At 72.8% G+C, this 57671-nt stretch carries 43 protein-coding genes and 1 riboswitch (1 of these 44 running past the window's edge); of the genes, 17 read left to right on the top strand and 26 right to left on the bottom strand.

Annotated elements, in window-relative coordinates; genetic code table 11:
* Window positions 1-1640, bottom strand: the 5' portion of a protein-coding gene (locus tag OG490_RS29405) for a VMAP-C domain-containing protein (RefSeq protein ID WP_330299283.1). The gene continues 532 nt to the left of window position 1, outside the view; 1640 of the gene's 2172 nt are visible here — the first part of the coding sequence; it begins with the start codon at window positions 1638-1640; its stop codon lies off the left edge, out of view.
* The gene (locus OG490_RS29400) at window positions 1637-2950 is read right to left on the bottom strand and encodes a hypothetical protein (protein ID WP_330299282.1); all 1314 of its coding nucleotides are present in this window, start codon (window positions 2948-2950) and stop codon (window positions 1637-1639) included. The genes OG490_RS29405 and OG490_RS29400 overlap by 4 nt, the downstream gene beginning before the upstream one ends.
* A 238-nt stretch (window positions 2951-3188) precedes the next feature.
* Here OG490_RS29400 and OG490_RS29395 point away from each other — a divergent pair, with 238 nt between their 5' ends.
* Window positions 3189-5525: an immune inhibitor A domain-containing protein gene (locus tag OG490_RS29395; RefSeq protein ID WP_330299281.1), complete on the top strand. Its 2337-nt coding sequence runs from the start codon at window positions 3189-3191 to the stop codon at window positions 5523-5525.
* Here OG490_RS29395 and tsaD read toward each other — a convergent pair.
* Window positions 5506-6597 carry a tRNA (adenosine(37)-N6)-threonylcarbamoyltransferase complex transferase subunit TsaD gene (gene tsaD / locus OG490_RS29390; RefSeq protein ID WP_330299280.1) on the bottom strand — a complete coding sequence of 364 codons (1092 nt, stop codon included), beginning with the start codon at window positions 6595-6597 and terminating at the stop codon, window positions 5506-5508. The genes OG490_RS29395 and tsaD overlap by 20 nt on opposite strands.
* Window positions 6598-6672: 75 nt before the next feature.
* Window positions 6673-7050: a VOC family protein gene (locus OG490_RS29385; protein ID WP_330299279.1), complete on the bottom strand. Its 378-nt coding sequence runs from the start codon at window positions 7048-7050 to the stop codon at window positions 6673-6675.
* 176 nt (window positions 7051-7226) lie between these two features.
* On the opposite strand from OG490_RS29385, the gene OG490_RS29380 reads away from it, so the two are divergent.
* Window positions 7227-8243 carry a trypsin-like serine peptidase gene (locus OG490_RS29380; protein WP_330299278.1) on the top strand — a complete coding sequence of 339 codons (1017 nt, stop codon included), beginning with the start codon at window positions 7227-7229 and terminating at the stop codon, window positions 8241-8243.
* A 36-nt stretch (window positions 8244-8279) separates the two neighbouring features.
* Here the strand turns inward: OG490_RS29380 and OG490_RS29375 are convergent, their stop codons facing one another.
* The 4 genes from OG490_RS29375 to OG490_RS29360 form a co-directional block, all read right to left on the bottom strand.
* Window positions 8280-9701, bottom strand: a complete 1422-nt coding sequence (locus tag OG490_RS29375; RefSeq protein ID WP_330299277.1) for an FAD-dependent oxidoreductase — start codon at window positions 9699-9701, stop codon at window positions 8280-8282.
* Between the two features lie 172 nt (window positions 9702-9873).
* Complete coding sequence (locus tag OG490_RS29370) at window positions 9874-11475, bottom strand: esterase/lipase family protein (protein ID WP_330299276.1); 1602 nt, start codon at window positions 11473-11475, stop codon at window positions 9874-9876.
* 68 nt (window positions 11476-11543) lie between these two features.
* On the bottom strand, window positions 11544-12500 hold the full coding sequence (locus tag OG490_RS29365) for an oxidoreductase (RefSeq protein WP_330299275.1): 957 nt from the start codon (window positions 12498-12500) through the stop codon (window positions 11544-11546).
* A gap of 33 nt (window positions 12501-12533) precedes the next feature.
* Window positions 12534-13592 (bottom strand): transcriptional regulator, encoded by a 1059-nt coding sequence (locus tag OG490_RS29360; RefSeq protein WP_330299274.1) that lies wholly within the window; start codon window positions 13590-13592, stop codon window positions 12534-12536.
* 107 nt (window positions 13593-13699) lie between these two features.
* Between OG490_RS29360 and OG490_RS29355 the strand changes: the two genes are divergently transcribed.
* From OG490_RS29355 to OG490_RS29340, 4 genes are read left to right on the top strand one after another with little or no spacing between them, the layout of a single operon-like run.
* The gene (locus OG490_RS29355; RefSeq protein ID WP_330299273.1) at window positions 13700-14905 is read left to right on the top strand and encodes an MFS transporter; all 1206 of its coding nucleotides are present in this window, start codon (window positions 13700-13702) and stop codon (window positions 14903-14905) included.
* Window positions 14902-16230: a precorrin-6y C5,15-methyltransferase (decarboxylating) subunit CbiE gene (gene cbiE, locus OG490_RS29350; protein ID WP_330299272.1), complete on the top strand. Its 1329-nt coding sequence runs from the start codon at window positions 14902-14904 to the stop codon at window positions 16228-16230. The genes OG490_RS29355 and cbiE overlap by 4 nt, the downstream gene beginning before the upstream one ends.
* Complete coding sequence (cobM, locus tag OG490_RS29345; protein ID WP_330299271.1) at window positions 16227-16976, top strand: precorrin-4 C(11)-methyltransferase; 750 nt, start codon at window positions 16227-16229, stop codon at window positions 16974-16976. The genes cbiE and cobM overlap by 4 nt, the downstream gene beginning before the upstream one ends.
* Window positions 16966-17781: a cobalt-precorrin-6A reductase gene (locus OG490_RS29340; protein ID WP_330299270.1), complete on the top strand. Its 816-nt coding sequence runs from the start codon at window positions 16966-16968 to the stop codon at window positions 17779-17781. Before cobM ends, OG490_RS29340 begins: the two co-directional genes overlap by 11 nt.
* 835 nt (window positions 17782-18616) lie before the next feature.
* Here OG490_RS29340 and OG490_RS29335 read toward each other — a convergent pair.
* From OG490_RS29335 to OG490_RS29325, 3 genes are read right to left on the bottom strand one after another with little or no spacing between them, the layout of a single operon-like run.
* On the bottom strand, window positions 18617-20119 hold the full coding sequence (locus OG490_RS29335; RefSeq protein WP_330299269.1) for a precorrin-2 C(20)-methyltransferase: 1503 nt from the start codon (window positions 20117-20119) through the stop codon (window positions 18617-18619).
* A complete protein-coding gene (locus OG490_RS29330; RefSeq protein WP_330299268.1) occupies window positions 20116-20763 on the bottom strand; it encodes a precorrin-8X methylmutase in 648 nt (215 codons plus the stop codon). Before OG490_RS29330 ends, OG490_RS29335 begins: the two co-directional genes overlap by 4 nt.
* Complete coding sequence (locus OG490_RS29325; protein WP_330299267.1) at window positions 20760-22004, bottom strand: cobalamin biosynthesis protein CobG; 1245 nt, start codon at window positions 22002-22004, stop codon at window positions 20760-20762. The genes OG490_RS29330 and OG490_RS29325 overlap by 4 nt, the downstream gene beginning before the upstream one ends.
* Window positions 22005-22275: 271 nt before the next feature.
* Window positions 22276-22376: riboswitch (cobalamin riboswitch) on the top strand.
* A 53-nt stretch (window positions 22377-22429) separates the two neighbouring features.
* Between OG490_RS29325 and cobN the strand changes: the two genes are divergently transcribed.
* Window positions 22430-26041, top strand: coding sequence for a cobaltochelatase subunit CobN (gene cobN, locus OG490_RS29320; RefSeq protein WP_330299266.1), 3612 nt, complete (start codon window positions 22430-22432; stop codon window positions 26039-26041).
* Between the two features lie 29 nt (window positions 26042-26070).
* Window positions 26071-26544, top strand: coding sequence for a hemerythrin domain-containing protein (locus OG490_RS29315; protein WP_330299265.1), 474 nt, complete (start codon window positions 26071-26073; stop codon window positions 26542-26544).
* 21 nt (window positions 26545-26565) lie between these two features.
* On the opposite strand, the gene OG490_RS29310 is transcribed toward OG490_RS29315, so the two are convergent.
* Window positions 26566-26787 (bottom strand): hypothetical protein, encoded by a 222-nt coding sequence (locus OG490_RS29310; RefSeq protein WP_330299264.1) that lies wholly within the window; start codon window positions 26785-26787, stop codon window positions 26566-26568.
* 253 nt (window positions 26788-27040) lie between these two features.
* Here OG490_RS29310 and aroD point away from each other — a divergent pair, with 253 nt between their 5' ends.
* Together aroD and OG490_RS29300 are read left to right on the top strand one after the other, a co-directional pair.
* Window positions 27041-27763, top strand: a complete 723-nt coding sequence (aroD, locus tag OG490_RS29305; RefSeq protein WP_330299263.1) for a type I 3-dehydroquinate dehydratase — start codon at window positions 27041-27043, stop codon at window positions 27761-27763.
* A 242-nt stretch (window positions 27764-28005) separates the two neighbouring features.
* Window positions 28006-30228, top strand: a complete 2223-nt coding sequence (locus tag OG490_RS29300) for a terpene synthase family protein (RefSeq protein ID WP_330299262.1) — start codon at window positions 28006-28008, stop codon at window positions 30226-30228.
* Window positions 30229-30274: 46 nt separating this feature from the next.
* Here the strand turns inward: OG490_RS29300 and OG490_RS29295 are convergent, their stop codons facing one another.
* The 7 genes from OG490_RS29295 to OG490_RS29265 all read right to left on the bottom strand — a co-directional run bounded on the left by OG490_RS29295 (window position 30275) and on the right by OG490_RS29265 (window position 39992).
* Window positions 30275-31519 carry a GNAT family N-acetyltransferase gene (locus tag OG490_RS29295; RefSeq protein WP_330299261.1) on the bottom strand — a complete coding sequence of 415 codons (1245 nt, stop codon included), beginning with the start codon at window positions 31517-31519 and terminating at the stop codon, window positions 30275-30277.
* Between the two features lie 59 nt (window positions 31520-31578).
* Window positions 31579-32838 (bottom strand): YncE family protein, encoded by a 1260-nt coding sequence (locus tag OG490_RS29290; RefSeq protein ID WP_330299260.1) that lies wholly within the window; start codon window positions 32836-32838, stop codon window positions 31579-31581.
* A gap of 159 nt (window positions 32839-32997) precedes the next feature.
* A complete protein-coding gene (locus tag OG490_RS29285; RefSeq protein ID WP_330299259.1) occupies window positions 32998-34164 on the bottom strand; it encodes an XdhC/CoxI family protein in 1167 nt (388 codons plus the stop codon).
* An 83-nt stretch (window positions 34165-34247) separates the two neighbouring features.
* Window positions 34248-35711, bottom strand: coding sequence for an NCS2 family permease (locus OG490_RS29280; protein ID WP_330299258.1), 1464 nt, complete (start codon window positions 35709-35711; stop codon window positions 34248-34250).
* A gap of 372 nt (window positions 35712-36083) precedes the next feature.
* Window positions 36084-38486 (bottom strand): xanthine dehydrogenase subunit D, encoded by a 2403-nt coding sequence (gene pucD, locus OG490_RS29275; RefSeq protein WP_330299257.1) that lies wholly within the window; start codon window positions 38484-38486, stop codon window positions 36084-36086.
* A gap of 1 nt (window position 38487) precedes the next feature.
* Window positions 38488-39093 carry a (2Fe-2S)-binding protein gene (locus OG490_RS29270; protein WP_330299256.1) on the bottom strand — a complete coding sequence of 202 codons (606 nt, stop codon included), beginning with the start codon at window positions 39091-39093 and terminating at the stop codon, window positions 38488-38490.
* Window positions 39094-39095: 2 nt separating this feature from the next.
* The gene (locus OG490_RS29265; protein WP_330299255.1) at window positions 39096-39992 is read right to left on the bottom strand and encodes an FAD binding domain-containing protein; all 897 of its coding nucleotides are present in this window, start codon (window positions 39990-39992) and stop codon (window positions 39096-39098) included.
* Window positions 39993-40249: 257 nt separating this feature from the next.
* On the opposite strand from OG490_RS29265, the gene OG490_RS29260 reads away from it, so the two are divergent.
* On the top strand, window positions 40250-41929 hold the full coding sequence (locus OG490_RS29260; RefSeq protein ID WP_330299254.1) for a PucR family transcriptional regulator: 1680 nt from the start codon (window positions 40250-40252) through the stop codon (window positions 41927-41929).
* A 166-nt stretch (window positions 41930-42095) separates the two neighbouring features.
* Entirely contained in the window at window positions 42096-42872 is a 777-nt protein-coding gene (locus tag OG490_RS29255) for a hypothetical protein (protein ID WP_330299253.1), read from the top strand.
* Between the two features lie 69 nt (window positions 42873-42941).
* Here the strand turns inward: OG490_RS29255 and OG490_RS29250 are convergent, their stop codons facing one another.
* Window positions 42942-43661: a GntR family transcriptional regulator gene (locus tag OG490_RS29250; RefSeq protein WP_443065988.1), complete on the bottom strand. Its 720-nt coding sequence runs from the start codon at window positions 43659-43661 to the stop codon at window positions 42942-42944.
* 70 nt (window positions 43662-43731) lie between these two features.
* Here OG490_RS29250 and OG490_RS29245 point away from each other — a divergent pair, with 70 nt between their 5' ends.
* Complete coding sequence (locus OG490_RS29245; RefSeq protein ID WP_330299251.1) at window positions 43732-44631, top strand: (2Fe-2S)-binding protein; 900 nt, start codon at window positions 43732-43734, stop codon at window positions 44629-44631.
* Here the strand turns inward: OG490_RS29245 and OG490_RS29240 are convergent, their stop codons facing one another.
* Window positions 44632-45000 (bottom strand): hypothetical protein, encoded by a 369-nt coding sequence (locus tag OG490_RS29240; RefSeq protein WP_330299250.1) that lies wholly within the window; start codon window positions 44998-45000, stop codon window positions 44632-44634.
* 221 nt (window positions 45001-45221) lie between these two features.
* Here OG490_RS29240 and OG490_RS29235 point away from each other — a divergent pair, with 221 nt between their 5' ends.
* A complete protein-coding gene (locus OG490_RS29235) occupies window positions 45222-46289 on the top strand; it encodes a DUF2637 domain-containing protein (RefSeq protein WP_330299249.1) in 1068 nt (355 codons plus the stop codon).
* A 68-nt stretch (window positions 46290-46357) separates the two neighbouring features.
* On the opposite strand, the gene OG490_RS29230 is transcribed toward OG490_RS29235, so the two are convergent.
* From OG490_RS29230 to OG490_RS29215, 4 genes are all read right to left on the bottom strand, one after another.
* Complete coding sequence (locus OG490_RS29230; protein ID WP_330299248.1) at window positions 46358-46759, bottom strand: ATP-binding protein; 402 nt, start codon at window positions 46757-46759, stop codon at window positions 46358-46360.
* 185 nt (window positions 46760-46944) lie between these two features.
* Window positions 46945-48687: a pyruvate dehydrogenase gene (locus OG490_RS29225; protein ID WP_330299247.1), complete on the bottom strand. Its 1743-nt coding sequence runs from the start codon at window positions 48685-48687 to the stop codon at window positions 46945-46947.
* A gap of 65 nt (window positions 48688-48752) precedes the next feature.
* The gene (locus tag OG490_RS29220) at window positions 48753-50318 is read right to left on the bottom strand and encodes a protein phosphatase 2C domain-containing protein (RefSeq protein WP_330299246.1); all 1566 of its coding nucleotides are present in this window, start codon (window positions 50316-50318) and stop codon (window positions 48753-48755) included.
* 106 nt (window positions 50319-50424) lie between these two features.
* Window positions 50425-54234, bottom strand: a complete 3810-nt coding sequence (locus OG490_RS29215) for a S8 family peptidase (protein WP_330299245.1) — start codon at window positions 54232-54234, stop codon at window positions 50425-50427.
* A 201-nt stretch (window positions 54235-54435) separates the two neighbouring features.
* On the opposite strand from OG490_RS29215, the gene OG490_RS29210 reads away from it, so the two are divergent.
* The 3 genes from OG490_RS29210 (at window position 54436) to OG490_RS29200 (ending at window position 56411) form a co-directional block, all read left to right on the top strand.
* On the top strand, window positions 54436-55413 hold the full coding sequence (locus tag OG490_RS29210) for a helix-turn-helix domain-containing protein (RefSeq protein WP_330301118.1): 978 nt from the start codon (window positions 54436-54438) through the stop codon (window positions 55411-55413).
* A 24-nt stretch (window positions 55414-55437) separates the two neighbouring features.
* Window positions 55438-55920, top strand: coding sequence for a DUF456 domain-containing protein (locus OG490_RS29205; RefSeq protein ID WP_330299244.1), 483 nt, complete (start codon window positions 55438-55440; stop codon window positions 55918-55920).
* Between the two features lie 113 nt (window positions 55921-56033).
* Complete coding sequence (locus tag OG490_RS29200) at window positions 56034-56411, top strand: PPOX class F420-dependent oxidoreductase (protein ID WP_330299243.1); 378 nt, start codon at window positions 56034-56036, stop codon at window positions 56409-56411.
* A 107-nt stretch (window positions 56412-56518) separates the two neighbouring features.
* On the opposite strand, the gene rsgA is transcribed toward OG490_RS29200, so the two are convergent.
* Complete coding sequence (rsgA, locus tag OG490_RS29195) at window positions 56519-57625, bottom strand: ribosome small subunit-dependent GTPase A (RefSeq protein ID WP_330299242.1); 1107 nt, start codon at window positions 57623-57625, stop codon at window positions 56519-56521.
* Window positions 57626-57671: the final 46 nt, after the last annotated feature.

Here is a 57671-nt window from a genome sequence, read left to right as displayed (position 1 = left end):
GTCCGCCACTCCCTGCCGGTGTCCTCGCGCTCCTGCGGGCAGCGCACCACCACTTGGTAGACGAGCCCGAGGGCCCGGGTCCGCCCGCCGGGGCCGCGCGGGACCGGCCACTGGTCGAAGTCCAGGTCCAGCAGCTCGTACGGGACGTGGAACTCGATCCGCTCCACCGCGTCGGAGGCCGGCCCGCCCTCGGCGCCTCCGAGCAACACCCGGCCCACGCCGCCCAGTTGGCGTACGAGTTCGTCCCGTACGACATCCAGCCGGACCGGTTCGCCCTCCGACTCCCAGATGTGCTCGGCCGTATCGCGCCGCAGCCACATCCGGGCCAGGAATCCGTCCTCGCCGCCCGGCGGCGATTCCAGCCGTACGTGCAGGGCCGTTCGGCGCGGGGACGGGGGCGGGGGCCGCAGCGCGGGCAGGGCGAGGCGTTCGCGGGTGCCCTGGACCCAGTCGCGCAGCCGGGCCGCCCACCGTTCGTCGCCCGCGGCTCCCACGCCTTGCGCACCGCCTGAGGCGGCCCGTTCGCCGAGGAACCGTACGAAGGGCACCACGAGCGGCATCCCGCCCGGCCCGCCGTGGCGTTCGTCGAGGTCCAGGGCCACCTCCAGCAGGCTGTCGCCCGGCAGGCCGCCGTGGACCGGGGGTGCGCAGCCGGTGGCCCGGAACGCCCACAGGTAGGCCTCGTAGGAGCATCGCGGCAGGTCGCGGCCCTCGAAGAGTTCGCCGAGCCCGTCCCAGGCCGTCTGGTCCAGGCGGGCCGCGCGGGGCGGCGGCGCCACCCCGGGCAGGTCCGCGTCGAGGAAGGAGCAGGCGTCCCAGTCCCGGTCCACGACGAACTGCGGGAGCTGCCAGCCCTCGCCGCGCTCCCGCCGTTCGCGGAAGGTGTGGTGGATGGAGCGGGCCGTGTCGGCGAGTTCGGTGACGCCGTCGCGGACGGTGCGTTCGCCGAGCTCCGCGATGAGGGCCTCGGTGAAGAGGCCCGCGCCGCGTTCGGCGTCGTTCTGCGCGGCCTCGCCCTCGCGGGAGGCGTAGAGGCGGAACTGCCGGCGTCCGGGGACGGTGGCGCCGCCGCCGTAGTCGTTGGAGCCGAAGTTCCACCGGGTGTCGCGGGGCGCGTCGACCCGGCAGGCGTCGACCAGGGCCGCCTGGAGCGGGAACCGGCGGTGTTTGACGAGGTCGGTGCGCCACCAGCGCAGCGCGGAGTCGAGGTTGAGGTGGCGGATCTGGCCGGGGCTGGCGTCGGAGCAGGGCAGCATGAGTTCACCGCCGCGCGGCTCGATGTAGCCGTGCCCCGCCCAGAAGATCCAGAGCAGATCACCGTCACAGGCGGGCAGTTCGTCGAGGAGCACCGCCTTCACGTTCTCCTCGGTGGCCGGCCGGTGGGTGGCGCGCAGGGCCTCCAGCCCCGGGGAGGCCGACCAGTCGAGGGTGTCGGGGTCGTCGAGCGGGGACAGCAACAGCTTGACGTGGCCCGGCGGCACCTCCCCCGGCCCGGTCAGCCAGCGGGCGAACCGCAGGGCGTCGCGGGCCGGGCCGCGCAGGTTCCAGCGGTGGCTCACGGCATAGCTCTCGACCCCGGCGACGAGCGCGAAGGTGCGCCGTGGGCCGAGGGCGGGAGGCAGGAAGCCGGCGGGAATCACCCGATCTCCGCTTCGGCCACCGCCTGTTCGATGCGCGCGTAGAGCGAATCCTGTTTCCAGTAGGCGCTGTGGCAGGCGGGGAAGGGCTGGCGGCTGCCGATCTCGTGGTCGCTGACGCGCGGGTCGCCGGGGAAGACGGGCTCGGCGAGGTACGAGAGCACGTCCTGGCGGTCGTAGACGTTGAGCCAGCGCGGGAAGGCGTACGGGAGCTTCGTGCCCGGTGCGATCCCGGTCAGCGCGCCGAGTTCGTAGAGGAACGGTGCCTGCGAGCCGACGGTGACGAGCAGCGCGGCCCCCGGGACGGGTTCGCCGCGGGCGGCGGCGAGCGCGAGGAGGTCCACGAGGGCGATCCCGCCGAGGCTGTGGCCGATGAGCACGGTCGGGCCGGGCTCGGCGGTGATCCGCGCGAGCAGGAACGCGCGCAGGTCCGCGCCCCGGGCCTGGTAGCGGAGGATGTCGCCGAGGGCGGGGGTGGCGCCGACGGTGAGGGAGCCGCGCCAGGCATTGAGCAGGGGCTGGGTGCTCACGCGCATCGCGAGCCGCCCCAGCACCGCGGCGGCCCGGGCTCCGGGGACCCGGGTGTCGCCGCCGAGCCGGGTGGTGAGCAGCTCGACCAGGCGGTCGCGTTCGGCCCCGGTGCAGTCGGCCTCGGCTCCGGCGGATGCGAGCGCGGCGGCGGTCACCGCGCGGGCCAGGGCGGTGGCCAGCTCGCCGGCCTGGGGCTGCTCGGTGGCGCGGGCTCCGGCGCGGGCGGCCTCGGCCGAGCCCGCGACGGCCTCCAGCGCGGCGGGGAACCCGGCGGCGAGCCCGGTGCCGAGCAGCAGCGCGGCCTGCTCACCGCCGCCGGGCACCGCGGGCGCTCCGGGTGCTCCGGCACCCTCCGCCCCCTCCGCCCCATCGGCCAGGTCGGCCAGGTCGGCCAGGTCGGCCAGCAGCTCCAGCACCCGGACCCCGGCGGACCGGACGCCGGGCATGGCGAAGCCGTCGTCCCCGTACCCGTCCTCGCCCCCGGCGGCGGCGGTGTCCCAGCCCGCTTCGGCCAGCACCCGCAGCTCGCACAGCGGGTCGGCGATCAGCAGCCCCCACTCGGCGGTCCCGTCGTCCCCTTCCCCGGGGGCCCCGCCGGAGAGGCGCAGCCCGGGTACGGAGCGGCCGTGGGCGCTGAGGGTGGCGCCGAAGCGTTCCCCCCAGAAGCAGGAGTCGACGGCCGCGTCGGGAAACCGTTCGGTCAGCCGGTCCCGGACCAGCGCGAAGAGCGTGTCGTGCCGCTCGCGCCGCACCCCCGTGCCGTGCACAAACAGAAATCGCATCGCGGCTCCGCCCCCCTCGCACCGTCGTCCCCCGCCCGGCACCATAGCGCCGCGCGGCGAACGGGGCCTTCGGAACGGCGAGTTCGGACCGTGCGCACCCGGGAACGGGGCCGGCCGGAAGCGGTGCCATGCGGCCGGAAGCGGGCCCTGTTCGGCGCGTACCCACACCTATCAATCACCTGTCACATGTGAAATATTACTCGCGCTTCGATCCGAACCCCCGGAAAGGTCCGTCACGTTGCGCAGACTCGCTGCGGTGGGAGCGGCGATATCCCTCGCCCTCCTCGCCGCCACCGCCACCACCCCCGCGCTCGCCGCCACCGCACCCCCGCCCCCTCCCCCCGCCGGGCAGCAACAGAGCGGGCAGCAGGAGGCTCCCGCCCCGCCGCCCGCACCCCTGGAGGTCCAGCGCCAGGCCCTGCGCCGCCAAGCCCTCGAAGACGTCGCTTCGGGGCGGCCCGACGGCCTTCGGGCCGAGGCCGACGGGACGCTGCCGCGCCAGGCCAAGATCGGGAAGCGGTACGTCGAACTGGCCCAGGAGCGCAAGGACAAGGTCTTCGTGATCCTCGCCGAATTCGGCGACCAGGTGGACAACACCACCGAGTTCGAGGGCAAGCCGCGCTTCGGCGGCACCCCCGGCCCGCTGCACAACACCATCGGCAAGCCGGCCAAGGACGACAACCACACCTTGTGGCGCAAGGACTTCGACCAGGCCTCCTACCAGAAGCAGTTCTTCTCCGCCGACCCGCAGTCGGCCTCCCTGCGCGCCTACTACAACCTCCAGTCCTCCGGTCGCTACGACATGGACGGCACGGTGAGCGCCTGGGTCAAGCTTCCCTGGAACGAAGCCCGTTACGGCACCGACCACTGCTCCGAGCCGGGCCAGTGCCAGACCAACTGGGACATGATCCGGGATGCCACGGCCGCCTGGTACGACTCCGAGCGCGCGCAGGGCCGTACGCCCGAGCAGATCAGGGCGGAGCTCGCCGAGTACGACGTCTGGGACCGCTACGACGCCGACCACGACGGCAACTTCGACGAGCCGGACGGCTATCTCGACCACCTCGTCGTGGTCCACGCGGGCAAGGACCAGACCTGGGGCGGCGGCGCCCAGGGCAAGGACGCCGTATGGGCGCACCGCTGGTTCGCGTACTGGAACCAGGCCGGCAGCACGGGCCCCGCGGGCAACAAGGCGGGCGGCACGCCGATCGGCGACACCGGCATCTGGGCCGGCGACTACCTGACGGGCGGCGAGAACAGCGGCGCGGGCCTGTTCTCGCACGAGTTCGGGCACGATCTGGGACTGCCCGACCTGTACAGCTCGGACGGGGACAACGGCGTCAACTTCTGGTCGCTGATGTCCTCGGCCTCCTATCTCGGCAAGGGCCCCAACACCACCGGCCAGTTCCCCGGCGACCTCGACCCGTGGAGCAAGCTGCAGCTGGGCTGGCTCCAGTACACGGAGGCCGACGCGGGCCGCACCACGCGGGCCACTCTCGGGGTGTCGGGCTACAACACCGAGGATCCGCAAGCCCTGTTGGTGCACCTGCCGCCTTCGGTGACCACGACCGAGCTGAGCGATCCGTACGAGGGCGCCAGCCAGTGGTGGAGCGGCACGGGCGACTTCATGGACAACACCCTGAGCCGCACCGTCGACCTCACGACGGCTCCGGCGGACGGGGCCCGGCTCGACGCCCGGGTGTGGTACGACATCGAGCAGGACTTCGACTTCCTGACGGTGGAGGCCTCCTCGGACGGCGGCGTCACCTGGAGCGCCCTGCCGGGCACCGTGGACGGCGCGGCGACCGGCGCGAAGGGGATCACCGGAACCTCGGCGGGCTGGAAGCAGCTGTCGGTGCCGCTGGACCGGTTCGCGGGCAAGAGCGTGCAGCTGCGGCTGCGCGTCACCTCCGACAGCAACACCCACGGCAAGGGCGTTGCCTTTGACGACATCCGGGTCACCGCGGGCGGCCGGGAGCTGCTGCGCGACGGCGCGGAGCAGGGGGCGAACGGCTGGACGGCGGTCAAGTGGTCGCGCACGCAGGGCCGTACGGGCAGCGAGGAGCACCCGCGCGCGTACTTCGTGGAGAACCGGCGCTACACCGGCTACGGCAGCCTACTGAAGACGGGCCCGTACAACTTCGGCTTCACGGGCGACAAGGTGGAGTTCTTCCCGTACCAGCAGGGCGTGTTGATCTGGCTCTGGGACACCGCGTACAGCGACAACACCACCAAGGCGCATCCGGGCGGCGGGCTGCTGCTGCCGGTCGACTCCCGGCCCGAACCGCTCACTTACACGGACGGCACCCTGCTGGGCGCCCGTGCGCAGACCTTCGACGCCACCTTCTCGCTCCGCGCGAGCGACCGGGTCGTCCTGCACAAGGCGGGGGTACCGGTGGTGATTCCGGCGCGGCCGGGGGTGGCGGTCTTCGACGACCGCCACGGGTCCTACTGGGACGCGCGGTTGCCGCAGCTCGGGGTCAAGGTGCCGGACACCGGGACCCGGATCGCGGTGGCGAAGGAGGCCGCGGGCGGGACGGTGACGACGGTGCAGGTCAGCCCGTCGAAGCCGTGAACTCGCCCAGCTGAGCACGCGGGTTGAGGGATGCGTACTCCAGCGGTGCGGACGGGTCGATGGTGAGCTCGTAGGGGGCGGGTTCCACGCCCGCCCGCACCAGGAGGTCCCCGATGGCGGCGATCATCGCCCCGTTGTCGGTGCACAGCGTCATCGGGGGCACCCGCAGCTCGATCCCGGCGGAGGCGCAGCGCCGCTCCGCGAGCTCCCGTACGCGGGAGTTCGCGGCCACCCCGCCGACCACCACCAGGGTCTTGACCCCGTACTCCTTGCAGGCCGCGACCGCCTTGCGGGTCAGCACGTCGGCCACCGCCTCCTGGAGGGAGGCCGCGCCGTCGGCGACCGGCGGCTCCTCGCCGCGCAGCCGGTGGCTCTCGGCCCAGCGGGCGGCGGCCGTCTTCAGCCCCGAGAAGGAGAAGGAGTAGGCGTACGGGTCCTGCGTGCGCGGCCCGCCGGTCAGCGGGCGGGGGAAGGGGACGGCCCCGGGGTTGCCGCCCCGGGCGGCGCGGTCGATGGCCGGGCCTCCGGGGTAGGGCAGGCCCAGCACGCGGGCGACTTTGTCGAAGCATTCGCCCGCGGCGTCGTCGAGGGTGTCCCCGAGGTGCAGGATCGGCTCGCGCACGAGGTCCCGTACGAGGAGCAGCGAGGTGTGGCCGCCGGAGACGATCAGCACCATGCAGGGCTCGGGCAGCGGGCCGTGCTCCAGGGTGTCGGCGGCGACGTGGCCGGCGAGGTGGTGGACGCCGTAGAGCGGCAGACCGAGCGCGTAGGCGAGGGTCTTGGCGCCGGCCAGGCCGACCTGGAGGGCGCCGGAGAGGCCGGGGCCGGTGGTCACGGCGATCGCGTCGAGCTGGTCGGGACGGAGCCCGGCCCGGTCGAGGGCCCGGCGGACGACCGGATTGAAGGAGTGCAGGTGGGCGCGGGCGGCGATCTCGGGGACGACGCCGCCGAAGCGGGCGTGCTCGTCCATGCTGGTGGCGACCACGTGCGCGAGGAGGCGGCCGTCCTGCACGATGCCCGCGCCGGTCTCGTCGCACGAGGACTCGATGCCGAGCACCACCGGGGATCCCATCGCGCCGCCACCTTCACCCTTATTGCGACCTGTTCGCAATAAGGGTACCGGTCGCGGCGCCGCCCTCGACCCCCGTCAGTCGCACACCAGGCAGAACGGGTGCCCGGCCGGGTCGGCGTAGACCCGCCAGCCGTCGGCGGCCCGGCTCTCGTCCAGCAGGGTGGCGCCGAGGGCCAGCACCTCTCCGTGGGCCCGGTCCAGGTCCGCGACGGCGAAGTCGAGGTGGAGCTGCTGGGGGCGGTCCGGGTCCGGCCACTGGGGCGGGCGGAAGCCCTCGGCGCGCTGGAAGGCGAGCACGGAGCCCGTCGCGGTGTGCAGGGTCGCCCAGCGCGCGTCGGTGGTCCAGCGCCGGTCCGGCCGGTTGACCTCGCCGCCCGTCAGCGACTGGTAGAACGTGGCGAGCGCGGTCGGATCGGGACAGTCCAGCACCACGCACTGCATCTCAGCGATCATGGGCCGATCCTAGGGATCCGTTCCGGGGCGGGCCAGCTCAATAGCGGCACTCTGTGCGGCACCCTGTGAGGACGGACACGTTCCGTTTTTGGAACCGCGACCGTGCCGCACGGCTCCGTCCTGGGAGACGGATGATTCGGTCGAGGCGCGTGCGTCTCCAGGGGCGGGAGTGCCGCATGTTCACCAAGGTCCGCGGGAGGGCCGTACGGGGCTTCGTGCTGGCCGGCATCTGCTGCGCCCTGCTCGCGGGCGGCGCCGGGTACCTCTGGCAGCTGCGCGGACTGGCCGCGCACCTGTCCCAGGGCGACCCGGGCCGGGGCAGCTACCTCCGGGACCCGGCGAGCACGGACGAGGCGGCGACCGTGACCGCGGTACTGAACGGCGCGCCGGACGGCGGGGCGGCGGACGCCGGAGCGGCGGACGCCGGAGCGGCGGACGCCGGAGCGGCGGTCGGCGGGGAGGCGGCCGAAGACGGCCCGTCGGCCCCCGCCCCCTCCGCGGGACCGACCCCCGACGGACAGCCCCTGACGGCCGCGACGGTCCCCGCCGAGCCCACCGTCGGCGCCCTGTTCTCCCCCGGCGACGACGGCGACTCCGGCCACCACTGCTCGGCGAGCGTGGTCCACTCTCCCGGCGGGAGCCTCGTCGTCACCGCCGCCCACTGCGTCTACCGCGGCGGCTTCGGCGGGGCCTTCGGCAGCGGCTTCCGCACCAACCTCGCCTTCGCCCCCGGCTACCGTGACGGCTCCTTCCCCTACGGGGTCTGGATCCCGGACCGGATCGACGTGGACCCCCGCTGGATCGAGGACCAGGACCCCGACTACGACGTGGCCTTCCTGCGGCTGAGCCGCCCCGGCCGTCCCGGGGAGCGGCTGGAGGACACCGTCGGCCCGGCCGCGACCATCCGGTTCGGCACGGAACTCCCCGTGCCCGCCCGGCTGATGGGCTACCCCAACACCTCCGAGGAGCCGTTGGGCTGCCCGACCACCGCCGTCGCCGCCGGACCCACACAGGTGCGCCTCGACTGCGCGGACGTACCCAACGGCACCAGCGGCGGGCCGGTGCTGACCGACGGGAACACCCTGATCGGGGTGATCGGCGGCCGGGACGGGGGCGGGGACGACGAGACCTCGTACAGCTCGTACTTCGACGACGGCATCCGCGACCTCTACCTGCGCGCGAGCGCCGGATAGCACTACCCGTCCCCGGCAAGATCCGAAAGAGACGACCTAGGCGCGGTCGCCGGCAGGTCTGTAGTGGGCCGGGTAGTCGGCGGTGTCCGGGGCGGTGGGCAGCCTCCACTTGGACAGGACGCGGATCATCGTGGCCGGGCTGAGCAGGGTGTTGGGCGAGGCGGTCAGCGACAGGACCCCGAAGAACCGGCCGGAGATCACCGGGTCGGCGTTGGCGCCGACCATCACCCGCGACATGTAGTTCTGCAGGATCCGGGTGGCCCGGTCCGGCGGCGGCCCTTCCGTCACCGCGTAGCGCATGTCCTCGCTGGTGGCGATCTGCCAGGGCACGGCCGCCGCGGCCGTGGTGCTGCGCTGGATCCGCCGGGAGGCCGCGGCGATCTGCTCCGGGTCCAGGGTGCGGATCTCCTTGGCCAGGGCCTCCACGGCGAGCGCGGCGACCGTCATCCCGTGCCCGTACACGGGGTTGAACCGGCAGGCCGCGTCACCGAGGACCACCAGTCCGGCGGGCCAGCGCTCCAGGCGTTCGTAGTGCCGCCACTCGTTGACCGTGCTCCGGAAGGCGGTGGCCTGGGAGAGCGGGGTCGCGTCGCGGATGGCGTCGTACAGGGCGGGACTGCGCAGGCTGCGGGCGAACGCGAAGAACTCCTCGTCCTTGACGGGCGGGGCGTGTTCGCCGTTGCCGATGAGCGTCACCAGCCAGCGGTCCTTGCCCTGCGGTACGAGTACGCCGCCGCGCGGCAGGTCGGGCCGGCTCTGGACGTACATGCCGTGCCAGCGGCGTTCCGGATCGGCGGGCATCTCGAAGTAGCGGCTGGAGTAGCCGAGATGGGGGTCGTAGCGGGTCACTGCCGGGGCCGGGTAGCCGAGGGCCGCGAGCCAGGCGGTGGCCTTGGAGGTGCGGCCGGTCGCGTCGACCACCAGGCGGGCGGCCAGCGGGGCGGCGTCGCGCAGTTGCACTCCGGCCACCGAGCGGCCGTCCGGCCCGGCGACGAGCCCGGTGGCCGCCGCCCCGCCCAGGATCCGGATGCGCCCGTCCCGCAGCACCTCCTCGCGCACCGTCCAGTCGAGCAGGTCCCGGCCGGCGATCAGGACCTTGGTGCCCGGTACCGACTGGAACCAGTCGGCCGGGCTCAGCCAGAGGAAGTCCCGCGGGGTCTCCAGCAGGGAGGCCCCGGCCTCCACGAGTGTGGCGGTGACGCCCGGCAGCATCTGCTCCATGAGCCGCATGCCGCGCGACCACAGGATGTGCGCGTGTCTGGACTGCGGTATCCCGGACCGTAACTCCGGTCCGCCCCCTGTCAGTTCGTCCCGCTCGATCAAGGTGACCCGGGGAAACCTGCGCGCGAGCACCCGCGCGGCCAGCAGCCCCGCCATGCCCGCGCCGAGGACCACCGCGTGGTCCTCCCCGGCCTGCGGATCGGTTTCTGGGTGGTTGTCCGTAGCGTCGTCGTCCATCCGTCGAGTCTGGTGGGGCCGCGGCGGCCCGGTCAGGGCCCGTTCGGGGCGCCCGGGGGCTTCCCGGGGGCGGACGGGCTCATGCCGGGGCGCGCTCCCCGGCACGAGCCGACGCGAAGGTGGGCACGAAGGTGGGCACGGAGGTGGGCACGGAGGTGGGGGCCGGGCCGGGTCAGGGGCAGAGGACGGTCCAGGTGACCTTCACGTGTCCGCCGTCGTCCCCGTAGAACTCGCTGGTACGGGTGCCGGGTTGGTCGGTGTAGGGGTCCCAGGCCACCGTGCCGCGGGCGACCAGGTCGTCGGCGGAGGAGGCGTCGTGGTCCCAGAGGTACACGCCGAGCTCGAAGGGGCCGGGCGCGTACGTGGCCCCCGAGCCGACCCGCTGGTAGAAGTACGGGTCCGGGTTGCTGCGGTTGCCCTGGTTGGGGAAGGTCGACGGGTCGGAGGCGGAGCGCGACCAGAGGACGCTGCGGGCGCCGTCGCCGGTCCGGACGGCGATGTCCCCGTAGAGCGCGGGGCGGGTCGTGCCGTCGTCGAAGTAGGTCAGCTCCGCCTGGTCCACGCGGAGCCGGCAGACGGGGACGGCGGACTGCGCCGGGGTGACGGTGTAGGTGACGGCCGCTTCGCCGCCGTCCACGCCGAGCATCTTCGCGGTGAAGCGCCCGAAGCCGAGGGCCGGGTCCCAGTGGACGCGGCCGGCGGCCATCACGTCGTCGTTGTTCCCGGCGGTGTAGTCGGCGTCGGTGAGGTAGGCGGTCACGGTCGCTTCGCCGGAGAAGACCTGGCTCCGGGTGGAGTCGTCGAGACCGAACCACGGGTCGTAGTCCGGGAAGGCGGTGGCGCCGGCCCGGTCGCGGTGCCACAGGGTGCGGGCGGCCCCGTCGGTGGTGAGGGTGAGGCCGTCGTAGAGCTCGGGGCCGCTCTCGCCGGTGGAGGTGAACCGCGCCGAGTCGACGGTGATGCGGAACGGGCCGCTCTTCAGGTCGACTTGGGTCACCGGATCCTTCGAGAACTCGGCGACGATCTGCCGCCGGACCCAGTCGTTGGAGAGCAGTCCGTAGTGCGAGGGGCAGCCGCTGTCGCCGACCGGGAGGACGTGGTTGACGGCGCCAGCCAGCTCTGTGGAGTGCGGGGCGCGGCTGTCGCCGGGCGGGATCTGCTGGTCGCAGGTGGAGCTGAAGGTGGTGTAGCGGGTGGCGCCGGGGGTCTCGTCGCCCGCGTTGAGGGAGTTCAGGAAGGCGCTGCCGGGGGTCATGTCGGCGAGGGAGGCCGCGTGGATGTCACAGAAGGTGGCGAAGGGGCCGCAGGGCGCGGCGTCACCGGCGCCGTGGTTGGGACCGCCGAGCGAGACCCAGGCGCGGACCCGCGAACTCCCGCCGTCCTTCAGGTACTTGCGGGTGAGCAGCGATCCCATGCTGTGCGCGACCACGTCGACCTGGCGGGCGCCGAACCGCTCGGCGAGGAAGGCTCCGAAGCGGGTGGCGTTGGACTCGTTGGTGGCGGCCCAGTCGTAGCCGAATTCGGCGAGGTCGCTGGAGAGCCAGCCCTGGGCGTGGAGGTAGTCCTCCAGCCCGTCGAGGGAGGCCGCGGTGTCCCCGTAGCCGTGGACGAGGACGACGGGCGTACGCCGCTGCGCGCCGGCGGCGTCCTGGGCGGACGCCCGCGCCGCCGGGGCGGCGAGGAGGGCGGCCAGGAGCGCGGCGACGGTGGCGACGAGCATCGGCAACGACAAGCCGACGGGCAGAGGGACGGCGGGCAGGGCGGATCTGCGCATGGCTCTCCCGGGGGATGCGGCTCGACAGCCTGAAGTGACTGGCGAGTAGCAAGTTAGCCCCCGGGGATTCAACGCGATAGAGACGCGTACGAGACTCCGGTGAGCTTTTCCGAGGCGGCCCACAGCCGTTCGCCGGACTTGTCGTCCAGGGTCCATTTCGCCCGCCGGGAGCGGGCGGGTGCGCCGCGGAAACCGAACCGCGGCCCGATGAACTCGTCCGGCCCGACCCCCGGCGCGGTCGCCGCGTACAGGGCGGGCAGCGCACCGGAAGCCGCGGACTGGGCGATGACTCCGTTGCCGACGGCGATGCCGAGGCTGTTGGCGGCGACCGCGATCCGCGAGCCGAGGGTGGTGCCCGCCTGCGGGGCGGCCGCGACGTGCAGGTTGGTCGACGCGTAGCCGGGATGGGCCGAAGCCGCGACGATCCCGGATCCGGCGGCCGCGAGCCTGCGGGCGAGCTCGTGGACGAAGAGCAGGTTCGCGGTCTTGGAGCGGCCGTAGGCGATCCAGCGCCGGTAGTTCCGCTCGCTGTCGAGGTCCGTGTGGTCCACGTCCCCGAACATGTGGAAGCCGCTGGAGAGACTGACGATCCGGGCCCCGGGCGCGGCGGCGAGGAGCCGGGGCAGGAGCAGGCCGGTGAGGGCGAAGTGGCCGAGGTGATTGACCCCGAACTGGGTCTCGAACCCGTCGGCGGTCCGCCCGAACGGCAGGGCCATCACACCGGCGTTGTTGACGAGGAGGTCGAGGGTGCCGTGCCGCTGCGCGTAGGCCGCCGCGAACTCCCGTACGGTGGCCAGGTCGGCGAGGTCCAGCGGCATGAACTCAACCTTCGCGCCCGGGACTTCGGTGCGCAGCCTGACCTCGGCCGCCCGCCCGCGGGCGGCACTGCGGCAGGCCAGCACCACCGAGGCCCCGCGCCGTGCGAGCTCGAGGGCGGTGAAGTAGCCGATCCCGCTGTTGGCTCCCGTGACCACGGCCGTACGGCCGCTCTGATCGGGTATGTCCGACGCACGCCAGCCTGCCATTGCCCCCACCTCGTCCTGTCCTGCTCGCCGATTTCACCCGTCGGGGCCGGTGGCCGCCGACACCAGGACGTCCCCGGCCGCGACCCGGCTGTAGAGCACCGTACGCCCCGTGCGCCGCCGCAGGATCAGCCCGGCCGCCAGCAGCACCTTGAGCTGCCCGGCCACCGCGCCCAGGCTCAGCCCGGTCAGCGCCACCAGCTGCGTGGTGGACTTCGGGCTCGCCAGCAGCACCAGCACCCGGGCCCGGACCGGCCCCAGCAGCCTGACCAGCGCCTGCGGGGCGGCGGGGCCGGGCGGGGTGCCCGCACCTTGCAGGGCGACCGTGCCGGGCTGCGCGACCGTGCCGGGCTGCGCGGCCGTGCCGGGCAGGGCGGCCGTGCCCGGCTGGGCGAGCTGCCCCTCGGCCGGGTAGACCAGGGCGTGCCGGTGCGCCCCGCGCCAGGCGACCCAGCCGTGCGGCGGCGTGACGGGTACGAAGACCAGCCCGGCCGCGCCCGACAGCTCGCGCGGCGGCCGGTCCTGGAGGTTGATCCGCAGCCGCCCCTCGCCGAGCCAGGCCATGTTCGGCCGCATCCCCGACAGCGCGGCCGCCCACCCGCCCCGGCTCAACTGCGCGGTGCGCAGCAGGATGTCGGCCTCAGCGACCCGGCGGCGGCGCTCCCAGTCGGGGCGGACCGCCTCGGTCCACACCCACTCCAGCAGCTCCGCCGTGCGCGGGCCGAGCCCCCGGGCCCGCGCGAGCTCCTCGGGCAGCGCACCGGAGGCGGCGCGCAGGTACGTACGGACCGCCGCGTCCGGGGTCGCGCGGATCGGCTCCAGCTCCTCCTCGAAGGGGCGGCCGTCCGGCGGCGGGGTCAGGTGGTCGGCGATCCACAACCGGCCGAGGGCGGCCCGTACGAGGTGGGCGGCGACGGGATCGGCCGCGAGGTGCGCCCGGTAGGGCGGGAGCCGGTCCGCCAGCCAGGCCCGGTCCCCCGGGTGCGCGGCGGTCCGCCGCTGCAGCGCCATCAGCGCGGCCGTGGTCTCGGCCAGCGCGGACACCACGAAACGGCTCCCGGCCAGCGCGTCGCTGTCGATCCGCCAGTAGCCCATGGTCGTCCCCGACTGCCCTTCCGCCTCGTCCGCCCGCGCTGCGCAGCAGGTTTCGCGCCCACGCGAAACATTAGGCCGTCCCCGGACGCCGCCGGAAAACTCCCCGCATGCCCAGGACCTACCGCTCCCTCGCCCGGACCCCCGAGTTCACCCCGTTCTTCCTCGCCTCCGCGCTGCGCGTCGGCGCCTCCACCGTCAGCGGGCTCGCCCTCGCCGTCCTCGTCTACGAGCGCACCCGCAGCCCGCTGCTCGCCGCGCTCGGCATGTTCGGGCCCTCGTTCACCCAGATGCTCGGCGCGACGGTGCTCCTCTCCGCCGCCGACCGGCTGGAGCCGCGCACCGCCCTGACCCGGCTCTCGCTGCTCGCCGCGCTCGCCGCCGCCGTGCTGGCCGTGCCCGTGCTGCCGCTGTGGGCCGCGTTCGCGGTGCTGCTCGCCCAGGGGCTCGCCGACTCCCTCGGGGGCGGGGTCCGGTACGGGCTGCTCACCGAGATCCTGCCGCCCGAGGACTATCTGCTGGGCCGCTCGCTGCTCGCCGTATCGGCCGGGGTGACGCAGATCGCGGGTTTCGCCCTCGGCGGGGTCCTGGTGGCCGCGCTCTCCCCGCGCGGCGCCCTGCTGGCGGCCGCCGCTCTCGCCCTCGGCGCCGCGCTCACCCTGCGGACCGGGCTGCGCCGCAGGGAGCCGCGGGCCGGCGGGCGGCCCTCGCCCGCGCAGACCTGGCGGACGAATGCCACCTTGTTCGCCGATCCGGCCCGGCGCACCCTGTACCTCGCCCTGTGGCTGCCCAACGGCCTGATCGTCGGCTGCGAATCCCTCTTCGTCCCCTACGATCCCGCCCACGCGGGGCTGCTGTTCGGCTGCGCGGCCGCCGGAATGCTCGTCGGGGACACCCTCGGCGGACGGTACCTGCCCGCCCGGTGGCGGGCCCGGCTCGCCTCCCCGCTCCAACTGCTGCTCGCAGCGCCCTACCTCCTCTTCCTCCTGGAACCCGGCCCGGTGCCCGCCGCGGCGGCCGTCGCCCTGGCCTCCGTCGGCTACGGGGCCGGCCTGCTCCTGCAGGAGCGCCTCGTCGCCCTGCTCCCGGCCGGCACCCAGGGCCAGGCCCTCGGGCTGCACTCGGCGGGAATGCTGACGGCTCAGGGACTGTGCGCGGCGCTGGCCGGAGCGGTCGCCCAGTTCACCTCGGCGCCGGTGGCGATCACCGCGCTGGCCTGCGCCTCCGTCGCGGTCACCCTGGTCCTGGCGCGGGGGCTCGGGCCCAGTAGGCTGCGGGTCCACCCGCTTCCCGTACCCCGAGGTTCCGCGCAGTGAGCTCCGCACCGCCACCGCCCCCCGCACCCGCGCCGGCAGCCCCGCCCGTGTCCGTCGTCGGGCTCGGCGCCGACGGCTGGGGCGGGCTGACCGCCCCCGCGCGGGCCGCGCTGGCCGGGGCCGAGGTGCTGATCGGGGGGCCGCGCCAACTGGACCTGCTGCCGCCCGAGGAGTGCGGCGGCCTGCGGGTGGCCTGGCCGAGCCCGCTGCGGCCGGCCGTGCCGAAGCTGATGGCGGAGCACGCGGGCCGCCGGATCGCGGTACTGGCCAGTGGGGACCCGATGTTCTACGGGATCGGCCGCGCGCTGTCCGAGGAGCTGGGGGCGGACTCCCTGCACGTCCTGCCCCACCCCTCGTCGATGTCGTACGCCTGCGCCCGCCTGGGCTGGCCGGTGGAGGACACCGAGGTGATCACCGCCGTCGGGCGTCCCGTGGCCCGGCTCGCGGCCGCACTGTTCGAGGGCCGGCGGGTGCTGGTCCTGAGTTCCGGAGCAGCGACCCCGAACGAGATCGCTGCTCTGCTTCGAGAGCGGGGCTTCGGCCCCAGCCGGATGCGCGTCCTGGAACAGCTCGGCTCCGAGCACGAGGACGCGTACGAGGGGATCGCCCAGAGCTGGGAGCACCCGCCCGGCGACCCCCTCAACCTCGTCGCCGTCGAGTGCCGCCGCGACCCCGCCGCCCCCGCGCCCCGGCTCGGCGCGACCCCCGGCCTGCCCGACGCCGCCTACGAGCACGACGGCCAGCTCACCAAGCGCCACGTCCGCGCCGCCACCCTCTGCGCGCTCGCCCCCGCCCCCGGCGAACTGCTGTGGGACATCGGCGGCGGATCCGGTTCCATCGGCATCGAGTGGATGCGTACACACCCCTCCTGCCGCGCGGTGACCGTGGAGCGCGTGACCGAGCGGGCCGAGCGGATCACCCGCAACGCGGCGGCGCTCGGCGTACCCGGGCTGCGCGTGGTCACCGGCGCCGCACCCGCCGCCCTCGCCCAACTACCCGCCCCCGACGCCGTGTTCATCGGCGGCGGCCTGACCGCGCCGGGCCTGCTCGACGCGGCCTGGGAGGCGCTGTCCCCCGGCGGCCGACTCGTGGTCAACACCGTCACCCTGGAGTCGGAGGCCGTCCTCACCGAGCGCTACCGGCGCCACGGCGGCGAACTGGTGAAACTGGCCGTCGCGCACGCCGTACCGGTCGGCGGCTTCACGGGCTGGCGCCAGGCCATGCCCGTCACCCAGTGGTCGGTCACCAAGCCCCACCCCACCACCAGCACCACCACCCAGACCCGCACCAGCACCAGCGCCGACGGAATGGATCAGACGATATGACCGTGTACTTCATCGGCGCGGGCCCCGGCGCCGCCGACCTGATCACGGTGCGCGGCGCCCGGACCCTGGCCGCGGCCCCCGTCTGCCTGTACGCGGGCAGCCTGGTCCCGCGCGAACTGCTCGCCGAATGCCCGCCGGACGCCCGCCTGATCGACACGGCGCAGCTGAACCTGGACGAGATCGTCGCCGAGTGCGTACGGGCCCACGAGGCCGGCCAGGACGTCGCCCGGCTCCACTCCGGCGACCCCTCGATCTTCAGCGCCGTCGCGGAGCAGATGCGGCGCCTGGACGCGGCCGGCATCCCCTACGAAGTCGTCCCCGGCGTCCCGGCCTTCGCCGCCGCGGCCGCCGCGCTCAAGCGGGAGCTGACCGTCCCCACCGTCGGCCAGACGGTCATCCTGACCCGGATCGCCCAGCAGGCCACGCCGATGCCGCCCGGCGAGGACCTCGCCGCGCTGGGCCGCAGCGGGGCCCTCCTGGTGCTGCACCTGGCCACCCGCTACGTGGACCGGGTCGTCGACGAACTGCTGCCGCACTACGGGGCCGAGTGTCCGGTGGCGGTGGTCGCGATGGCCAGCCGCCCCGACGAGCTGATCCTGCGCGGGACCCTGGCCGACATCGCCGCCCAGGTGAAGGAGGCCGGCCTGGTCCGCACCGCCGTCATCCTGGTGGGCCGCACCCTGGGCGCCGAGCAGTTCCGAGACAGCCACCTGTACTCCGCCGAGCGCGACCGGCATGCCTGCTGATCCGGTCCCCGGCACCGGCCACGCCCCCACCCCCGGGCCCGGCTCGAACCGCCCGCACGTCCTGATCCTCGGCGGCACCACCGAGGCCCGGCGGCTCGCGGAGTCGCTGACCGCCGCCGGGGCCGGGGCCCCGTACCGGGTGACGACCTCACTGGCCGGCCGGGTCACCTCCCCCGCACTCCCGCCGGGCGAGACCCGGATCGGCGGCTTCGGCGGCCCCGCCGGGCTCGCGGCCTGGATCACCACCCACCGGGTCACCCACCTCATCGACGCCACGCACCCCTTCGCGGAGCGGATGAGCTTCAACGCGGCCGAGGCGGCGGCCCTTTCGGGAGTCCCGCTGCTCGCGCTGCGCCGCCCCGGCTGGAGCCCGGGCCCCGGGGACCGCTGGCACTTCGCGGACTCCCTGGCCGAGGCGGCCGCCCTGCTCCCGGACCTCGGCTCCCGCGCCTTCCTGACCACGGGCCGGATGGGCCTGCACAGCTTCGCGCACCTCACCGAGCCCTGGTTCCTGGTGCGTTCGGTGGACCCGCCCGAAGGAGCCGTCCCGCCACACCTCGAAGTACTCCTGGCCCGGGGCCCGTTCACCCTGCCCGACGAACGGGACCTCCTCACCCACCACCGCATCGACGTACTGGTCACCAAGGACAGCGGCGGCTCCGCCACCGCCCCCAAACTCACCGCGGCCCGCGAAGCCGGCATCCCGGTCCTGGTCGTCCGCCGCCCGCCGGTCCCCGCGGGCGTGCCGCAGGCGGCTTCGGTCGCCGAGGCCCTCCGTCGGCTGGACTACGATCAGCCGCGCTGATCGTTCACACGTACGAAAGGGGCGACATGAGGGCAACCCTCGGGACCGCCGCGCCTTGACCGCACTCCTGGTCGGCGGCCTGCTGACCAGCGGCTGCTCGGGCGGCGGGCCGACCCACAAGCCGACCGCGGTGCCGGCGACAACGACCCCGGCCGATCCCTCCGCCACGCCCTCGTCAGCCGGGTCGCCGACACCGACGGCCCCGTCCGCCTCCCCCACGAGCCCGCCCCCTGCCGCCGCGACCACCCGGCCGGCCTCCGGCCCCTCGCGCGCAGCGACGACGCGGGACACCGCATCGTCGGTGCCGCAGAACCCCAACCGGGGCCCCAACCCGCCGCCGGCTCCGCCCCACACCCCGGTCATGGACTGGACTCCCCCTCAGGGCCCCCCGACCCCGATCATGACCGTGACCATCCCGGCGCCCCGGTAACGACCCACGCGACACCAAGGCCCCGAAGCGGCGCACCACCCGGCAAAATCCAGCCCCGCCGACGCTTGAGACGCGGGGTCCGAAGCGGCGCACCGCCCGGCAAGACCCAGCCCCGCCGGTGTTTGAGACGCGGGGTCCGAAGCGGCGCACCGCCCGGCAAGACCCAGCCCCGCCGGCGTTTGAGACGCGGGGTCCGGGGCGGCGCCCCGGGGGCTCGGGCGCAGCCCGGCCCGGCGGGTCAGGGCGCAGCCCTGGGAACGGTGGAAGGGCGGGTCCGGGGGAGCCCCGCAGGGACCCACCAGCCGAACCCGCCCACGGGGCACGGCCCCCGACCCCCCGGACCCCGGAGCGTCAGGGCGAACCGCCCCGGTCCCTCACACCGTCAGCCGACCGCCAGGATCAGGATCACCCGTACCGCCGCGGAGTCCACGTCACCCTCGACCCGTCCGGCCGCTCCGTGATCCGGGTCTGCGAGGAGCCGATCAGCAGGATCGTCCGCATGTCGACCTCGGACGGCTCCAGTTCGGCCAGCGTGAGGATGCGGACCGACTGCTGCGGGCCGCCCACGTCGCGGGCGACGACCACCGGGGTCTGCGGCGACCGCAGTTCCAGCAGCAGTTCGCGGGCCTTGGCCACCTGCCAGTTCCGGCTGCGCGAGCCGGGGTTGTAGAGGGCCAGTACGAGATCGGCGGCAGCCGCCGCGCGCAGCCGCTCCGCGATGACCTCCCAGGGCTTGAGCCGGTCCGAGAGGGAGATGGTGGCGTAGTCGTGGCCGAGCGGCGCACCGGCCGCGGCGGCCGCCGCGTTGGCCGCGGTCACGCCCGGCAGGACCCGTACGGGCACGTCCTTGTACTCCGGCTGTCCCGCGACCTCCAGGACCGCGGTGGCCATGGCGAAGACGCCGGGGTCGCCGCCGGAGACCACGGCCACGCGCTTGCCGCGGCGGGCGAGGTCGAGCGCGAACTCGGCGCGCTCGGACTCCACCTTGTTGTCCGAACCGTGTCGCACCTGGCCCGGCTTCACCGGGACCCGGTCCAGGTAGGTGGTGTACCCGACGAGCACCTCGGCGTCGGCCAGCACCCGCCTGGTCTCGGCGGTCAGCCACAGCGGCCCGGCCGGGCCGGTGCCGACCACGGCGACCTCGCCGGGGCCGGACGGCACGCTGCCCGGGTTGCCGATGCGGCTGGGCACCACGGCGACGGCGAAGTAGGGCACGCTGTCGGGGTCGGTGTCGGCGAGGAGGCCGGTCCGCTCCCCCGCCATCGTCGCGCGTTCCACGTACCGCGCCTCGGCAAGCCGACCGCTGTTCTCCATCGCCCGCCGTACGGCGGGGAAGGTGCGGCCGAGCTTCATCACGACCGCGGAGTCGGTGGCGGCGAGGCGGGCGGTGAGCTCCTCCTCGGACAGGGTGCCGGGCAGGATGGTCAGCACCTCCTCGCCCTCCACCAGCGGGGTGCCGAGCCGGGCCGCGGCGGCGCTCACCGAGGTCACCCCCGGGATCACCTCGGCCTCGTAGCGGTCGGCGAGCCGCTTGTGCATGTGCATGTACGAGCCGTAGAAGAGCGGGTCGCCCTCGGCGAGGACGGCGACGGTGCGGCCGGCGTCCAGGTGGACGGCGAGCCGGGCGGCGGAGGCTTCGTAGAATTCGTCCATCGCGCCCTGGTAGCCGCCGGGGTGGTCGGTGGTCTCGGTGGTGACCGGGTAGACCAGCGGCTCTTCGACGTGGTCGGCGCGCAGGTGCTTGGCGGCGATCGAGCGGGCGATCGAGCGGCCGTGGCGGGCCGAGTGGTAGGCGACGACGTCCGCCTCGGCGATGACCTCTACGGCGCGCAGCGTCATCAGGGACGGGTCACCGGGGCCGAGCCCGACCCCGTAGAGCTTTCCGGTCTTCTGCGTGTTCGCGCTCATTCGGCCACGCTCGCAATGGCGTTGACGGCGGCGGCGGCCATGGCGCTGCCACCGCGTCGGCCCCGGATGATCAGGTGGTCGAGTCCGGAGGGGTGCGCCGCGAGGGCGTCCTTGGACTCGGCGGCGCCGATGAAGCCGACCGGGACGCCGATGACGGCGGCGGGGCGCGGGGCGCCCTCCTCGATCATCTCCAGCAGCCGGAAGAGCGCGGTCGGCGCATTGCCGACGGCGATCACGGATCCTTCCAACAGGCCGCGGTCCCGCCAGACTTCGAGGGCGGCGGCGCTGCGCGTCGTACCCATCTTGGCGGCGAGCTCCGGCACGGCCGGGTCGGAGAGGGTGCAGATCACCTGGTTGTCGGCGGGCAGCCGCTTGCGGGTGACCCCGCTGGCGACCATCTGCACGTCGCACAGGATCGGCGCACCCGCCTCCAGGGCGGCGCGGGCCCGCAGGACGACCTCGGGTGTCCAGCCCAGGTCCCGCGTCAGGTCGGTCATGCCGCAGGCGTGAATCATGCGCACCGCGACCTGGGCGACCGAGGCGGGCAGCCCGGAGAGGTCCGCCTCGGCGCGGATCGTGGCAAAGGACTGGCGGTAGATCTCGGCGCCGTCCTTCTCGTACTCGAACACGGTGTACTCGCTCATTTCTTCACTGCGCCTTCGGAACTGCTTCCTGAAACCTGAGGGGTGTTGCGCGCGGCCGCGAGTACGGGTGCCAACTCGCCCGCAGCCACATGGTGTTCGCCGATCCGGTAGCCCTCGGCCGTCGCCACCAGGTCCACCCACGCGGTGCCGCGCGGATGCCCGCACCGCCGTTCGCAGCCGGACCAGTGGACGGGCAGGGGGCCGGTCGTCAGCGCTACGAGGGCCCGCGCGTCGGCGCGTACGTCCGCGAGGGATTTCACGCAACCCGGCTGCCCCGTACAGGCGGTGACGGACCGCCAGGGGTCCTCGGGGTCGACGACCAGCCCGGCGGGGGCGACGGCGCCACCGGTGACACCGGCGGTACCGGCACCGGTGACGACGATGCTGCGCCACGGCGTGGTCCTGGGGGCGCCGGGCAACTCCCGCCATTGGGCGGTGGTGAGCCGGCCGAGGGGCACCAGTACGCACAGCGCGTCGCCGTGGACGCCGGGGGCGGGCGGCGGCGCGCTCGGGCGGGGCGCTTCGGGCACGAACCGCGAGGCGACCCCGGCCGCGATCAGCCGGACCGTGAACTCCCGTGCGAGCAGGGCGGATTCCGGCGGCAGCTCGGCGACCCGCCAGGCCCGGGTGCCCACGTCCGCCACGGCTTCGAGGAAGTAGTGGACGGCTTCCAGCGCGGCCGCCGGGGCGTCGGCCGAAGCGACCTCGACGGCGTCGGGCTCGGCGCCGAGTCGGATCAGGGTGCGCCCGCCGGGCCGTTCGAGGAGGGTGACGTCCGGGTCGAGGGCGGCGACGTCCCCGCGCCCGTCGTCGACGGCGAACAGGAAGCGTCCGGAGAGTCCGGCGGCGGCGGGGTCGGCGCAGAGCGCCGCGTCCAGGGCCCGGACCTGTCCGGGGTCGCCGAACGGGCTGGCCACGATGTTCCGGATCCGCTCGTGCGAGGGGGCGGGCAGCAGCCCGGCCGCGTCCAGCAGCTCGGCGAGTCCGGCTCCGCAGTCGTCGGCGAGTCCGCGCAGTTCCACGTTGCCGCGCGAGGTCAGTCCCAGGTGCCCGTCGCCGAACCGGTCGGAGGCCAGTGCCAGCGCCGAGGCCTGAGCCGCGGTCAGCAGCCCGCCGGGGATCCGCACCCGGGCCAGGTACCCGTCGTCGGCGCCGTGCAGGCGCAGCGCGCCCGGGCATGCGTCACCGCGGTCCCGTATGACGGGTTCGTCCCGCACTGCGGCGGAAGGGGGCGTGGGCATGGCGGCGAGCATACCCACGATTCTGCGCCCGCCCCCTGTGTCGATCACCACCCCGAACCGGCCACGAGCGGCCGCGCCCCCGATCCGCGCCCCACCCTCACCCCGCCGGCAGATCCAGCCCCGCCGGCGTTTGAGGCGCGGGGTCCGGGGCAGAGCCCCGGCAACGGCCCCGCACCGTCCCGCCCCACCCGTCGTGGCCGCAGGCGGCCCCGCCCCCGGCCACGAACCCCCGCCCCCTAAGATGAGTTCTCGGCGGCCAACAGGCCCGCCATCGCCGAGGACGGCGACATGGGAGGAAGCCCGGTGCGAATCCGGCGCGGTCCCGCCACTGTGAATCCGCGGGGCCCCGGCCCCCGGATGAGTCAGGAACTCCCGCCGTCCTCACTGCCCGGGGCGCGGAAACCCCGAGGAAGGCCTGCCGCCGCATGATCCTGCTGCTGTCGACGTCCGACACCGATCTGCTCAGCGCTCGCGCCGCCGCGGACGGCCCCGTCCCGTACCGGTTCGCGAACCCCTCCCGCCTTCCCCTCGACGACCTCCCGGGTCTGCTCGACGGCGTCGACCTGGTCGTCGTGCGCCTCCTCGGCGGCCTGCGCGCCTGGCAGGACGGCCTGGATCTGCTCCTCGCCCCGTCCCAGACGCGTCCGGTCGTCGTCCTGACCGGCGAACAGGCCCCCGACGCGCAGCTGATGGAGGCCTCGACCGTCCCGATCGGGATCGCCGCCGAGGCCCACGGCTACCTCGCCCACGGCGGCCCGGCCAACCTGGACCAGCTGGCGCGCTTCCTCTCCGACACCGTGCTGCTGACCGGCCACGGTTTCGAGCCCCCGGCGGCCTCCCCCACCTGGGGCCCGCTGGAGCGCACCGCGCAGCGGACGGAGGGTCCGCGGGTCGCCGTGCTGTACTACCGCGCGCACCAGATGAGCGGGAACACCGCCTTCGTCCACACCCTCTGCGAGGCGATCGAGGCCCACGGCGCCCAGGCGCTCCCGCTGTTCGTCTCCTCCCTGCGCACCCCGGAGCCGGAGCTGATCGCGGAGCTGGAGTCGGCCGACGCGGTCGTCACCACCGTCCTCGCGGCGGGCGGCACCAAGCCCGCGACGGCCTCGGCCGGCGGTGACGACGAGTCCTGGGACGCGGGCGCGCTGGCCGGGCTCGGCGTGCCGATCCTCCAGGCCCTGTGCCTGACCGGTTCGCGCAGCGCCTGGGAGGAGAGCGACGAGGGCCTGTCCCCGCTCGACGCGGCCACCCAGGTCGCCGTCCCGGAGTTCGACGGCCGTCTGATCACCGTCCCGTTCTCCTTCAAGGAGCTGGACGAGGACGGTCTGCCCGCCTACGTCGCCGACCCCGAGCGGGCCGCCCGCGTGGCCGGAATCGCCGTGCGCCATGCCCGGCTGCGGCACATCGAGCGCCGCGACAAGAAGATCGCGCTGGTCCTCTCCGCGTACCCGACCAAGCACTCCCGCATCGGCAACGCGGTCGGCCTGGACACCCCGGCGAGCGCCGTGGAGCTGCTGCGCACGCTGATCGCGGGCGGCTACGACTTCGGGCCCGTCGAGTCCATCCCGGGTCTGGTCTCCGGTGACGGCGACGAGCTGATCCGCGCCCTGATCGAGGCCGGCGGCCACGACCAGGACTGGCTCACCGAGGAGCAGCTGGCCCGCAACCCGGTCCGGATCCCGGCGGCCGACTACAAGCGCTGGTTCGCCGAGCTCCCGGCCGAGCTGCGCGAAAGCGTCGAGCACCACTGGGGCGAGGCCCCGGGCAACATGTTCGTGGACCGCTCCGCGAACCCCGAGGGCGACATCGTCCTGGCGGCCCTGCGCCGCGGCAACCTCCTCATCCTGATCCAGCCGCCGCGCGGTTTCGGCGAGAACCCGATCGCGATCTACCACGACCCGGACCTGCCGCCCTCGCACCACTACCTGGCCGCGTACCGCTGGATCCAGGCGCGCGCGGAGGACGGCGGTTTCGGCGCCGACGCGATGATCCACCTGGGCAAGCACGGCAACCTGGAGTGGCTGCCGGGCAAGAACGCCGGTCTGTCGGCGGCCTGCGCCCCCGATGCCGCGCTCGGCGACCTGCCGCTGATCTACCCGTTCCTGGTCAACGACCCGGGCGAGGGCACCCAGGCCAAGCGCCGTGTGCACGCCACCCTGGTCGACCACCTGGTGCCGCCGATGGCGCGCGCGGAGTCGTACGGCGACATCGCGCGCCTGGAGCAGCACCTGGACGAGTACGCGCAGATCTCCGCGATGGACCCGGCGAAGCTGCCGGCCATCCGCGCACAGATCTGGACGCTGATCCAGGCCGCGAAGCTGGACCACGACCTGGGTCTGGCGGAGCGTCCCGACGACGACGGCTTCGACGATTTCCTGCTGCACGTCGACGGCTGGCTGTGCGAGGTCAAGGACGCCCAGATCCGTGACGGCCTGCACGTCCTGGGCGGCGCCCCGACCGGCGACTCCCGCGTGAACCTGGTCCTCGCGATCCTGCGCGCCCGCCAGATCTGGGGCGGTACGACGGCGCTCCCGGGTCTGCGCGAGGCGCTCGGCCTGGACGAGTCCGCGGCCACCCGCACCACCGCCGACGAGGCGGAGGAGCAGGCCCGCGCGCTGGTCCAGGCGATGGAGGACGCGAACTGGGCTCCGGAGGCGGTGGCTTCGGTCGCCGCCGGCTTCTCGGCGGACGTGGCGGCCGTACTGGACTTCGCGGCGCGCGAGGTCGTCCCGCGCCTCGCCGGCACCACCGACGAGATCGCCCACGTGGTCAGCGCCCTGGACGGCGAGTTCGTCCCGGCGGGCCCCTCCGGCTCCCCGCTGCGCGGCCTGGTCAACGTGCTGCCGACCGGCCGCAACTTCTACTCGGTCGACCCGAAGGCCGTCCCCTCCCGCCTCGCGTGGGAGACGGGCCAGGCGCTCGCCGATTCGCTCCTGACCCGCTACCGCACGGACAACGGCGAATGGCCCGCCTCCGTGGGCCTGTCCCTGTGGGGCACGAGCGCGATGCGCACCTCGGGCGACGACGTGGCCGAGGCCATGGCACTGCTGGGCGTGCGCCCGGTCTGGGACGAGGCCTCGCGCCGCGTGACCGGCCTGGAGCCGATCCCGCTCGCCGAGCTGGGCCGCCCGCGCATCGATGTCACCCTGCGCATCTCGGGCTTCTTCCGCGATGCGTTCCCACACGTCATCGGCCTGCTGGACGATGCGGTACGGCTGGCGGCCTCGCTGGAGGAGCCCGCCGAGGACAACTTCGTACGGGCCCACGCGCAGGCGGACCTGGCCGTGCACGGTGACGAGCGGCGCGCGACGACCCGTATCTTCGGCTCGCGCCCGGGTACGTACGGCGCGGGCATCCTGCAGCTGATCGACTCCCGCGACTGGCGCACGGACGCCGACCTCGCGGAGGTCTACACGGTGTGGGGCGGGTACGCCTACGGCCGCGGCCTCGAAGGGCGCCCGGCGCGCGAGGAGATGGAGACCGCCTACAAGCGGATCACCGTCGCGGCGAAGAACACGGACACCCGCGAGCACGACATCGCCGACTCCGACGACTACTTCCAGTACCACGGCGGCATGGTGGCCACCGTCCGCGCGCTGCGCGGCACGGCCCCCGAGGCGTACATCGGGGACTCGACCCGTCCGGAGACGGTCAAGACGCGCACGCTGGTGGAGGAGACCTCCCGGGTCTTCCGCGCCCGTGTGGTCAACCCGAAGTGGATCGAGGCGATGCGCCGCCACGGTTACAAGGGAGCCTTCGAGCTGGCGGCCACCGTCGACTACCTCTTCGGCTACGACGCCACGACCGGCGTGGTGGCGGACTGGATGTACGACAAGCTGACCGAGACGTACGTCCTGGACCCGGAGAACCGCGCCTTCCTGGAAGAGGCCAACCCCTGGGCCCTGCACGGGATCGCGGAGCGACTGCTGGAGGCGGAGTCCCGCGGCATGTGGGAGAAGCCGGACCCGCAGGTGCTGGAGGCGCTGCGCCAGGTGTACCTGGACACGGAGGGCAACCTCGAGGGCGAAAGCGAGTAACCGCTCCGCACCTGGATCACACTGGCCGCATGTGCCACTACTGCGGCTGCCGTGAGATCCCCCTGATCAAGGAGTTCATCGCCGAGCACGAGGCGGTGACGGACGCGGCGGGCGATGCCCTGCGCGCCCTGGACTCCGGGGACACCGCGAGGGCGCGCACCCTCGTGGCGGACATGACGGCCGTCCTCCTCGCCCACTGGAAGGGCGAGGAGGACGGCTTGTTCGCGGTCATGGGGCAGGACCCCGAGTACGCCCAGTACATCGAGGCCCTGGTCCGGGAACACCGCGAGCTGGCGGCCTTCCTCTCCCGCGCGGATCTCGCGGACCCTGCGGACACGGCCGCCCTGCGCCGCGCGGTGGAGGAGCTCCACCACCACATCGCGAAGGAGGAGGACGGCCTCTTCCCCGCATCCCTCACCGCCCTGACGGGCGAGGACTGGGACCTTGCCATCGCGGCCTGGCGCACGGCCCATCCCGGTGGGGACCTGAGGCCCGTCGGGTAGCGGAGCCGACCGCCGGAGGGGCTACGCCTTGGTGGTCTGGTTCAGCGCTACGAGGGCCTGCGCCCAGCGCACGTACTTCAGCTGGCCGAAGTCGGCGACGGTCTTGACTCCAAAAGCCTCGAGGAGCAGTTCGCCGTCCTTGTCGGTGACGCCCTTGAGCGCGGCGACCGGGGCCGCGAGCACCTCCGCGAGCGGCTTGTCGGCCCACGCCTTGTCCAGCACCTTGTCGAGATCGATCGCCATGAGTGTCCCTCCCGGAACGCCGAAATCTGTACCGATGGCGCAAACCTAGAACAATCAGACAAGCATCCCGCGCTGCGACACCAGCACCTTGGCGCAAGCGGGCAGCCCAAGGGGCGGGCAGCCACTCTCGCCGATACCGATTCCGCGTATAATCCGCCGCGCTTGCCAAGTTCAAGTTGGCCAAGTTCAAGTTCGCCAAGTGATGCGCGTCGGATATCGGAATCGAAAAGGCAGTGACCAGGAAATGAATTCAATGCGGGCGCTTCTCGACGACGGGATTCCGCTGGTGGCCGTCAGCTTCGACGACACCGACGCCGAACTGCGCGCCCACGAGGCGCAGGCGGCCGGCGTCGATGTCGCCGAGCTGCGCGTCGACCGGTACGCGCGGACCGAGACGGCCCATGTCCTGGCCCAGGTGGACGCGTTCAAGGCCCTGCCGGTCCTGGCCACGCTCCGCTCCCCGCTCGAAGGCGGCGACTGGAAGGGGACCGAAGCCGAGCGCCTCGACCTCTTCCGCGCCCTCGCCCCCCGGGTCCAGGCCGTGGACATCGAGCTCTCGTCCCGGGAAATCCTCTCCGGCGTGATCGAGGCCGCCCGCGCGCACGACACGGTGACGATCGTCTCGTACCACAATTTCGAATTCACCCCGGCCACCGAGGAACTCCAGGCCGTCATCGACGAGGCCAAGAGCGCCGGCGCCGACGTGGTCAAGGTGTCGACCATGGTGGAGTCCGAGAGCGACGTACGGCGCCTCGCCTCGCTGCTGCTGCGGGCGGGGGCCGACGGGACCCGGCTGATCGTCATCGCCATGGGTGCGACCGGCGCCGTCTCGCGCGTCTTCTTCCCGGCCCTCGGCTCGCGGATCACCTACTCCTTCTTCGGCGCGAGCTCCGCCCCGGGCCAGCTCGACTTCACGGAGACCTTCGGCCTGCTGCGCAAGTTCTACCCGGCGTTCGACCGGCGCAAGTCCGCCTGAGCTTGCGAGGACGGAGGGGAGCGGACGGAGGGAAACGCAGGGAAGAGGGCCTGTCCCACCGGTCTCTCTACCTGCTCGCAGCCCCGTACGTCGCAGAACGACTGCCGTGTCACCTGATGAAGTGAACTCCCCCTTATCTCACCGGCACCACGGGTAGGGCACTGCTGATCTCGTGCGGAAGGCCCCTTGCCGGGCCTTCCGCCTCCGTCCGCGAGACAGACAGACGAAAGGTCCACCCTGCCGTGACGCAGCCGTTCCAACTGCCGGATTTCTATGTGCCATATCCGGCGCGACTGAACCCCCACCTGGAGAACGCCAGGACCCACACCAAGAAGTGGGCCCGCGCCTTCGGGATGCTGGAAGGTTCCGGCGTCTGGGAGGAGAGCGACCTCGACTCGCACGACTACGCGCTGCTGTGCTCCTACACCCACCCCGACTGCGACAGCGAAGCGCTGTCGCTGGTCACCGACTGGTACGTGTGGGTGTTCTTCTTCGACGACCACTTCCTGGAGATGTACAAGCGCTCCCAGGACCGCGCGGGCGCCAAGGCCTACCTCGACCGGCTCGGCGCCTTCATGCCCATGGACCTGGCGGACGGGTTCCCGGAGGCCACCAATCCCGTGGAAGCGGGCCTCGCCGACCTGTGGGCCCGTACCGTCCCCGCCATGTCGATGGACTGGAGGGAACGGTTCTCCCTGTCCACCAAGAACCTCCTCGACGAGTCCATGTGGGAACTCGCCAACATCAACATCGGGCGGGTCGCCAACCCCCTCGAATACATCGAGATGCGCCGCAAGGTGGGCGGCGCCCCCTGGTCGGCCGGTCTCATCGAGTACGTGTCCGCCGAGGTCCCCGCGCGGATCGCGCACTCCCGTCCGCTCGGGGTGCTGCGCGACGCCTTCTCCGATGCCGTGCACATCAGGAACGACATCTTCTCCTACCAGCGCGAGGTCGCCGACGAGGGCGAACTCTCCAACGCCATCCTGGTGTTGGAGACCTTCCTCGGCTGCACCACCCAGGAGGCCGCCGAAGCCTCCAACGACCTCCTCACCTCCCGGCTCCACCAGTTCGAGCAGACCGCCCTCGCCGAACTCCCCCAGCTCTTCGCCGACCACGCCATGGACCCGGCCGAGATCGGCGCCGTCCTCGCCTACGCCAAGGGCCTGCAGGACTGGCAGTCCGGCGGCCACGAATGGCACATGGTCTCCAGCCGCTACATGAACAAGGAAGCCCGCGCCACCGCTCCGCTCACCCTGCCCTTCCTCCCCTCCGGCCTGGGCACCACCGCCCTGGACCTGCGCTCGATCCTCGCCCCGCGGGCCCTGGAACTGCGCCGCCGCTCCTTCACCCACGTCCCCTTCGAGCGCACCGGCCCGTCCGTGGTCCCGGACGTATACATGCCGTTCCCGCTCACCATGAGCCCGCACCACGCCCACGCCCGGGAGCAGTCGATGATCTGGGCCAAGGAGATGGGGCTCGTCGACCCGCAGCCCGGAGACCCCGGCTCGGCGATCTGGAACGAGGAGAAGCTGCGCGGCTACGACTTCGCGCTCTGCTCCGCCGGCATCGACCCCGACGCCACCGCCGAGGCCCTGACCCTCAACGCCTGCTGGCTGACCTGGGGAACCTACGGGGACGACTACTACCCTGTGGTCTTCGCGCAGTCCAAGAACCTGCCGGCCGCCAAGGCCACCACCGCCCGGCTGATCTCCATGATCCCGGTGGACCACGCCGAACAGGCGCTCCCGGCGACCGCGATGGAACGCTCCCTCGGCGACCTGTGGGTGCGCACCAGCAAGGACATGTCCCCCGAGGTCCGGGGGGAGTTCCGGGCCACGCTCGTGAGCATGCTGCAGAGCTGGCTGTGGGAGATGGAGAACCAGATCCAGAACCGCATCCCGGACCCGGTGGACTACGCCGAGATGCGCCGCCACACCTTCGGCTCGCACCTCACGATGTACCTGTGCCGGCTCGGCCAGGCGGGCCGGGGCATCCCCGACGACATCTACGCCTCCGGCACCATCCGCTCCCTGGAGAACGCGGCCGCCGACGCAGCCTGCCTGATGAACGACATCTTCTCCTACCAGAAGGAAGTGGAGGTCGAGGGCGAGGTCCACAACTACGTGCTGGTCACCCGCAACTTCTTCGACATCGACTACCCGCAGGCCCTGCACATCTGCCACTCGCTGATGACGCAGCGCACCGAGGAGTTCGAGCACATCGTGGCCAACCAGCTGCCGCTGCTCTACGACGACTGGAAGCTGGATGCGGACGCACGCGCCGGACTCGACGCGTACGTGGGCGAGTTGCAGGACTGGCTCGCCGGAATTCTCAACTGGCACGAGAAGACCCGGCGTTACCGCGAGGAGGACCTGCACCGCCTGGGTGACGGGATCTCCACCGGCGTCCTGAGCTCCGACTTCGGCATGTCCGCGGCCCGGATCTCGCTGCCCGCCATCGGCTGAGCCGGAGCCACAGCCACAGCCGAACCGGTTTTCGCGGCGGACGGGTCTAGAACTCGTCCGCCGTGTGCGCCAGCAGCGCGGTGCGCAGCCCCGCGTCCAGGGCGGCGGCCGCGCCGGGGGCGTGCTCCGCCACCAGCCCGGCCGCGACCAGCTCGACGGCCCGGGTCCCGCCCAGGTAGCAGGCCGCGAGCTCCCGTACGTCCAGGCTCAGATCGGGAGCCTGCCCGTCGGCGGGCTCGTACGCCGCCCCGTGCGGCCCCGCCTTCAGCCGGAACCGCCCCGTGTTCGCGGGCAGCCGGGCATCGGTCAGCTCCAGGACGAGTTCCACGGGCGCGGCCCAGGACCGCCCGGTCAGCGCCGCCCCCACGTCGACCAGCCGCAGCCAGAGCGCGGGGAACGCGGCGGTGACCCTGACCTGGTCCCGGTCGGCGGCGAAGTGCAGCAGCGGGTCGTCGGCCGGGCGGCCCCAGGCACAGACCCGGCCGGTGAGGTCGAGGGAGGCCAGGCACTCCCACAGCGCGGCGGCCACCGCCGGGGTGTCCGCCTCCAGTTCGTAGACCTGGACCCGGCCCGGGGTGCGGGTGGGGCCGCTGTCGTCCTCGGGCTTGGTGCGGTAGAGGACGTAGCCTGCGACCGGCTCGCCCGGCTCCCCCAGGACGATGATCCGGGGCGGGCTCAGCTCCTCGTCCTCCTCGTCCTGTTCGGTCAGCCACTCCTCGGTCCACCTCCACTCGCCACGGGTCGGCCGGCCGGCCCGGGTCGCGCGGGCCGCCTCGTGGTACGGGCCGATCACGGCGACGGCGCCCTCGGGGTCCGAGGTGTCGACCAGGCGCAGCGGCCGCCGGTCCGCTTCGATGCGCAGGGCCAGCGGCCGGGTGGAGTCGATCTCGATGGTGACGCCCTGGGTGGCGCTGCCGTAGCCGAAGCGCCCGTAGATGGCGGCCTCGGAGGCCCACAGCGCGGCGATCGGGCTGCCGGCCTCCCCGGCCCGGCGCAGCATCTCGCCCATCAGGGAGGTCAGCACGCCCCGGCGGCGGTGGGTGGGGGAAACGGAGACGAAGGTGAGCCCGGGGCAGGGCAGGTCCGCCCCGGGCACCGAGAGCCGGAAGTCGTGCGCGGCCATGAACCCGACCAGCGCGTCCCCGTCGTAGGCACCGATGCGGGTGCAGTGCAGGAGCATGTCGTGGTGGCGTTCGCGCGCCTCCTTCTCGGGCCGGTCGTGGAAGACCAGGTACGCGAGCTCCAGAGCGCGGTCGATGTCGGACTCGGGTACCTCGCGAATGTCCACCATGATCGGGAGACTAATCGGTCATCGCAGACCAGTCATCTCAAAGTGGCTGGATTTGCCGGTCAGGGCGCCGAGGGCCCGGTCCAGTCGGCCGGAACGTGCCCGAGCCGCACGCGCTGCGGGTGGTCGCCGACGGGTACGGAGACCCGCTTGGCGCCGGTGGCGAAGTCGATGGCCGTCACCTGGTCGGCGCCGCTCTCGGAGATCACGCAGCCGGTGCCGTCGCCGTCCACGGTGGCCCAGTAGGGCTTCGCGGCCGGCACCAGGGGCCCCGGCTCCAGGGTGGCCCGGTCCACGACGGTGGCGTAGTCGTCCATGGTCCCGGCGATGCAGAGCTTGGCGCCGTCGGGGCTCATGGACATGCCGTGGTGCCGGGAGTCGTTGACCCAGGTGGTGCGGTCGCTACTGGTGGCCGGGTTCACGGGGAGGGTCTTGACCCGGGTGATCCGGTCGGCGGCCACGTCGTACTCGACGAAGCCGTTGAAGAAGGACACCTGGAAGTAGAGCTTGGACTCGTCCGGGGTGAAGGACATCGGGCGTACCGCGTCGGAGAGGTCGGAGCGCCCGAACGCGTCGAGCCGTGCGCGCATGTCGATCACCCGGACCGGGCGGAAGGTCTGCGCGTCGACGACGGTGATCTTCCGGTCGCCCTTCGTCCAGTCCAGCCAGGGCGCGTCGAGGGACGAGGTCACGTCACCGATCGAGCTGTTCCACAGGAAGCGGCCGCCCTGGGTGAAGGTGTTCTCGTGCGGTTTGTCGCCGGTGGCGAAGGAGCCGACCTGGCGCCCGCTCGCGATGTCCAGGACGTGCACGGTGTTGGCGGTGGAGGCGGAGACGGCCACGCGCGTGCCGTCCGGGGAGACCGCCATGTGGTCGGCCCGGTAACCGGCGACCGGGAAGCGCCAGTTGATTCGGCCGGTGCGCACGTCCACGGAGACCACGTCGGCGAAGCTGGGGCGGGAGGCGACGACGGCGGAGCCGTCGGGGGTGGTGTACATGTCGTCCACGAACTGGTCGTGGCCCTCGCCCGCGGTGGCCCGGATGCCCAGGAAGTAGCCGAGCTTCACGGGGTTGAGGTAGATCTCCCGGAGCCGCTCCTCCTTGTCGGGGATGACGTTGACCCGGCCCACCTTGGCCAGGTCCCCGGTGGAGGCGAGGACGTCGGCGGTGCCCTCCCAGTTGTTGCCCACGAACAGCACCTCGCGCAGCCCGGGCCCGGCGGCCGGGGCTCCGGAGGTGGTCGAGGCGCCGGCTGCGGTTTCGGCGCCGGACGCGGGTCCGGCCACCAGTGCGGCGGCGAGCAGGGCGGCGAGCCCGGCCATGGCCGACAGGGCCCGGCGGGTACCTAAGGGGGTGGCGGACATCCGGTCAACTCCGTTGCGGGGAGACGCTGTTACCGGCGGGTAAAATAGGCGGAACGCCGAAAGGGCGCAACCCCCACGGGGTTGCGCCCTTCTCGCAGCGCTCGACGCGCCAAGCCTTCAGGCGACGGAGCCGATCCGGCTGATCAGCGTCTTCTTCGAGGGGTCCGGGTGGATCGGGGTGTGCGCGCCGGTCAGGGACACGCCCGTACCGCCGCGCCGGTTGGCGACGATCTCGGCGGCTATGGACAGCGCGGTCTCCTCCGGAGAGACGGCCCCGAGGTCCATGCCGATCGGGGAGCGCAGCCGGGCCAGTTCGATCTCGCTCATGCCGACCGCGCGGAGCCGCTCGTTGCGGTCCTCGTGGGTGCGGCGGGAGCCCATGGCGCCGACGTAGGCGACGGGAAGCCTGAGGGCCAGTTCGAGGAGCGGTACGTCGAACTTGGCATCGTGGGTGAGCACGCACAGCACGGTCCGGCCGTCGAGGACTCCGGCCTCGGACTGCGCCTCCAGGTACCGGTGCGGCCAGTCGACCACGATCTCGTCCGCCTCGGGGAAGCGGGTCTTCGTGGCGAACACGGGCCTCGCGTCGCACAGGGTGACGCGGTAGCCGAGGAACTTGCCGATCCGCACCAGGGCGGACGCGAAGTCGATGGCGCCGAAGACGATCATCCGGGGCGGCGGGACGCTGGACTCGACCAGCACCTTGAGCGGCTCTCCGCAGAGCCGGCCGTCGGCGCCGATCTCCAGCACACCGGTCCGGCCGGCGTCGAGCACGGCCCGCGCCTCCTGGGCGATGGAGCGGTCCAGCTCGGGGTGTCCGCCGAAGCCGCCCTCGTGGGAGCCGTCGGTGCGGACGAGTACGGCGCGGCCCATCAGCTCGGCCGGGCCTTCGGTGATCCGCGCGACCGCCGCCGCCTCCCCTCGGGCGGCGGCGGCCAGCGCGGCCGCGAACACCTCCCGTACGGGAGAGTCCGCGGAGATCGGGGTGACCAGGATGTCGATGATCCCGCCGCAGGTAAGACCGACCGCGAAGGCATCGTCGTCGCTGTACCCGAAGCGCTCCAGGACGGTTTCGCCGTCCTCCAGCGCCTGCTGGCACAGCTCGTAGACCGCACCCTCCACGCATCCGCCGGATACCGAACCGATGGCCGTGCCGTCGCTGTCGACGGCGAGGGCCGCTCCGGGCTGCCGCGGGGCGCTTCCGCCGACGGCCACGACCGTGGCGACGGCGAAGTCGCGTCCCTGCTCGACCCACCGGTTCAATTCTTCGGCGATGTCCAGCACTGCGGCCTCCTCGGAGAGGTATCGGTATCCAGTATCGGATACGTGGAGGGTGCGGTTACTTGCTCCTGATCAGGTCAGGCGGCTCAGCCGACGCCGAGCCAGCCCTCGATCGGGTGCAGGGCGTAGAAGACCACGAAGATCGCGGTCAGACCCCACATGAAGCCGCCGATCTCACGGGCCTTGCCCTGAGCGATCTTGATGGCGACGAAGGAGATGACACCCGCGGCGACACCTGCGGTGATCGAGTAGGTGAACGGCATGATCACGACGGTCAGGAAGACCGGGATCGCGGTCGCGCTGTCGGCCCAGTCCACGTGGCGGGCGTTCTGCATCATCATCGCGCCGATGACGACCAGCGCCGCGGAGGCGACCTCACCCGGGACGATCTGGGTGATCGGGGTGAAGAAGAGGCAGGCGGCGAAGAACAGGCCGGTGACGACGGAGGCGAGACCGGTACGGGCTCCCTCACCGACGCCGGTGGCGGACTCGACGAACACGGTCTGGCCGGAGCCACCCGCGATGCCACCGATGGCGCCACCGGCACCGTCGATGAACAGCGCCTTGGACAGGCCCGGCATGCGGCCCTTGTCGTCGGCGAGCTTGGCCTCGGTACCGACACCGATGATGGTGGCCATCGCGTCGAAGAAGCCGGCGAGCACCAGGGTGAAGACGATCATGCCGACCGTCATGTAGCCGACGTCGCCCCAGCCACCGAACGAGACGTGGCCGAAGAGCGAGAAGTCCGGCATCGAGACCGCGGAGCCGGACAGCTCCGGCGGGCCGCTCTTCCAGGCCTTCGGGTCGATGTCCGCCACGGCGTTCACGATGGCGGCCAGAACGGTTCCGCCGACGATGCCGATCAGGATCGCGCCGGGGACCTTGCGGGCCTGCAGCATGAAGATGGTGAGCAGGGTGATGCAGAAGATCAGGACGGGCCAGCCGGCGAGTTCACCGACGGAGCCGAGCTGAACGGGGGGACCGAACTCCGGGCCGCGGCCGACGAAGCCGGCCTTGACCAGGCCGATGAGCGCGACGAACATGCCGATGCCCATGGTGATGGCGTGCTTGAGCGCCAGCGGGATCGCGTTCATGATCATCTCTCGGAGGCCGGTGACGACCAGGAGACAGATCACGACGCCGTAGACCACACACATGCCCATGGCCTGCGGCCAGGTCATCTGGGGGGCCACCTGCGAGGCCAGCACGCCGGACACGGAGAGACCGGCGGCGAGCGCGAGCGGGACCTTGCCGACGAAGCCCATGAGGAGCGTCGTGACGGCTGCGGCGAACGCCGTGGCGGTGATGATCGCCGAAGCGGCCATCGAGTTGCCGGCGACGTCCTTGCCCGAGAGGAGCAGGGGGTTCAGCAGCAGGATGTAGGCCATCGCCATGAAGGTCGTGATACCGCCACGAACCTCGTTGCCGATGTTGGATTTGCGCTGCGTGATGTGGAAGTACCGATCGAGCCAAGACTGTTCGGTGGGGTTCTGAGAGCCGTTGCCGGCCTCTTCCTCACTGGTCTTGGGCTCCACAGACGATTGGGTCATGGTGCCTAACTCCCAAGGTTCATAGGGGCACCCGCATAAAGATTGGAGACACGGGATTTGGGAAACTGCGTTGGCTGCACGACCCGGGGTGACGGCCCGAGGCGACGCGAGATGTGCACTGCGTGTACTGCGGGTACTGCGGGGTTTCGCGGTACTGGGAAGACACCAGGGGGTATTGGGTGCTTGCCCGGAGTTACTGCTTTTTTTCCTGTTGGGTTACTGCCGGTGAAAACTGACCGCGAGCGGTGCGGCCCTGATGACTCCGGACTCACTGCTCCGGGCGGTGCGGCTGGAATTGTGACGTTCCCGTGTCACACCGCCCGGAAATCTGTGGGGTGGTCCGGGGGCCTCTCGGCCCCCGGACCCGCCGTCCTAGAGGGTGCCGGTGAGGGCTTCCGGACGGATCGGCGTCTTGTTGAGCTCAAGACCCGTCGCCGCCCGGATGGCCGCGAGGACCGCCGGGGTGGACGAGAGGGTCGGGGCCTCGCCCATACCGCGCAGGCCGTAGGGGGCCTTCGGGTCGGCGAGCTCCAGGACGTCGACCGGGATGGTCGGGGTGTCGAGGATGGTCGGGATCAGGTAGTCCGTGAAGGAGGGGTTGCGCACCTTCGCGGTCTTCGGGTCCACGATGATCTCTTCCATGATCGCGACGCCCAGGCCCTGGGTGGTACCACCCTGGATCTGGCCGACCACGGAAAGCATGTTCAGGGCCTTGCCCACGTCCTGGGCGGTCGCCAGCTCGACGACCTTGACGAGGCCGAGCTCGGTGTCCACCTCGACGACCGCACGGTGCGCGGCGAAGGTGTACTGGACGTGGCCGTTGCCCTGGCCGGTGACCAGGTCGAAGGGCTCGGTCGGCGCGTGACGGAACTCGAGCTCGAGGTCGATCGCCTCGTCCTCGAGGATGTCGGCGATGGCCGCGAGGACCTCGCCGCCGTCGGTGACGACCTTTCCGCCTTCGAGCAGCAGCTCGGCCGTGGCCCACGCGGGGTGGTACGAGCCGTTCTTGCGGCGGCCGATCTCCAGGAGGGCCTCGCGGACCGCTTCACAGGTGTTCTTCACGGCGCCACCGGTCATGTACGTCTGCCGGGAGGCGGACGTGGAACCGGCGGAGCCGACCTGCGTATCGGCCGGGTGGATGGTCACCTGCGTGACCCCCAGCTCGGTACGGGCGATCTGCGTGTGGACGGTGATGCCGCCCTGACCGACCTCCGCCATGGCCGTGTGGACCATCGCGACGGGCTCGCCGTTGATGACCTCGAGCCGCACGCGGGCGGTCGAGTAGTCGTCGAAGCCCTCGGAGAAGCCGACGTTCTTGATGCCGACCGCGTAGCCGACGCCGCGGACGACGCCTTCACCGTGGGTGGTGTTGGAGAGGCCGCCGGGCAGTGCGCGGACGTCCGCGCCCTCGCCGGCGGTCTCCCACTGGCGCTCGGGCGGCAGCGGGCGGGCCTTGACCCGGCGCAGCAGCTCGGCGACGGGCGCCGGAGCGTCCACGACCTGGCCGGTCGGCATGACCGTGCCCTGGGACATGGCGTTCAGCTGGCGGAACTCGACCGGGTCCATGCCCAGCTTCGCCGCGAGCTTGTCCATCTGGGCCTCGTAGGCGAAGCAGGCCTGGACGGCGCCGAAGCCGCGCATCGCCCCGCAGGGCGGGTTGTTCGTGTAGAGCGCGATCGCCTCGATGTCCACGTCCTCCAGGACGTAGGGACCCACCGACAGCGAGGAGGCGTTGCCCACGACCGCCGGGGAAGCGGACGCGTACGCGCCGCCGTCCAGGACGATCTTGCACTTCATGTGCGTGAGCTTGCCGTCCTTGGTGGCGCCGTGCTCGTAGTAGAGCTTCGCCGGGTGGCGGTGCACGTGGCCGAAGAAGGACTCGAAGCGGTTGTAGACGATCTTGACCGGCTTGTTCGTGGCCAGGGCCAGGAGGCAGGCGTGGATCTGCATCGAGATGTCTTCGCGGCCGCCGAAGGCACCGCCGACGCCCGAGAGCGTCATGCGGATCTTCTCCGGCGGCAGACCCAGGACCGGGGCGATCTGCTGGAGGTCCGAGTGCAGCCACTGGGTGGCGACGTACAGCTCGACACCGCCGTCCTCGGTCGGCACGGCCAGGCCGGACTCCGGGCCGAGGAAGGCCTGGTCCTGCATGCCGAAGGTGTACTCGCCCTCGACGATGACGTCGGCACGCTTGCGGGCCTCTTCCACGTTGCCGCGGATGATCGGCTGGCGGTGCACGATGTTCGGGTGCGGGACGTGACCGATGTGGTGGTCGTCGCGGCCCTCGTGGATCAGCGGCGCGCCGGGGGCGAGGGCCGAGGCCTCGTCCGTGACGAGCGGCAGCTCGCGGTAGTCGATCTTGATCTTGGCGGCCGCGCGGCGGGCGGTCTCCGGGTGGTCGGCGGCGACGAGCGCCACCGGCTCCCCGTGGTGACGCACCCGGCCATGGGCGAGAACCGGGGTGTCCTGGATCTCGAGGCCGTAGTTCTTCATCTCGGCCGGCAGGTCGTCGTACGTCAGCACCGAGTAGACGCCCGGCATCGCCAGGGCCTCGGAGATGTCGATGGAGACGATCTCGGCGTGGGCGACGGTGCTGCGCAGGGTCTGGCCCCACAGCATGTCCTCGTGCCACATATCCGAGGAGTACGCGAACTCACCGGTCACCTTGAGGGTGCCGTCCGGGCGGAGAACCGATTCGCCGATTCCGCCCTTGGTGTGGTTCTGCGTGACGTTGGTCGGCGTGCCCGCCGGGACCGTACGCGTGTTCCGAGCCATGTCAGACCGCCTCAGACTGACGGGCGGCCGCGAGGCGGACCGCGTCGAGGATCTTCTCGTAGCCCGTGCAGCGGCAGAGGTTGCCGGACAGGGCCTCACGGATGTCCTGGTCGGACGGGGAGGGGTTCTCCTCCAGGAGCGCGTCCGCCTGGATCAGCAGACCCGGGGTGCAGAAACCGCACTGGACGGCGCCGGCGTCGATGAACGCCTGCTGGACGTTGGAGAGCTCCACGCCCTCGCCCGTCTGGGAGTCGGCGGGCCGGGCCTGCCACTGCTTGGCCGCGTCCAGGGTGACGCCCTTGGAGCCGCAGCCGCCGCCCGTACCGCAGGCACCGCCGTGACCGTGCTCCTCACGCTGCTTGGCGAACTCCGCCAGGCCCTCGACGGTCACGACGTCGCGACCCTCGACCTGACCGGCCGCGACCAGGCAGGAACAGACCGGCACACCGTCGAGGCGGACCGTGCAGGAACCGCACTCGCCCTGCTCGCAGGCGTTCTTCGAACCCGGCAGACCCATGCGCTCGCGCAGGACGTAGAGGAGGGACTCGCCCTCCCAGACGTCGTCGGCTTCCTGCTGACGGCCGTTGACCGTGAAATTGACGCGCATGGTTACGCAGCCCCTTCGAGCGAGCGGCCGTTGTTCGAACCGCGGTACTGCTCCCACGTCCAGACGAGCTGGCGGCGAGCCATGATGCCGACCGCGTGGCGGCGGTACTTCGCCGTGCCGCGGACGTCGTCGATCGGGTTGGCCGCGGCGGCCGCGAGGTCACCGAACTGCTTGGCGATCGAAGGGGTGATGACCTGGCCGGACTCCCAGAAGCCACCCTCTTCGAGCGCGGCGTTCAGGAACTCCTCGGCGACCTTCGCCCGGATCGGGGTCGGCGCGGCCGAACCGATGCCGGTGCGGACGGTGCGCGTCTCGGGGTGCAGCGCCAGGCCGAACGCGCAGACCGCGATGACCATCGCGTTGCGGGAGCCGACCTTGGAGTACTGCTGGGGGCCGTCCGCCTTCTTGATGTGGACGGTCTTGATGAGCTCGTCGGCGGCCAGCGCGTTGCGCTTCACACCGGTGTAGAACTCGTCGATCGGGATCATCCGGGAGCCGCGTACGGACTCCACCTCGACCTCGGCACCCGCCGCGAGCAGCGCGGGGTGCGAGTCGCCAGCCGGAGAGGCGCAACCGAGGTTGCCGCCGACGCCGCCGCGATTGCGGATCTGCGGGGAAGCGACCGTGTGCGAAGCGAGCGCGAGTCCGGGAAGCTCCGTGCGGAGGTTCTCCATGATCTGCGTGTACGGGACCGAAGCACCCAGACGGACCACGTCCTCGCCGATCTCCCACTCCCGCAGCAGACCGATGCGGTTGAGGTCGAGGAGGTAGTCCGGCCGACGGTGGTCAAAGTTGATCTCGACCATCACATCGGTGCCACCTGCGATCGGCACAGCTGTGGGGTGCTCTGCCTTAGCGGCGAGCGCCTCCTCCCAGCTGGCGGGGCGAAGGAAGTCCATGTGCGGCTCTCTTCTTCTTCGTAATCGGGCCGTTCACTTCAAGCCAGGAGGCCCAAGGGCCCTCGACTGGTCGTTCACGTGCTGTTAACGCGGTGTGGACCCAGTACACAAGCCGCCCGTCCCCCGAGTGCAGTCACCGAAACCATGAAGGAGTTGGCTGGGTACCTCCCTCGTCTTGTAGATTCGTATGAAAGGCAGGATGCAACGACCTGCCCGATTTCCAACGGCAACATTCGAGACAGATCGGCGGCGACATCATGCGGCTGCGCGCACTGCTGGAAACCGAGGCGCTGGGGCTGCGGCTGCTCGGCGGCGAGGACGAACTGGACCGGACGGTCCGCGGGGTCATGACGACCGACCTGCGCGATCCCAGCCGGTACCTCTCCGGGGGCGAGCTCGTCCTCACTGGCCTGGCATGGAGACGAAATTCGGCCGATTCCGAGCCCTTCGTACGCATCCTCGCGGGCGCCGGTGTAGCCGGACTCGCGGCCGGCGAGGCGGAGCTGGGGGACATCCCCGACGACCTCGTCTCGGCATGCCTGCGCAACCGCCTGCCGCTGTTCGTCGTGAACGAGAACGTTGCATTCGCCACGATCACGGAGTACGTGGTCCGGCAGGTCTCGGGAGAGCGGGCCGGCGACCTGGCGGCCGTGGTGGACCGCCACCGGCGGCTCATGACCTCCGGTCCGGCCGGTGGCGGACCCGATGTGGTCCTCGATCTGCTCACCACGGACCTCGATCTGCGGGCCTGGGTGCTCTCGCCCACGGGCCGGCAGATCGCCGGAGCGGGCGAACCGCTGGCACCGGGCGTCTGCGCGGCGCTGGCGAGCGAACACCTCGCGGCGGTCCGGACGGGCCGACGCGGGCCCCACCGGATCTCCATCCAGGGTATTACCTACTCCCTCTTCCCGATCAGGGGACACGGCAGGGGCCCGGCCGGTCCGGCCTCCCGGGACGTGCGCGAGAGCGTGCTCTCGGACTGGCTGCTGGCCGTCGAGGCCGACGCGGGCGACTGGCCGGCCGAGCGGCTCGACCTGCTCCAGGGCGTCACCCAGCTGATCGCCGTCGAGCGGGACCGCCGCGACGCGGCCCGTACGGTGCGCCGCCGGCTCGCCCAGGAGGTGCTGGAGCTGGTCCAGACGGGCGCCCCGCCCGCCGAGATCGCCGCCCGCCTGCGGGTGGCCGCGCCGGTGCTGCTGCCGGGGCTGGGCGCCGCCCCGCACTGGCAGGTCGTCGTGGCCCGGGTGGACTGGGACGGCGGGGACATCCCCGGCGGACCCGTCGCCCAGTCGCTCCTCGAGGAGATCCTCGTGGACCCGTCGGTCTCCGGTCCGGAGCCCTCGGACCGGATCGCCGTCGCGCACGCCGGGGACGAGGCGATCGCCCTCGTACCGCTGCCCGCGCCCGCCGGGGAGCCCGGGGACGAGAAGGGCCCCGACAACGCCCTGCACGCCGAGACGCTGCTCGCGTCCGTACGGGACCCCCTCGCGGCCGGGCTCGCCGACGACGGCCGGCTCACACTGGGCGTCAGCGCCGCCGTGCACTCCGCCGAGGGACTCCGCGGGGCCCTGGAGGAGGCCCGGCACGCCCGCCGCGTCGCGGCGGCCCGTCCCGGCCGGGTCTGCGCGGCCGGCCACCACGAGCTCGCCTCGCACGTCCTGCTGCTGCCGTTCGTCCCGGACGACGTCCGCCGCGCCTTCACGGCCCGGCTGCTGGACCCACTGCGGGACTACGACCGCCGCCACCGTGCGGAGCTCATTCCCACCCTCGAAGCGTTCCTGGACTGCGACGGTTCCTGGACCCGCTGCGCGACGCGGCTGCACCTGCACGTCAACACGCTGAGGTACCGGGTCGGGCGAATCGAGCAGTTGACGGCGCGGGACCTCTCCCGGCTGGAGGACAAGCTCGACTTCTTCCTGGCACTGCGGATGAGCTGAGAAGATCCGCTCCCCCGGGCTCCCGGGGTCGGGCAGGGGCGGCTGATGATCCGTCCGGACTTTGTGAAAGAGTTCACCCGACCCCTTGGCCGGAGCCGTAGATCCGTGCTCTCATTTCGCCCCAGGGCTCAACGACGTGCTGCTTGGTTGCTTTGGGGAGGGCAATGTGGCGGATACCGCCATGTCCGGTGCCGGAACTACCGGGGGAGACGACCCCCTCCAGCGGGCGATATGGCGGCTGCGCTCGCGCGGCTGTTGGACCGACGCGGCGGCCCTGCTGACGCCGCACGTACACGACCCGGGAGCCGCCGTGCAGCGGACCTCGCTGCTGGTCGAGCGCTGCCTGTTCACCGGGCAGGGCTGGGCCGAGGCCGAGGACGCGCTGCGGGTGGCCGAAGCCGTGGCCCACGAGGACGACGACCGCGGCGCGGCCGCGTGCGAACGGGGCCACCTGGCCTACGCGGCGACCGTGCTGGGCGTACGGGACCGCGCGGACGAGGCCCGCTCCGCACTGGGCCGCGCGGCGGCCCTGCTGTCCCCGGGGTCCCGGACCCGCCCACTGCTGGACTTCCGGCGCGGGCTGGTCGCCGAGCACCTGGCGGACGCCCCGCAGTCGGCCCTTCCGGCGTACCGCCGGGCCCATGCGGGGGCGGTCGCCCACGGCGACACCCTGCTGCTGTCCTTCACCTGGCGCCACCTGGCCGCGCTGGCCCTGCGGGAGGGCGAGGTGGCCGAGGCCCGTCAGGGCTTCGCGGAATCCCTGCGCATCCGGGAGGACCTGGGCTTCCTGGTGGGCACGGCCCCGGCGCTGGCGGCCCTGGCCGAAGCCGAACCCGAACCGGAGGCCACCCGGCTGCGCGCGGAGGCCCGCCGGCTGTTCCACCTGCTGGGCGGCATCCCGACCTGGCTGGCGGACCAGCTCCAGCCGGCCCCGACCGCCTGACCCCGCGGCCGGGCCCTGCGGGGCCCGGCCGTCAGGGGCGGGCCGTCAGGGACGAGGAGGTCCCGGCCTTCAGCGCCCGGCCGCCGGGCGGGCCGGCGGTGCGAAGTGGTCGCGGATCACGGACTCCGCCAGCGGGAGGTCCCCCGCCGACAGGGCGTCGAGCATCGCCGCGTGCTGGGCCGCGTCCGCGGGGAGGTTCGCCCGGGGGGACCGGGTGGGGCCCGAGACCGGCCAGCGGGCCCGGCGGTGGACGTCGTCCGTGACCAGCAGGAGCTGCGAGTTGCCCGACAGGGCCAGGACCGCGCGGTGGAACGCCCGGTCCGCCTCCGCGTACCGCGCCGGATCCCCCGAGGCCGCCGCCTGCTCCGCCGAGGCCGCCGCCGGACGCATCGCGGCCCAGACCCCGGCGTCGACCGTACGGGCCAGCTCCAGGATCACCGGGAGTTCGAGCAGCGCCCTGACCTCGGCCAGTTCCGCCAGCTCGTGGTGGGTCCGGGGCAGGACCCGGAAGCCCCGGTTCGGGAGGCATTCGACGGCCCCCTCCAGCGCCAGCTGCTGCATCGCCTCGCGGACCGGGGTCGCGGAGACCCCGAACCGCTCGCCCAGCGCCGGGCCGGAGTAGATCTCCCCCTGCACCAGGACGCCGTCGACCAGCGCCTTGCGCAGCGCTTCGAGGATCTGGCCGCGCACCGAATGGCGCATCACCTTGCGTGTTTCCTGCTCCGGTACCCGGGCTCGGGCCGCGTCCTGCACTCGGACCTCCTGCGGGTCTGGACCTGACCCGAGAATATCCCGAACCCCCGAGAGATCGAGTAAGGTAAGGCTTACCTGTTAACGATCGCGCGATTCGGTGGCCCCCATGACCCTCATGGCCGTCGGGCCCACCGGGCCCGCCCAGCCCGTCACCGCGCCCGCCACCGCCCCCGCCCCGGCCGGCTCCCCGGCGGCGGACGCCTACGCGCGGCTCACCGCGGCCTACGGCGGACTGCGCGTCACCGGGCTCGCGGCGCACGAGCCCTCCCCCCGCGGTGCGGGATGGGTCGGCGCGCACGAGCTCGCGGCGGGCGGCGAGGCCCTGGAGGCCTTCCTCGCCTGGGACGAGGCCCAGGTGCTACGGGACTACGGGCGCCGGGCGCGGCCCGACGTGGTGGCCGGCTTCGGGCTGCACCGGTACGCGTGGCCTGCGTGCCTGCTGATCACCGTGCCCTGGTTCCTGGACCGCCGGGTGCCCCTGCTCGCCCCGGACCAGGTGGCCTTCCACCGGACCGAGGGGCGGATGGCCGTGCGCGTGGAGTCCTTCGCCTGCCTGCCGGACGATCCGGCGGCCGCCCTCCCCGGGGCCCGGGTCGTACCCGACGCCCAGGCGCTGCGCGAGGAGGTGCGGGCCGCGGTGGCCGGGCACCTCGGGCCGGTGCTGGAAGGCTTCGCCCCGCGCATGCGGCGCGGGCGGCGCGCACTGTGGGCCATGGCGACCGACGAGGTCGTCGAGGGCCTCTGGTACCTCGGCCACCTGCTCGGCGAGGTCGAGGAGCGCCGGGCCATGCGCGAGCTGGAGCTGCTGCTGCCCGGCGCGACGGCCCCGTACACCGGCGGCGCGGGTTTCCGTACCCTCGAAGGCCCCGGCGGCCGGGAGTTGGCCACCCGCGACCGGGCCGGCTGCTGCTTCTTCTACACGATCCGCCCCGAGGACACCTGCGTCACCTGCCCGCGCACCTGCGACGCGGAGCGCGTCACCCGCCTGACGGCCGCCGCCGGCTGATCACCTGGGGCCCCCGAGCCCGGAGGGCCAGGGCAGCCGCTCCCCCGACACCCCGCGGAACCAGGCCCCGACCCGGCCGCAGGACAGGCACACGTCGGTCATCCACCGGCCCGGCACCCCGTCCGACCGAACGCCCTCGGAGCCCTCCTCCACCACCATGCCCTCGTCGCCGCACCACGGGCACAGGGCGTCCCGGCCCTCGTAGCGTCGGATCTCCCGCAGGGCCGCGCCCGGGGCGGTCCGCCGGCGGCCCAGCCAGCCGCAGGACCCGCACTCCCACCACAGCGTGTCGGGCTGCCGCCGCAACGGCCCCATCAGCTCCGCGAGCGGCTCCTCGCACCGAGGACACCGCACAGCCGCCTCCGCCATCCGAACCCACCCTTCCGACTGACCGCGAATCGAACTCAACCCCCGGCACCCGCGCGACAGTTCGAGCCGCAACACCCTATCCGGCGGGCTCCGCCCCCCGATGGCGTCCACTTGCCCCGAAACCCGCGTGTACGCCGCACCGGCTGCGCCACTATGGCGCCCGGAAAGCCGCACCGGCCACAAGCCGAATCAGCCGCATACGCGAGGCAAGGGACATCCGCATGAGACTGACCGACATATCGCTGGACTGGCTGCTGCCCGGCAGCCTGCTGATCCTGGGCGTACTTGCGGCAGTGGCGGTGCTGGCCCGGGGCAAGCGCGAAGGCGAGAAGGCCGCGGCGGCCGAGGACAGCTGGGAGCGCAGCGAGGAGCGGCGGCGCCGCAAGGAGGCCGTCTACGGGACCGCCTCCTACGTCCTGCTCTTCTGCTGCGCGGCGGTGGCCGCCGCCCTCTCCTTCCACGGACTGGTCGGCTTCGGCCGGCAGAACCTCAACCTCTCCGGGGGCTGGGAGTACTTGGTGCCCTTCGGGCTCGACGGCGCCGCCATGTTCTGCTCGGTTCTCGCGGTCCGCGAGGCCAGCCACGGCGACGCGGCCCTCGGCTCCCGCATGCTGGTCTGGCTGTTCGCGGGCGCGGCCGCCTGGTTCAACTGGGTGCACGCCCCGCGCGGCGCGGGACACGACGGGGCTCCGCAGTTCTTCTCCGGAATGTCCCTCTCGGCCGCCGTGCTCTTCGACCGGGCCCTGAAGCAGACCCGCCGGGCCGCCCTGCGCGAACAGGGCCTGATCCCCAGGCCGTTGCCGCAGATCCGGATGGTCCGCTGGATGCGGGCCCCCAGGGAGACCTTCGGCGCCTGGTCGCTCATGCTGCTGGAGGGGGTGCGCACCCTCGACGAGGCCGTTGACGAGGTGCGCGAGGACAAGAAGGAGAAGGAGCAGGACCGCCACCGCAGGCGGGACCAACACCGCCTGGACCGTGCGCACATCAAGGCGCTCGGCCGGCAGAACCGGGCGTTCGGGCGCGTGGCCCGGGCCCGTCAGGTCGACATGCCGGGGCTGGCCCCCGGAGCGGGCTCCGCGCCGGTCGGCGCGGAGCCGGCCATAGCGGAAACGGATCAACTGCCGCTACGACGCCGGCCCTCCCTCCAGGCCGTTAGCAAGGCCGAATCCGGGGACCCGGCCGGTGGCCCCCGGACGGTGGACCTCACCGCCGAGGACGACACCCAGACGCTTCCCCGGCTCGACTCCCTGGAGCGCAAACTGAAGGATCTGGAGCAGCAGTTCGGCTGAGGCCGAGGCCGAGGCCGAGGTCGACCGGAAGAGCACGGAGCAAGCACCACGTGGGGCCCGCCGAACCGTCAGGCGGGCCCCGCGTCTTCGCTCCCGTCCAGTTCGAACCAGACCACCTTGCCCGCGCCCAGTGCCAGCGAGTCCACGCCCCAGGCGTCCGCGAGCGCCTGGACCAGTACCAGCCCCCTGCCGTGCGTACCGTGGTCGGCGGACGGTACGTACGGCCGGGGCCGGCGGGCGGCGTAGTCCCGGACCTCCACGCGCAGGCGGGCGCGGGCGAGGGTCGCGGACACCTCCGCACCGTGATCGGTGTGGACGAGGGCGTTGGTGACGAGCTCGGTGATCAGCAGCTCGGCCACTTCGGCGGTGTCCGCCCGGCACCGGTGGCGCATCAGCTCCCGTAAGGCCCTTCGGATTTCTCCGACTGCTTTGAGATCCGCCCGGCGCACGCTGTGGGTGATCCCCAGCATGTCCACCGCTCCCCCGTCCTCGACCGACGGTTCACGCGGTACCGGCCGCCCCCTCTTCCACAGCTTTCCGGTCTTCGCCCCCACCCGCACGGCGATGTACCTCCCGTGTGCCGCTGCCGAAGGCCCGCCTCTCGAACAGGCCTACGGGATGCATGCCCCCCAGGGGAATCCGCACGCATACGGGCTTACGGGCGCGGCACGTTGCGGAGATTGGATCGAGCCATCTGGATCATCCGGCCGACCCCTCCGTCCAGCACGATCTTGCTGGCGGACAGTGCGAATCCGGTCACCATTTCGGCGCTGATCTTCGGTGGAATCGACAGGGCGTTGGGGTCGGTCACCACGTCCACCAGGGCGGGCCCCTTGTGCCGGAAAGCATCCTTCAAAGCGTCCTTGAGCTGCTTGGGCTTCTCGACGCGGACCCCGTACGCACCCGCCGCGCGGGCGATGGCCGCGAAGTCGGGGTTCTTATTCGTAGTTCCGTACGAAGGAAGGCCGGAAACCAGCATCTCCAACTCGACCATCCCGAGGGATGAGTTGTTGAAGAGAACCACTTTGACGGGGAGGTCGTACTGCACGAGGGTGAGGAAATCTCCCATCAGCATGGAGAAACCGCCGTCGCCGGACATCGACACCACTTGACGTCCGCGATCGGTGAACTGTGCGCCGATGGCCTGCGGGAGGGCGTTGGCCATGGATCCGTGGCTGAAGGAGCCGATGATGCGGCGCTTGCCGTTCGGGGAAAGATAGCGCGCCGCCCATACGTTGCACATGCCCGTGTCGACGGTGAAGACCGCGTCCTCGTCGGCGAGTTCGTCGAGCACGGCGGCCACGTACTCGGGGTGGATGGGCGTGTGCTTCTCCACTTTCCGGGTGTACGCCTTCACCACCCCCTCCAGCGCGTCCGCGTGCTTCTTCAGCATCCGGTCCAGGAAGCGGCGGTCCGACTTGGCCCTGACCCGGGTGTTCAGCGCGCGCAGGGTCTCCCGTACGTCTCCCCAGACCGCGAGGTCCAGTTTCGAGCGGCGGCCGAGGTGTTCGGGCCTGATGTCCACCTGGACGATCTTCACGTCGTCGGGGAGGAAGGCGTTGTACGGGAAGTCCGTGCCGAGCAGGATCAGCAGATCGCACTCGTGGGTGGCCTCGTAGGCCGCGCCGTAGCCGAGCAGGCCGCTCATGCCGACGTCGTAGGGATTGTCGTACTGGATCCACTCCTTGCCGCGCAGGGCGTGTCCGACGGGGGCCTTGACCCGGCCCGCGAACTCCATCACCTCGGCGTGCGCCCCGGCGGTGCCGCTGCCGCAGAACAGGGTGACCCTGTCCGCCTCGTCGACGAGCCGGACCAGTCTGTCGATCTCGGCGTCCCCCGGGCGCACCGTCGGCCGCGCGGTGACCAGGGCGTGCTCGATGCTCTTCTCGGGAGCGGGCAGGGAGGCGATGTCTCCCGGCAGCGAGATCACGCCGACCCCACTGCGGCCCACGGCGTGCTGGATGGCGCTCTGCAGTACCCGGGGCATCTGCTGCGGGTTGGAGATCAGCTCGCTGTAGTGGCTGCACTCGGTGAACAGCCGGTCGGGGTGGGTCTCCTGGAAGTAGCCGAGGCCGATCTCGCTGGAGGGGATGTGGGAGGCCAGCGCGAGGACCGGGGCCATGGAGCGGTGGGCGTCGTAGAGCCCGTTGATGAGGTGGAGGTTGCCGGGGCCGCAGGAGCCCGCGCAGGCGGCCAGGGTGCCGGTGATCTGGGCTTCGGCGCCGGCCGCGAAGGCGGCGGTCTCCTCGTGGCGGACCTGGATCCACTCGATGTCGCCGGTCCGGCGGATCGCGTCCACGACGGGGTTCAGGCTGTCGCCGACGACTCCGTACATCCGCCGCACGCCCGCGCGCACGAGGATGTCGACGAACTGCTCGGCCACGTTCTGCTTTGCCATGGAGGGGGCGCCCTTTCCGGTTCTGCCTGCCGTGTGCGCCTCCCATCCACGCATGGTCCGCCCGGTTACGCCTCCCAGACCGCGGCGGCCGTCCGGTCGTCGGCGTAGCCCTTGAGGCGGAGCTGGGTGTCCGCGAGGAAGGCCGCGAGGCCCGGCGGGGGCTCGTCGGACCAGCGGGCGGCGAGTTCGGCGCAGAGCACCTTCTCCTCGCGCATCGGTTCGGCGAGGCCGCCGGAGCACAGCAGCAGGGTGTCGCCGGGGCGGGCCACGGAGCCGCGGAAGCGGAACCCGGTGTCCGAGGCCGGAGCTTCCTCCAGGTCGCTCCACTCCCCCGCGCGGAGCCGGAACAGTCCGCCCGCGCCCGCGCCGAAGGAGATCCGGGTCCGGCATTCCGGGTCGACCGGCAGCAGCAGCCCGCGCAGCCCGGCGGTGTAGGCCTCCTCCGCCAGTCCGAGCTCCGCGGAGCGGGCGCGCAGCCGGCCGTAGCCCCGGTCGGTGAGCCGCTGGAGCCCGGAGCGCAGCGCCTCGCGCCGCCCGGCCCGGATGTCCTCGGCCAGCCGCTCCTGGCTGCGCCCGACGGCTCCGGCGACGGAGCGGCACAGCTCGGCGGCGGCCGCGGCTGCTCCGGGCGCGGCCCGGTCCCCGCCGGCGAGGACGACCAGGACCAGGGCGTCGGGGCCCGCGCCGAAGCGGGCGGTGAGCAGGAAGTCCCGCCGGGGCTCGCCCCGGAACCGGGCGGAGTCCCCGCGCAGCGAGGCGGCGCGCAGGGTGTAGCCGCCGTACTGGGCCCCCTCCAGCACGGTGTCGGGGGTCAGGGCGGAGAGCGCGGCCGGGTCGGCGGTGGGCAGCGCGACGGGTTCGGGCGCGTAGGTCGGCGGGCGGTCCCCCAGGTGCGCGGTCACCGGCCGTTCGGCGAGAACGGCCGGAGCGGGGTCCTTCGCGGCCCCGGCCGCAGCGGCCGTGCCCGCCACGGCGGTTTCGGTCCCGGCCGCGGCAGGGCGCACCGGCGCACGACCGGCGGGCTGCGGCGCGGCGGGTCCGGGCTCCACGGCTGGGGCCGGGCCGGGCTCGTCGCCGCGCGGGCCCTCGTCGCCCGGTGCGCCCCAGCTCCAGACCGGCAGCTCGTCCGGCTCCGCTCCCGCCGGGCCCTCGGCGGGCAGCGCAGGCGGTACGGAGACGTCGCCGAGCGCGTACCAGGTCTGCCCGCCCGCCCGCGGATCCCGCGGCGGCGGCAGCAGGGACTCGCCGTACGCCCCCTCCGCCGGGGACCAGGCCTGCGGCGCCACCGGCTCCGGGACCACAGGCTCAGGGACCACAGGCGGCGGCGCCACCGGCTCCGGTGCCACAGGTTCCGCGACCACCGGCTCCGGCGCCGTCGGCTCCGTGACCACCGGCTCCGCTGCCACCTGCGGCGGGGCCTGTTCCTCCCCTGTCGGCCGGTCCGGGCGGGCGGGGTCCCGGCGCTGGCCGGGCAGGATCGCGCCCTCCCCCGAAACCGGTGGGGCCACCATCACCGCCGCCGAGCGGAAGCGGTGGTCGAGCGTGTCCCGGGGATCGGTCTCCGGTCCCGCGTCGGGGTCCTCGTAGAGTTTGTGCCACCAGTCATCCGCGCCCGCGCCCTGCTGACTCATGTCCCACATTGTCGTGCTCCGCCGCGGGCGGAATCCGGCGAACACACGAAAAGGGGAGCCCATCGGACCGCCGTCCGGTGGACTCCCCTCGTATCAGTCGTACGACCTAGCGGATGTCGTACGCCCGCGCGACCATCTGGGTGACGGTGGCGCCGTTCACATCGGTCAGCTCGACCTTGAGCATGACCTGCTTGCCGGCCGCTCCGGCGTGGTCCACGGTCGCGGTCCACTGCCCGCCGCGCTCGCTCACCTTCGCCTCGGTCCAGCTCTCACCGTTGTCGTACGAGTACGACAGCTTGGCCGACTTGAGCGCACCGGGCGTGTAGCCCGCGTGCCCGCTGACCCCGAGTCCGATCTTCTGGCCGTTTACTGCGGCCAGCGTCTTCATGCCGTCCAGCGGGGCGGAGATCCGCGGGAAGAGGACCGGCAGCGGCTGCGAGTACTGCGCCGCGTCCAGCTTCGAGCGGAAGGTCCACGTCGTGGAGATCGCCTGCGAGCGCTGCCAGGTGCGGGCCGGCTGGCCGAACTTCTCCAGCTGCTGGGTCAGTTCGTACGTGGCCTCGCCGGCCGGGACCTCGAAGACCCCGGACGGGTAGCCGCTGTCGCCGAGCGACTCTCCGTCGCGCTTGAGCGAGACGTTGCCGAGGTCGCCGAAGCCGCCCGGCTGCGCGAAGTGGCCGCTGTCGCCCCACATCGCGGAGGCGAAGCCGATCAGGTTGCCCTGCCGTTCGGCCGCCAGCTGCTCCTTGCCCGCCGTGTCGCGCGGCGCCACCGGGCCGATGACCCCGTCGTACCAGCTCTCGGCGCGCTTCGAGCCCGCCGCGTACGTACGGTGCTGGTCCGTCATGAACTCGCCCCACGGGAAGCTGCTGGAGACCAGGTGGTCCCAGGCGGTGTCCCCGGCGGAGTAGTACTCGGTGCGCTTGCCCGGCACCGCGACGGTGTCGATGGAGCCGAAGTAGACGGCGCTGCCGAGCGGCCGGTAGGCGCCGGTGACGTCGATGAAGTCGGAGGCGACGCCCATCGACTGGTAGGAGGACTCGACGGCGCCGAGCTCGCGGTCGTGCACCCGGTAGGTGCGGTCGCCCTGGACCGGGCCCTTCTCGATCTGGGCCAGGTTGTAGACGTACGGGCTCTTCGCGCTGCCCTTCCAGCTCAGCGTGACCTTGCCCGCGCCCAGCTGTGCCAGGAGGGCCCGGCCCTCGCCCGACTCGATGGACATCGCCGGGAGGGAGCCGCCCGCGTAGCCGGTGAAGCCGGCCCAGCGGCCGGGAGCGTCGCGATAGGCGAGGACGGCCTTGGCTCCGGCCTTCTTCGCGTCGGCCGCGACCTGGTAGAGGGAGGCCTCGTCCACCTTGACCAGCACGATCGCGTCCTTGGCGGCGACGGCGGCCAGCTCCTCGGCCGTGCCGGTGCCCGCGTTGACGAGCGGAGCGCTGCCGGTGCCGTCCAGGTTGTCGCTGCCCGTGGAGGCGGTGATCGGATGCAGCACGGGGCCGCCGTTCGCCTTCAACTCGGAGATCAGCGGCGCGGCCGCCCGCCAGTAGCTGCCGAACTCGTAGGCGCCGTCCTTGGCCCGGCCCTCCACGGAGGCGTAGTAGCCGCGGATGGTGCGGCCGCCCATGGCGGTGCCCGCATGCTGCCAGACCGCGCCCCAGGAGCGGGAGAAGGCGAGGGTGGTGGCGCGCGCCTCGGTGGGCTTGTCGGTCGCGATGCTCAGCCGGGCCGCCTTGCGGGCGTCCAGCACGATCACCGTGTCCTTCTTGATCTCCGTCTGCGGGCGGCCGAGGTAGGTGAGCGAGTCGACCATGGTCGCGCCCTCGCCGGCGTCGGGGGTACCGACGAAGGCGGAGAGGAAGTACGCGCCCGGGCGGACCCGGTAGACCTGGTCGACGGAGCCCTCGTTGAAGCGGCGCTCACCGCTGGCGTCGTCGGTGCCGATCACGTCCAGGGAGGACGGTCCGGCGGCCGGCTTGCCGTCGCGGTCGATGAGCTTGACCCGCAGGGTGACCGTCTCGGGCTCCACGTACAGCGAGAACGGGGTGGAGACGTGCACGCCGTTCGCCGTGGCGACCACCCGGCCGGCCACGTCCCCGTACTGGGAGCGCTCCAGCTTCGCCGACGGGTCCAGGGCGAGCGGCACCTTGACGGTGGCGCCGGCCGGGACGGTCACGCTGCGCTGGCCGAGGCGGGCCACCTGGCTGCGGACCGCGGAGCCGTCGTTGCCGGTGACCTTCTCGACGGAGAGGTTCAGGGTGACGGGCTTGGTGCCCGTGTTGGTGTACGGGACCTCGACGTTTCGGCGGTCGCTGCGGTCCTGCGGCCAGTTGTACGCGCCGCCCTGGAGCGAGGAGGCGCTGGTGACGGTGGTGTCGATGGCGGCCTTGACGTCGAGCCGGCCACCGCCGGTCTCCCGTACGTCACCCGGGATCGCGGTGTTCGCGGAGCCGACGAGCGCGGCCTTGATCTGCTGCGGGCTCCAGTCGGGGTGGCGCTGCTTGACGATGGCGGCGGCGCCCGCGACGTGCGGGGTGGCCATCGAGGTACCGGACATGGACTGGTACGCGTACACCCCGCGGCCGCCCATGTTGGCGGCGGAGATCCCGACGCCGGGGGCGGCGATCTCCGGCTTGAGGGTGTGCTGCAGACCGGCCGGGCCGCGGCTGGAGAAGGAGGCCGTGCTGTCGTCGCGGTCGACGGCCCCGACGGTCAGCACGCTGGGCGCGCAACCGGGCGACGAGACCGTGTTGTTGCCGGGGCCGGAGTTGCCGGCGGCGATGACGAAGAGGGTGCTGCTGCTCTGCGCCAGCGCCTCGGTGGCGGCGGCCATCGGGTCGTCGCAGGAGAGCTGCGAGGGGTCGCCCAGGCTCATGGAGACCACGTCGGCCTTGCTGTCCACGGCCCACTGCATGCCCGCGATGATCCACGAATCCAGGCCGTAGCCCGAGTCGTTGAGGACCTTGCCGCTCAGCAGTTGGGCCCCGGGCGCGACGCCCTTCTTCGCGCCCCCGCTGGCCGCGCCGGAGCCGCCGACGGTGGAGGTGGTGTGGGTGCCGTGGCCCTGGCGGTCCTCGGCGGTGTCCGAGTCGGTGAAGTTCTTCGCCTCGGCGACCCGGCCCTTGAGGTCGGGGTGTTCGAGGTCGACGCCGGTGTCGAGGACGGCGACCTTGGTGCCCGTGCCGTCGAATCCGGCGGCCCACGCGGCGGTGGCGTTGACCTGCTTGGTGGAACGCTCCAGGTTCGCCTGGACCTTGCCGTCCAGCCACAGCTTCTTCAGCGGGGCGGCGGCCGCGGAGCGCGTGTGCGGGTTCGTGGCCCCGCCGGTGACGTCGGACCAGAACTCGGCGGCCTTCGTCTTGTCGGCGGCCAGTGCCACACCGCCGATGGACCCGAGGACGAGCGACTGCTCGGCTCCGCGCGGCACGGGCGGGGCGCTGCGCGCCAGGCCCGCCGAGGCCTCGTAGACCGCGATGAGCGGGAGCTTCTTGGCGTGCGCGTCGTCGTAGCCCTGCCGGATCAGGCCGGTGACGTTGAAGAGCTCCTCGTCCACCTTGCCCGCGGCGAGCGCCTTGACGGCGCTCTCGGGGTAGACGTACAGGTCCTTGCCCGCCTGGCGGGTCTGGACGACCGGCTGCGAGCCGTCCTCGCGGGGCATCGCGGTGGCGGCGGTGCGGCCGGCCGCGTCGGTGGAGACCAGGACCCGGTCGCCGGTGACCAGGGTCACCGTGACGGGCCCGGTGGGCTGCGCGGAGGCGGCCCCGCTCCCGGTGAGGGGCCTGTTCGGCGTTCCTGCCCCTGCTGCGGTTCCCGCTCCGGACGCTCCGTCCGACGGCTGCGCCGTGGACGGGCCCACGGCGGTGACGGCCAGGACGGCCGCGATGGCCGCTCCCAGTGCCGTACGCGATATCGGGCGCATCGCTCTCCCCAGGTGAATTCCGGCCAACTACTGCATTGCACGGCGAAACCGCCGCGTAAATGGCTTCTGGCCAGCGGATGTTGGTGCTGCGGTGGCGCCACCTTGGCAGAGAGACGGGTGGTGCGGCGATGATGTCCGCGGCGGGTTTGCGCCGTGGCCGCTTCCCGCCAGGAACGGCACTGAGAGGGCTGGGTGGACGGGTTGCTGGGTGCGATAGGTCTCGACGAGGGGCAGGAGTCGGCGTACCGCGCGCTGGTCGCGCTGGGGGCGGCGGAGATACCCGATCTCGCACACCGGCTCACGCTGCCGGTGCAGCAGACCGAACGGGCCCTGCGCCACCTGGAACGGCAGGGGCTCGCCGCCCAGTCCTCCGCCCGGCCGGGCCGCTGGGTGGCCGCCCCGCCCGGCGTGGCGCTCGGCGCGCTGCTCACCCAGCAGCGGCACGAACTGGAACAGGCGGAGCTCGCGGCGGCGCTGCTGGCCGAGGAGTACCGGGCGGAAGCCGCCGAGCCGGCCGTGCACGACCTGGTCGAGGTGGTCACGGGCGCCAGCGCGGTGGCCCACCGCTTCCACCAGCTCCAGCTGGGCGCCGTGGAAGAGGTGTGCGCACTGGTCAGCGGCCGCCCGCAGGTGGTGACGGGGACGGACAACGAGGCGGAGGACCGGGCCGCCGTACGGGGCGTCGCGTACCGGGTCGTCATCGAACGGGAGGTGCTCACCCTGCCCAGCGGGATCCGCGAGGCCTCCTCGGCGCTGGCCCGCGGGGAGCACATCCGGGTGACGGAGCAGGTGCCGACCAAGCTGATGATCGCGGACCGGGCGCTCGCGATGGTCCCGCTCACCGCCCGCGGCGCGGAGCCGGCGGCGCTGGTCGTGCACGCGTCGGGACTGCTGGAATCCCTGATGGGGCTCTTCCAGGCGGTCTGGCGGGAGTCGCTGCCGCTGCGGCTGGGCTCCTCCGGCGCCCCGGAGGAGGGGGACGGCGGCCCGGACGTCACGGACCTCGAAATCCTCTCGCTGCTCCTGGCGGGGATGACGGACGCGAGCGTGGCGAAACATCTGGAACTGGGCCTGCGCACGGTCCAGCGGCGGGTCAAGGGGCTGATGGAGCTCTCCGGGGTCACGACCCGGCTCCAGCTGGGCTGGCACGCGTACGAACGGGGCTGGGTGGCCCGATAGCCCCAGGTCAGGCAGGCTGAGCAGATGGATCTGCCTCAGCTGCTCCTGGTGGGGCTGGTGCTGCTGCTCGGAGTGGTCGGGGTACTGGTCCCCGGCGTTCCGGGCACCTGGCTGGTCTGGGCCGGTGTGCTGTGGTGGGCCATGCACGAGCGGTCGGCGGCGGCCTGGACCCTGCTGGTCGCGGCGACGGCCCTGCTGCTGGTGGTCCAGGTGGTGAAGTGGCTGCTGCCGCCGCGCCGGCTCCGGGGCGTGGGCGTGACCCGCCGGATGGCGGCGTACGCGGGCGCGGGGGCGGTACTGGGCTTCGTGCTGGTGCCGGTGGTGGGGGCGGTTCCGGGGTTCGTGGGCGGCATCTACCTGTGCGAGCGCGAGCGGCTCGGATCGCACGGGGAGGCGTTGGCCTCCGTCCGGGCGGTGATGCGGGCGGTGGGGACGAGCGTGCTGGTGGAACTGTTCGCGTGCCTGCTGGTGGTGGGGGCGTGGGCCGGGATGCTGGTGTGGGCGTAGGGCGTGGGCGCAGGGCGCGGGGCGCGGTGCTCGGGCGCGGCCCCGGTCGTAGGCCCCGGTCGTAGGCCATTGGCCCGATGCGCGGCGCGGGCGGGGCTGGGATCGTCTCCCCCATGACGGACTTCAAGGGTTTCAGCGAGCAGGAACTGGCATACCTGCGGTCGCAGCACCTGGGGCGGCTCGCGACGGTGGACGCCACCGGGCAGCCGCAGGCGAACCCTGTGGGGTTCTTCCCGCAGGACGACGGGACGGTCCTGGTGGGCGGGCTGGCGATGGGCAGGACGAAGAAGTGGCGCAACCTGGCCGGGAACCCCCGCCTGTCCCTGGTCGTGGACGACCTGGTCAGCACCAGGCCGTGGAAGGTCCGGGGCCTGGAGATCCGCGGCCGCGCGACCCTCGAGACCGGCCCGCACACCCTGGGACCCCACTTCAGCCCCGAGGTCATCCGGATCCACCCGGAACGCGTCCTGTCCTGGGGCCTCGACGGGTAACCGCAGCCTGCCCCGGCCACCCGCGGCCCTGACGGGCTGCGGGTGGCCGGGGCGGGCCGTTCGGGCCCGTTCGGGCCCGGCGTTTCGGGCCCGGCCGGGCCCCGCGGTCAGGCGCGGCCGCTCCGCTTCGCCGAGTAGTTCGCGCGGCCCTCCGCGGAGCGCAGCCGCCAGTCCCGCCTCAGCTCCGCACGGAGCCTCGCGTCGGTCTTCGCGACGATCCGCTGGTTCTCGCGCAGCAGCTTGCGGTAGCTCTCCAGCCGCCGCTCGGGCAGCGCCCCCGAGGCCACCGCCTCCCGCACCCCGCACCCCGGCTCCGCCTCGTGCGCGCAGTCGTGGAACCGGCACTGCGAAGCGAACTCCTCGATCTCCGAGAAGACCTGCCCGACGCCCGCTCCGGCGTCGAACAGCCCGACGCCCCGCAGCCCGGGGGTGTCGATGAGCACGCCGCCGCCCGGCAGTACCAGGAGGTTGCGCGTCGTGGTGGTGTGGCGGCCCTTGCCGTCGACCTCACGGGCCTCCTGGACCTCCATCACGGCCTCCCCGAGCAGGGTGTTGGCCAGGGTGGACTTGCCCGCGCCGGAGATTCCCAGGAGCACGCTCGTACCTCCCGAAGCGACCGCGGCGAGTACGTCCGTACCCTCTCCGGTCAGGGAGGACACGGAGAGGACGGGGACTCCCGGGGCCGCCCCCTCCACGTCCTGGACGAGGTGCCCGAGGGTGACCGGGTCGGGGACCAGGTCGGCCTTGGTCAGGACGACCAGCGGCTGCGCCCCGGATTCCCATGCGAGCGCGAGGAAGCGCTCGATGCGGCCCAGGTCGAGTTCGACGGCCAGCGATACGGCGATGATCGCGTGGTCGACGTTCGCGGCGAGGATCTGGCCCTCGGACCGCTGCGAGGAGGTGGACCGCACGAAGGCGGTCCGGCGCGGCAGGTACGCCTTCACGTAGCGCGGACTGCCGTGTGCCTCCACCGCAGCCCAGTCTCCGGTGCAGATGACCCGGAGCGGGTCGTGCGGGGTGACGAAGGCGGTGTCGGCGCGGACGATTCCGTCGGCGGTCATGACGTCGCACTGGCCGCGGTCGACCCGTACCACCCGGCCGGGCACGAGGCCCTCTTCGGCGTACGGGGCGAATTCGGCCGCCCATGCGTCGTCCCAGCCGTAGGGGGCGAGAGCGTGCGGAAGCAGAGCCTGCGGGAAAGAAGAGAAAGACAAGGGAAACCCTTCACAGGGTGGCCCCGGCGGTGCGCGCTGCTGTAGA

The organism is Streptomyces sp. NBC_00503, assembly GCF_036346895.1.
Taxonomy (GTDB): domain Bacteria; phylum Actinomycetota; class Actinomycetes; order Streptomycetales; family Streptomycetaceae; genus Streptomyces.
The sequence above is the reverse complement of the archived record's forward strand: the minus strand, read 5'-3'. Positions and strand labels throughout refer to the sequence as shown.

What these genes read in the sequence shown, in the direction of transcription:
- OG490_RS29400 (WP_330299282.1), bottom strand. Translation starts at nt 2,950, where the DNA reads ATGCGATTTCTGTTTGTGCACGGCACGGGGGTGCGGCGCGAGCGGCAC.
- tsaD (WP_330299280.1), bottom strand. Translation starts at nt 6,597, where the DNA reads ATGGGATCCCCGGTGGTGCTCGGCATCGAGTCCTCGTGCGACGAGACC.
- OG490_RS29385 (WP_330299279.1), bottom strand. Translation starts at nt 7,050, where the DNA reads ATGATCGCTGAGATGCAGTGCGTGGTGCTGGACTGTCCCGATCCGACC.
- OG490_RS29380 (WP_330299278.1), top strand. Translation starts at nt 7,227, where the DNA reads ATGTTCACCAAGGTCCGCGGGAGGGCCGTACGGGGCTTCGTGCTGGCC.
- OG490_RS29375 (WP_330299277.1), bottom strand. Translation starts at nt 9,701, where the DNA reads ATGGACGACGACGCTACGGACAACCACCCAGAAACCGATCCGCAGGCC.
- OG490_RS29370 (WP_330299276.1), bottom strand. Translation starts at nt 11,475, where the DNA reads ATGCGCAGATCCGCCCTGCCCGCCGTCCCTCTGCCCGTCGGCTTGTCG.
- OG490_RS29365 (WP_330299275.1), bottom strand. Translation starts at nt 12,500, where the DNA reads ATGGCAGGCTGGCGTGCGTCGGACATACCCGATCAGAGCGGCCGTACG.
- OG490_RS29360 (WP_330299274.1), bottom strand. Translation starts at nt 13,592, where the DNA reads ATGGGCTACTGGCGGATCGACAGCGACGCGCTGGCCGGGAGCCGTTTC.
- OG490_RS29355 (WP_330299273.1), top strand. Translation starts at nt 13,700, where the DNA reads ATGCCCAGGACCTACCGCTCCCTCGCCCGGACCCCCGAGTTCACCCCG.
- cobM (WP_330299271.1), top strand. Translation starts at nt 16,227, where the DNA reads ATGACCGTGTACTTCATCGGCGCGGGCCCCGGCGCCGCCGACCTGATC.
- OG490_RS29340 (WP_330299270.1), top strand. Translation starts at nt 16,966, where the DNA reads ATGCCTGCTGATCCGGTCCCCGGCACCGGCCACGCCCCCACCCCCGGG.
- OG490_RS29335 (WP_330299269.1), bottom strand. Translation starts at nt 20,119, where the DNA reads ATGAGCGCGAACACGCAGAAGACCGGAAAGCTCTACGGGGTCGGGCTC.
- OG490_RS29330 (WP_330299268.1), bottom strand. Translation starts at nt 20,763, where the DNA reads ATGAGCGAGTACACCGTGTTCGAGTACGAGAAGGACGGCGCCGAGATC.
- OG490_RS29325 (WP_330299267.1), bottom strand. Translation starts at nt 22,004, where the DNA reads ATGCCCACGCCCCCTTCCGCCGCAGTGCGGGACGAACCCGTCATACGG.
- cobN (WP_330299266.1), top strand. Translation starts at nt 22,430, where the DNA reads ATGATCCTGCTGCTGTCGACGTCCGACACCGATCTGCTCAGCGCTCGC.
- OG490_RS29315 (WP_330299265.1), top strand. Translation starts at nt 26,071, where the DNA reads ATGTGCCACTACTGCGGCTGCCGTGAGATCCCCCTGATCAAGGAGTTC.
- OG490_RS29310 (WP_330299264.1), bottom strand. Translation starts at nt 26,787, where the DNA reads ATGGCGATCGATCTCGACAAGGTGCTGGACAAGGCGTGGGCCGACAAG.
- aroD (WP_330299263.1), top strand. Translation starts at nt 27,041, where the DNA reads ATGCGGGCGCTTCTCGACGACGGGATTCCGCTGGTGGCCGTCAGCTTC.
- OG490_RS29295 (WP_330299261.1), bottom strand. Translation starts at nt 31,519, where the DNA reads ATGGTGGACATTCGCGAGGTACCCGAGTCCGACATCGACCGCGCTCTG.
- OG490_RS29290 (WP_330299260.1), bottom strand. Translation starts at nt 32,838, where the DNA reads ATGGCCGGGCTCGCCGCCCTGCTCGCCGCCGCACTGGTGGCCGGACCC.
- OG490_RS29280 (WP_330299258.1), bottom strand. Translation starts at nt 35,711, where the DNA reads ATGACCCAATCGTCTGTGGAGCCCAAGACCAGTGAGGAAGAGGCCGGC.
- pucD (WP_330299257.1), bottom strand. Translation starts at nt 38,486, where the DNA reads ATGGCTCGGAACACGCGTACGGTCCCGGCGGGCACGCCGACCAACGTC.
- OG490_RS29270 (WP_330299256.1), bottom strand. Translation starts at nt 39,093, where the DNA reads ATGCGCGTCAATTTCACGGTCAACGGCCGTCAGCAGGAAGCCGACGAC.
- OG490_RS29265 (WP_330299255.1), bottom strand. Translation starts at nt 39,992, where the DNA reads ATGGACTTCCTTCGCCCCGCCAGCTGGGAGGAGGCGCTCGCCGCTAAG.
- OG490_RS29260 (WP_330299254.1), top strand. Translation starts at nt 40,250, where the DNA reads ATGCGGCTGCGCGCACTGCTGGAAACCGAGGCGCTGGGGCTGCGGCTG.
- OG490_RS29245 (WP_330299251.1), top strand. Translation starts at nt 43,732, where the DNA reads ATGACCCTCATGGCCGTCGGGCCCACCGGGCCCGCCCAGCCCGTCACC.
- OG490_RS29240 (WP_330299250.1), bottom strand. Translation starts at nt 45,000, where the DNA reads ATGGCGGAGGCGGCTGTGCGGTGTCCTCGGTGCGAGGAGCCGCTCGCG.
- OG490_RS29235 (WP_330299249.1), top strand. Translation starts at nt 45,222, where the DNA reads ATGAGACTGACCGACATATCGCTGGACTGGCTGCTGCCCGGCAGCCTG.
- OG490_RS29230 (WP_330299248.1), bottom strand. Translation starts at nt 46,759, where the DNA reads ATGCTGGGGATCACCCACAGCGTGCGCCGGGCGGATCTCAAAGCAGTC.
- OG490_RS29225 (WP_330299247.1), bottom strand. Translation starts at nt 48,687, where the DNA reads ATGGCAAAGCAGAACGTGGCCGAGCAGTTCGTCGACATCCTCGTGCGC.
- OG490_RS29220 (WP_330299246.1), bottom strand. Translation starts at nt 50,318, where the DNA reads ATGAGTCAGCAGGGCGCGGGCGCGGATGACTGGTGGCACAAACTCTAC.
- OG490_RS29215 (WP_330299245.1), bottom strand. Translation starts at nt 54,234, where the DNA reads ATGCGCCCGATATCGCGTACGGCACTGGGAGCGGCCATCGCGGCCGTC.
- OG490_RS29205 (WP_330299244.1), top strand. Translation starts at nt 55,438, where the DNA reads ATGGATCTGCCTCAGCTGCTCCTGGTGGGGCTGGTGCTGCTGCTCGGA.
- OG490_RS29200 (WP_330299243.1), top strand. Translation starts at nt 56,034, where the DNA reads ATGACGGACTTCAAGGGTTTCAGCGAGCAGGAACTGGCATACCTGCGG.